Origin of the sequence: Micromonospora globbae (assembly GCF_036184225.1) — a bacterium.
Classification (GTDB): Bacteria; Actinomycetota; Actinomycetes; order Mycobacteriales; family Micromonosporaceae; genus Micromonospora; species Micromonospora globbae.
In genome coordinates this window covers 2,692,861-2,750,531 of record NZ_CP108084.1, presented here as the reverse complement: position 1 = coordinate 2,750,531, position 57,671 = coordinate 2,692,861, and the positions used below count along the sequence as shown (strand labels likewise).

44 protein-coding genes, 1 pseudogene and 3 CRISPR repeat arrays (2 of these 48 only partly in view) are annotated in these 57,671 nt (G+C 69.6%); of the genes and pseudogenes, 31 read left to right on the top strand and 14 right to left on the bottom strand.

All coding sequences use genetic code 11. The features are described 5' to 3' along the window. A protein-coding gene (locus OG994_RS12095) for a DUF1440 domain-containing protein (protein ID WP_120331994.1) crosses the window boundary here: on the top strand, nucleotides 1-465 show its 3' portion. Its footprint begins 42 nt before the window's first position; 465 of the gene's 507 nt are visible here — the last part of the coding sequence; its start codon lies off the left edge, out of view; the stop codon is at nucleotides 463-465. Between the two features lie 398 nt (nucleotides 466-863). Here the strand turns inward: OG994_RS12095 and OG994_RS12090 are convergent, their stop codons facing one another. The 5 genes from OG994_RS12090 to OG994_RS12070 form a co-directional block, all read right to left on the bottom strand. Then, nucleotides 864-1,781: a hypothetical protein gene (locus tag OG994_RS12090; protein WP_328853267.1), complete on the bottom strand. Its 918-nt coding sequence runs from the start codon at nucleotides 1,779-1,781 to the stop codon at nucleotides 864-866. Between the two features lie 11 nt (nucleotides 1,782-1,792). Next, a complete protein-coding gene (locus OG994_RS12085; protein ID WP_328853266.1) occupies nucleotides 1,793-2,086 on the bottom strand; it encodes a pilin in 294 nt (97 codons plus the stop codon). Between the two features lie 782 nt (nucleotides 2,087-2,868). Next, on the bottom strand, nucleotides 2,869-3,402 hold the full coding sequence (locus OG994_RS12080) for a DUF6585 family protein (RefSeq protein ID WP_328853265.1): 534 nt from the start codon (nucleotides 3,400-3,402) through the stop codon (nucleotides 2,869-2,871). A 176-nt stretch (nucleotides 3,403-3,578) separates the two neighbouring features. Continuing rightward, nucleotides 3,579-3,989 carry a phosphotransferase gene (locus tag OG994_RS12075; RefSeq protein WP_328853705.1) on the bottom strand — a complete coding sequence of 137 codons (411 nt, stop codon included), beginning with the start codon at nucleotides 3,987-3,989 and terminating at the stop codon, nucleotides 3,579-3,581. A 370-nt stretch (nucleotides 3,990-4,359) separates the two neighbouring features. After that, a complete protein-coding gene (locus tag OG994_RS12070) occupies nucleotides 4,360-5,268 on the bottom strand; it encodes a hypothetical protein (RefSeq protein WP_328853264.1) in 909 nt (302 codons plus the stop codon). Nucleotides 5,269-5,674: 406 nt separating this feature from the next. Here OG994_RS12070 and OG994_RS12065 point away from each other — a divergent pair, with 406 nt between their 5' ends. Together OG994_RS12065 and OG994_RS12060 are read left to right on the top strand one after the other, a co-directional pair. After that, complete coding sequence (locus tag OG994_RS12065) at nucleotides 5,675-6,115, top strand: hypothetical protein (RefSeq protein WP_328853263.1); 441 nt, start codon at nucleotides 5,675-5,677, stop codon at nucleotides 6,113-6,115. After that, a complete protein-coding gene (locus OG994_RS12060; RefSeq protein ID WP_328853262.1) occupies nucleotides 6,108-6,950 on the top strand; it encodes a TRM11 family SAM-dependent methyltransferase in 843 nt (280 codons plus the stop codon). The genes OG994_RS12065 and OG994_RS12060 overlap by 8 nt, the downstream gene beginning before the upstream one ends. Before the next feature lie 336 nt (nucleotides 6,951-7,286). Here OG994_RS12060 and OG994_RS12055 read toward each other — a convergent pair whose 3' ends face one another. Then, nucleotides 7,287-8,198: a helix-turn-helix transcriptional regulator gene (locus OG994_RS12055; RefSeq protein WP_328853261.1), complete on the bottom strand. Its 912-nt coding sequence runs from the start codon at nucleotides 8,196-8,198 to the stop codon at nucleotides 7,287-7,289. A 130-nt stretch (nucleotides 8,199-8,328) separates the two neighbouring features. Here OG994_RS12055 and OG994_RS12050 point away from each other — a divergent pair, with 130 nt between their 5' ends. The 3 genes from OG994_RS12050 to OG994_RS12040 all read left to right on the top strand — a co-directional run bounded on the left by OG994_RS12050 (nucleotide 8,329) and on the right by OG994_RS12040 (nucleotide 11,190). Then, nucleotides 8,329-9,234 (top strand): oxidoreductase, encoded by a 906-nt coding sequence (locus OG994_RS12050; RefSeq protein WP_328853260.1) that lies wholly within the window; start codon nucleotides 8,329-8,331, stop codon nucleotides 9,232-9,234. 240 nt (nucleotides 9,235-9,474) lie between these two features. Then, nucleotides 9,475-10,149 carry a nucleotidyltransferase domain-containing protein gene (locus OG994_RS12045; protein WP_328853259.1) on the top strand — a complete coding sequence of 225 codons (675 nt, stop codon included), beginning with the start codon at nucleotides 9,475-9,477 and terminating at the stop codon, nucleotides 10,147-10,149. A gap of 216 nt (nucleotides 10,150-10,365) precedes the next feature. Then, nucleotides 10,366-11,190 carry a MarR family winged helix-turn-helix transcriptional regulator gene (locus tag OG994_RS12040; protein WP_328853258.1) on the top strand — a complete coding sequence of 275 codons (825 nt, stop codon included), beginning with the start codon at nucleotides 10,366-10,368 and terminating at the stop codon, nucleotides 11,188-11,190. A 164-nt stretch (nucleotides 11,191-11,354) separates the two neighbouring features. Here OG994_RS12040 and OG994_RS12035 read toward each other — a convergent pair whose 3' ends face one another. After that, nucleotides 11,355-12,332 carry a tetratricopeptide repeat protein gene (locus OG994_RS12035; protein WP_328853257.1) on the bottom strand — a complete coding sequence of 326 codons (978 nt, stop codon included), beginning with the start codon at nucleotides 12,330-12,332 and terminating at the stop codon, nucleotides 11,355-11,357. Between the two features lie 334 nt (nucleotides 12,333-12,666). Between OG994_RS12035 and OG994_RS12030 the strand changes: the two genes are divergently transcribed. From OG994_RS12030 to OG994_RS11985, 10 genes are all read left to right on the top strand, one after another. Continuing rightward, entirely contained in the window at nucleotides 12,667-13,812 is a 1,146-nt protein-coding gene (locus OG994_RS12030) for an IS110 family RNA-guided transposase (RefSeq protein ID WP_456238364.1), read from the top strand. A 507-nt stretch (nucleotides 13,813-14,319) separates the two neighbouring features. Continuing rightward, the gene (locus tag OG994_RS12025; protein ID WP_328853255.1) at nucleotides 14,320-14,535 is read left to right on the top strand and encodes a hypothetical protein; all 216 of its coding nucleotides are present in this window, start codon (nucleotides 14,320-14,322) and stop codon (nucleotides 14,533-14,535) included. A gap of 656 nt (nucleotides 14,536-15,191) precedes the next feature. Next, complete coding sequence (locus tag OG994_RS12020; protein WP_328853254.1) at nucleotides 15,192-16,382, top strand: hypothetical protein; 1,191 nt, start codon at nucleotides 15,192-15,194, stop codon at nucleotides 16,380-16,382. Nucleotides 16,383-16,420: 38 nt separating this feature from the next. Further along, nucleotides 16,421-17,431: a DUF4192 domain-containing protein gene (locus tag OG994_RS12015; protein ID WP_328853253.1), complete on the top strand. Its 1,011-nt coding sequence runs from the start codon at nucleotides 16,421-16,423 to the stop codon at nucleotides 17,429-17,431. Nucleotides 17,432-17,461: 30 nt separating this feature from the next. Then, entirely contained in the window at nucleotides 17,462-17,917 is a 456-nt protein-coding gene (locus OG994_RS12010) for a hypothetical protein (RefSeq protein WP_328853251.1), read from the top strand. Between the two features lie 112 nt (nucleotides 17,918-18,029). Beyond that, on the top strand, nucleotides 18,030-18,308 hold the full coding sequence (locus OG994_RS12005; RefSeq protein WP_328853250.1) for a hypothetical protein: 279 nt from the start codon (nucleotides 18,030-18,032) through the stop codon (nucleotides 18,306-18,308). Nucleotides 18,309-18,822: 514 nt separating this feature from the next. Continuing rightward, nucleotides 18,823-19,509 (top strand): GGDEF domain-containing protein, encoded by a 687-nt coding sequence (locus tag OG994_RS12000; RefSeq protein WP_328853249.1) that lies wholly within the window; start codon nucleotides 18,823-18,825, stop codon nucleotides 19,507-19,509. Then, nucleotides 19,506-20,801 carry a hypothetical protein gene (locus tag OG994_RS11995; RefSeq protein ID WP_328853248.1) on the top strand — a complete coding sequence of 432 codons (1,296 nt, stop codon included), beginning with the start codon at nucleotides 19,506-19,508 and terminating at the stop codon, nucleotides 20,799-20,801. Before OG994_RS12000 ends, OG994_RS11995 begins: the two co-directional genes overlap by 4 nt. 619 nt (nucleotides 20,802-21,420) lie before the next feature. Then, nucleotides 21,421-21,912, top strand: coding sequence for a hypothetical protein (locus tag OG994_RS11990; RefSeq protein WP_328853247.1), 492 nt, complete (start codon nucleotides 21,421-21,423; stop codon nucleotides 21,910-21,912). Nucleotides 21,913-21,917: 5 nt separating this feature from the next. After that, a complete protein-coding gene (locus tag OG994_RS11985) occupies nucleotides 21,918-22,823 on the top strand; it encodes a hypothetical protein (RefSeq protein WP_328853246.1) in 906 nt (301 codons plus the stop codon). Nucleotides 22,824-22,961: 138 nt separating this feature from the next. Here the strand turns inward: OG994_RS11985 and OG994_RS11980 are convergent, their stop codons facing one another. Continuing rightward, nucleotides 22,962-23,678 carry a creatininase family protein gene (locus OG994_RS11980; RefSeq protein ID WP_328853245.1) on the bottom strand — a complete coding sequence of 239 codons (717 nt, stop codon included), beginning with the start codon at nucleotides 23,676-23,678 and terminating at the stop codon, nucleotides 22,962-22,964. Then, on the bottom strand, nucleotides 23,602-24,951 hold the full coding sequence (locus OG994_RS11975; RefSeq protein WP_328853244.1) for a hypothetical protein: 1,350 nt from the start codon (nucleotides 24,949-24,951) through the stop codon (nucleotides 23,602-23,604). Before OG994_RS11975 ends, OG994_RS11980 begins: the two co-directional genes overlap by 77 nt. Nucleotides 24,952-25,656: 705 nt before the next feature. Between OG994_RS11975 and OG994_RS11970 the strand changes: the two genes are divergently transcribed. From OG994_RS11970 to OG994_RS11925, 10 genes are all read left to right on the top strand, one after another. Next, complete coding sequence (locus OG994_RS11970; RefSeq protein ID WP_328853243.1) at nucleotides 25,657-27,066, top strand: APC family permease; 1,410 nt, start codon at nucleotides 25,657-25,659, stop codon at nucleotides 27,064-27,066. Then, nucleotides 27,063-28,091, top strand: a complete 1,029-nt coding sequence (locus OG994_RS11965) for an acetamidase/formamidase family protein (RefSeq protein ID WP_328853242.1) — start codon at nucleotides 27,063-27,065, stop codon at nucleotides 28,089-28,091. Before OG994_RS11970 ends, OG994_RS11965 begins: the two co-directional genes overlap by 4 nt. Next, complete coding sequence (locus OG994_RS11960; RefSeq protein ID WP_328853241.1) at nucleotides 28,088-28,774, top strand: GOLPH3/VPS74 family protein; 687 nt, start codon at nucleotides 28,088-28,090, stop codon at nucleotides 28,772-28,774. Before OG994_RS11965 ends, OG994_RS11960 begins: the two co-directional genes overlap by 4 nt. A gap of 24 nt (nucleotides 28,775-28,798) precedes the next feature. Then, nucleotides 28,799-29,455, top strand: coding sequence for an N-acetyltransferase (locus tag OG994_RS11955; RefSeq protein ID WP_328853240.1), 657 nt, complete (start codon nucleotides 28,799-28,801; stop codon nucleotides 29,453-29,455). Between the two features lie 320 nt (nucleotides 29,456-29,775). Next, nucleotides 29,776-30,954 carry a methyltransferase, FxLD system gene (fxlM, locus tag OG994_RS11950; RefSeq protein WP_328853239.1) on the top strand — a complete coding sequence of 393 codons (1,179 nt, stop codon included), beginning with the start codon at nucleotides 29,776-29,778 and terminating at the stop codon, nucleotides 30,952-30,954. A 78-nt stretch (nucleotides 30,955-31,032) separates the two neighbouring features. Continuing rightward, on the top strand, nucleotides 31,033-31,197 hold the full coding sequence (locus OG994_RS11945; RefSeq protein WP_328853238.1) for an FxLD family lanthipeptide: 165 nt from the start codon (nucleotides 31,033-31,035) through the stop codon (nucleotides 31,195-31,197). Nucleotides 31,198-31,370: 173 nt separating this feature from the next. Continuing rightward, nucleotides 31,371-34,385, top strand: a complete 3,015-nt coding sequence (locus OG994_RS11940) for a lantibiotic dehydratase (RefSeq protein WP_328853237.1) — start codon at nucleotides 31,371-31,373, stop codon at nucleotides 34,383-34,385. After that, the gene (locus OG994_RS11935; RefSeq protein WP_328853236.1) at nucleotides 34,382-35,605 is read left to right on the top strand and encodes a lanthionine synthetase C family protein; all 1,224 of its coding nucleotides are present in this window, start codon (nucleotides 34,382-34,384) and stop codon (nucleotides 35,603-35,605) included. Before OG994_RS11940 ends, OG994_RS11935 begins: the two co-directional genes overlap by 4 nt. Nucleotides 35,606-35,621: 16 nt before the next feature. Next, nucleotides 35,622-36,440 (top strand): thiopeptide-type bacteriocin biosynthesis protein, encoded by an 819-nt coding sequence (locus OG994_RS11930; protein WP_328853235.1) that lies wholly within the window; start codon nucleotides 35,622-35,624, stop codon nucleotides 36,438-36,440. Nucleotides 36,441-36,559: 119 nt separating this feature from the next. Further along, nucleotides 36,560-37,582, top strand: a complete 1,023-nt coding sequence (locus OG994_RS11925; protein WP_328853234.1) for a hypothetical protein — start codon at nucleotides 36,560-36,562, stop codon at nucleotides 37,580-37,582. A gap of 454 nt (nucleotides 37,583-38,036) precedes the next feature. On the opposite strand, the gene OG994_RS11920 is transcribed toward OG994_RS11925, so the two are convergent. Together OG994_RS11920 and OG994_RS11915 are read right to left on the bottom strand one after the other, a co-directional pair. After that, nucleotides 38,037-38,411: a hypothetical protein gene (locus OG994_RS11920; protein WP_328853233.1), complete on the bottom strand. Its 375-nt coding sequence runs from the start codon at nucleotides 38,409-38,411 to the stop codon at nucleotides 38,037-38,039. 207 nt (nucleotides 38,412-38,618) lie between these two features. Then, nucleotides 38,619-40,049: direct repeats of the CRISPR family, unit length 28 nt; unit sequence GGATCACCCCCGCATGCGCGGGGAGCAG. 91 nt (nucleotides 40,050-40,140) lie between these two features. Then, nucleotides 40,141-40,482: a CRISPR direct-repeat array (repeat unit 28 nt; unit sequence GGATCACCCCCGCATGCGCGGGGAGCAG). A gap of 52 nt (nucleotides 40,483-40,534) precedes the next feature. Continuing rightward, entirely contained in the window at nucleotides 40,535-41,734 is a 1,200-nt protein-coding gene (locus tag OG994_RS11915) for an IS110 family RNA-guided transposase (protein ID WP_328853232.1), read from the bottom strand. Nucleotides 41,735-41,977: 243 nt separating this feature from the next. Next, nucleotides 41,978-45,130: direct repeats of the CRISPR family, unit length 28 nt; unit sequence GGATCACCCCCGCATGCGCGGGGAGCAG. A gap of 626 nt (nucleotides 45,131-45,756) precedes the next feature. Between OG994_RS11915 and OG994_RS11910 the strand changes: the two genes are divergently transcribed. Beyond that, nucleotides 45,757-46,550, top strand: a protein-coding gene (locus OG994_RS11910) for an IS5 family transposase (RefSeq protein ID WP_328853657.1) whose coding sequence is annotated in 2 segments (ribosomal slippage) — nucleotides 45,757-46,093 and nucleotides 46,093-46,550 — 795 coding nt in all. Because the reading frame shifts where the segments join, the coding sequence is not laid out codon by codon here. Nucleotides 46,551-46,574: 24 nt separating this feature from the next. Here the strand turns inward: OG994_RS11910 and OG994_RS11905 are convergent. Further along, nucleotides 46,575-47,365, bottom strand: a pseudogene (locus OG994_RS11905) (IS5 family transposase); the annotation flags it as partial. Nucleotides 47,366-47,484: 119 nt separating this feature from the next. After that, entirely contained in the window at nucleotides 47,485-49,578 is a 2,094-nt protein-coding gene (locus tag OG994_RS11900) for an N-6 DNA methylase (protein WP_328853231.1), read from the bottom strand. Nucleotides 49,579-49,941: 363 nt separating this feature from the next. On the opposite strand from OG994_RS11900, the gene OG994_RS11895 reads away from it, so the two are divergent. Beyond that, nucleotides 49,942-50,595, top strand: coding sequence for a hypothetical protein (locus OG994_RS11895; RefSeq protein WP_328853230.1), 654 nt, complete (start codon nucleotides 49,942-49,944; stop codon nucleotides 50,593-50,595). Here the strand turns inward: OG994_RS11895 and OG994_RS11890 are convergent. Continuing rightward, nucleotides 50,534-51,832 carry a serine/threonine-protein kinase gene (locus OG994_RS11890; RefSeq protein ID WP_328853229.1) on the bottom strand — a complete coding sequence of 433 codons (1,299 nt, stop codon included), beginning with the start codon at nucleotides 51,830-51,832 and terminating at the stop codon, nucleotides 50,534-50,536. The two genes, OG994_RS11895 and OG994_RS11890, sit on opposite strands and share 62 nt — an antisense overlap. A gap of 266 nt (nucleotides 51,833-52,098) precedes the next feature. Here OG994_RS11890 and OG994_RS11885 point away from each other — a divergent pair, with 266 nt between their 5' ends. The 3 genes in view from OG994_RS11885 to casA are tightly spaced (at most 6 nt apart) and all read left to right on the top strand, a layout consistent with a single transcriptional unit that may run on beyond the window. Beyond that, the gene (locus OG994_RS11885; protein WP_328853228.1) at nucleotides 52,099-54,198 is read left to right on the top strand and encodes a UvrD-helicase domain-containing protein; all 2,100 of its coding nucleotides are present in this window, start codon (nucleotides 52,099-52,101) and stop codon (nucleotides 54,196-54,198) included. Beyond that, entirely contained in the window at nucleotides 54,195-57,035 is a 2,841-nt protein-coding gene (cas3, locus tag OG994_RS11880) for a CRISPR-associated helicase Cas3' (RefSeq protein ID WP_328853227.1), read from the top strand. The genes OG994_RS11885 and cas3 overlap by 4 nt, the downstream gene beginning before the upstream one ends. Before the next feature lie 6 nt (nucleotides 57,036-57,041). After that, a protein-coding gene (gene casA / locus OG994_RS11875; protein WP_328853226.1) for a type I-E CRISPR-associated protein Cse1/CasA crosses the window boundary here: on the top strand, nucleotides 57,042-57,671 show its start. It continues 1,071 nt past the right edge of the window; 630 of the gene's 1,701 nt are visible here — the first part of the coding sequence; its start codon is at nucleotides 57,042-57,044; its stop codon lies beyond the right edge, outside the window.

The following is a 57,671-nucleotide window of genomic DNA, read 5'->3' as shown; positions in this document are numbered from 1 at the left end:
GCAGCCGGCTACGCGGCGACCAAAGTGATGGACCCGATCAGCATGAAGCTGTACCAGCTCGAATCCGACGCCGACCGCAAGCGGGAAGACACCGCCCGCCCCGGCCTGCCCTACGAGATCGCCGCCGCCAAGACCCTGCGCCTGCTCGGCGTCGACCTACCCGGCACGGCACGGCAGCGGGCGGGGATGGCCATCCACTACGGCCTGGCGATCAGCTGGGCGCCGGTCTACTCGGTGCTACGCCGCACCATCGGCCTCAACCCGGTGCTGGCCGGTCTGGCCTCCGGCGCGGTCATGTCCCTCATCGTCGACGAGGGCCTCACCCCAGCACTACGGTTCTCCGCCCCCAACCGGGCCTACCCCCTGGCCACCCACCTGCGCGGGTTCGTCGCCCACCTCGCCTACGGCCTGACCGTAGCCGCCGTGACCGAAACCGCGTGGAAACTGACCCGCCGACGCCCCTGACCACCAACCACGCAGATCAACCATGCGGCCTCGGCAACCCAGCAGCAGATTGCCCTTCCCGTACACCCGCTGAACCTGACCCGTCTGCCTGGCCACCCGCCGCTCCCCGCGATGGCGTACCCGCCGACGGGCAGGACGGTCTCCTCGCCGAGGATGCCCGCCGTGCGGGGCGTGAACACTCCCGCCCACGCCCCGCACACCACCCTGACAGCGCAGACAGCCCCGCCAACGCGACGACCCCCGAACATCACCAGGCGCGGTCAACCCCACTCACTCGTTGGACACTTGCCGACATCGCCGACGCGACGGTCAGCCACGCGAACCCCAACACCATCCGCAGGAGAGGCAGTATGAAGCGCCCGTCGGAACGATCGCGCGTACCGGGATGTCGTCGTCGGTCACCGCGCACCTCGCACGGCGGCAGCGCCGAGCCGGCGCAGCGGCAGGCGGCGGGCGACCCCCTGGACGACCACCGCCCGCAGCAGAATCCCGCCGACGGTCCGCGACCCCGCCCGCGTCACAGAGCGGCGCATCATCGAGGGGATCTTGACCGTGACCCAGAGCACGACGATGACGAACATGAGGTTCACCGCGTCCGAGCCGGGCAGCCCGAGCAGGATCGGCAGGTTCGATCCCGGGTCGATCAGCAGGTGGATGCCCGCCGAGAACGCGACCGCCTGCACGGTGGGTGTGGCCAGGCACCCCAGTAGGGCCCGCCACCACAGCTGCGCGGCACCCTGTGTCCACGGAGTGGCGTAGCAGGCGAGCGCCACCGGGGCGACGCCGGCCAGGATGAGCAGCACGCCGATCCGGGCGAGCCAGCCGCCGACGAGCATGAACATCAGCACGACGATGAGCAGCCCGATGATGACCATCAGGAGGGCGGCGCCTTGGTCGGTCATCGCCGAGGTCATCCGGGCTCTGACGAAGGTGACTGCCTCGGTGGTCGGCGCGGTGTTGCCGACCATCGACACCGTCACGGCGTTGGCGAGGTCGATGAGCGCACCGGTCAGCGGGAGCGCGAACGCGGACAGCACGAACCCGACGACCAGCCGGGGGAGCAGCTCCTTGATGCCGTAGCGCATGTCGACCGAGTCGCCGACCATCGTGGCGACGCCCACGGCGATGATCGCGAGGATGAAGCAGGCGTGGACGATCAGTGCGCTTCTGCCGGCGATCGACGCGACCTGCGGCAGGACGGTGACGTCCGGCGATACGAAGATGGAGGATGTCAGGAAGGCCACCAGGCTGCCGAGAAGGTCGATCACCTTGTCGGCGAGCCAGCTGACCAGGCCGTTCATCAGCCAGTCGGCCATGATCAGTCGCCTCAGCCGCCGAGGATGCCCTGCAGTACCTGCAGGATGACCGGGGCCAGCACCGCCAGGGCGTAGCCGATCAGCGCGGACTTGACGTTGCCCTTGGCCTGCTCGACCTGCGCCGGGTCGCCGCCGGCGGCCATGTAGCGCAGGCCGCCGATGACCAGGAACAACGTCGCGACCACCGCGATGATGCCCATGACCCAGCCGGTGATGTTGGAGATGACCTGAGCGATGGAGTGGGGGCCCGCGCCGCCGGGCGCGGCGGCCAGAACGAGGTCGTTGAGGACGGAGATCGTGTGCATTGCGGCTCTCCACAAGGGATCTGCGGCCGCCGCGGTGGGGACCAGGCAAAGGCCCGCAGGTCCGGGTGGGGGCGCTCCTCCCTCGCAGGATGGAAGGACGATGCGGTGTCAGTACGCCGCGCCAGCCACGCCGGACCGTGAGCCCGCCGATAGCAGTGGCCCCCACCGGGCGGGCATGTCGTGGATGACATGCACCACCCAGATCTCGGCTGTCAGACCGATCGAACCCGCAGCGGGCCTGTCACACTCTGACAAGACCGGTCAGCGACCCACTTGCCGCCTGGCGCGGGTTACACACGCAGGCCGCCTCAGGCGACAACCGGGGCGGCCGCGGGAACGTCGGACGGGTGCCGCGGCGTCGGTCAGCGATGATTTGCACGGACGGCCTAGCGGCAGAGCGCCCGGTAGGTCGGCGGAACTGTCGTCTCGCCCATCTCACCTGGCTTCGTTCGCTACCAGGAGGACAACGTCGGCTCCGGCGCGCGCGGTTTCGTACGCCACCGCGGCACCGACGATCCCGGCTTTCCACGAGCACAACCTGCACCAAGTGGCTTCGAGCCTCCCCGGTCGATTCACAGCCGGCTCTGGAACCGTGACATCCTCCACCGCCACCACGTCTCAGGCAAGACATGATGGTCGCCTACGGCCCGATGTCGGCGGCCGTATCCGCGATGCGCCGTGATCGGCTCAGATGCGGTTATCGGGCGAGCCAACCGTCATGGGCAGTCGGCGTCACGGTCTGGATGCGGTCGTTGCTGGGGTCCCGGCCGGTCGGTTGTGGGTCAGTGACCGGGTGGGCTCACGGCCTTGATCGGAACACCGGCGCGGCGGGAGATCAGGCCGGCCAGGTGGTCCACATCCGCATAGGTGGTGTTGAGGGTCCAGTCGACGGTCTCCGGGCGCGGCGGACGCCGCAGCTTCAGCGTGTAGTGCAGCGTCGTGCCGGCCGGCAGCGAGTTCACCGCGTACGAGGTTTCCTCCGTGCTGATGGACACCACGTCGGCCCACCGCACGCCGACAAGGCGCCGGCCGGCGGCGTCGACGAAGCCGCCCGTGAAGACGTAGAGGCCGCCGCGTGTCCGCCGGAACCACACGTACACCCAGGTGGCGACGCCCAGTAGAGCCAGCGTCATCCCGGTGATGGTCAGGGCATTGTACGGACCGTTGGTGAGGAAGTTCGCGGTGACGATCAGCAGCACGCAGCAGAACACCATCCCCGGGAGGCCGGGCCGGCGATGCACCCGCCGCTCGAATTGGCCGAGTTCGAGGCGTCGCGCCAGCGCGGAAACCGCCTCGCCGGGGGCATCAGTCGACATGGCCTGCGCAGGGAGATGGGGACGGTCGTTGTTGTACCTTAGCTGGAAGGCGCATAGTTGGCCCTAGATGGCTTCGCTTCCGCGTGTCCTCGGTCGCCTGATGCGCGCCACGCGTCCGCCGCTGGTCTGTGATTCCCTCACCGCGTTGATCGCGGCGCGTGCCGGCCCGCCGTCTGCTATTGGTGACTGGTGATGAGGACGGCGGCGGCGTCGAGCCGCTCGCGCTCACTGGTGGTGAGTGCTGGGTCGTTCCGCCGTATGGCCAGGTCACGGTCGAGCACGGTCAGCAGGTTGCCGCCGGCACGGTCGAGGAAGGCGTCCAACAGCGTTGCGGCCGGCGGCGCCAGGGGATGCTCTCGCTCGACGGCGACCTGGGCGAGGATGACCGCGGAGAGCGCGACGTCGAGGTCCCCGGGTCCCTCGGTAGCGTTGCGCCAGTCGATGACGACCGGCCCTCGTGATGTCAGCATGACGTTCTCCGAATGCAGGTCGAGGTGCAGGATCCGGGCGTCGTCGCACTCGCCGAGCCGGGGCGGCTCAGCGTGGAGTCGGTGATGGAGGTCCGCCAACAATCGTGCCGCTTCCATGGCATCGACCTCACTGCCGAGGCCATGGCCCATCCAGCCGTTCCATGACGAGATCGGCCCCGCGCGCCTGGTACACCGTGGGTACGGGGAAGCCGAGCCTCGCCACGTACGCCATGGTGCGCGGCCTCAGCGGCCACGTCTCCACCGTCGCGGTAGCGGCGCAGGACCCGCCGATCGTCGATGGCGAAGACGTCAGCGTCTCGACCAGAGGCCAGAGGGGCCGCATCCACGGCCGGACAGTAGCCGAGGCGACCATCACGTCTGCCTGCCCGCCGGCGCTCTTGATCTTTTGCCCACCCCGCCCATCGGCATGAGCGGAGCGTGCGATGGCGGCCATCCTGCCGGCCCTGGCTTGTTGAGCCGTCGCGCATCACCTGGCGGAACTGCGCCGCAGATCAGGTGCCGGATCACCGGCTCCGCTTCCACGCGTCGGCAGCCCAGCAGCGTCTCGCGGTGGCCGTGGCCGGGAGCGTCGTGGCAGACCGGTGAGGCCGTTGCGGCGTGCTTCGGCAGATCTGTCCTCGGTGAGTCGTGCACGCAGCGCGACTTCGCTCACGTCGCCTCGCGTGACGGCGGCGGCCACAACGCGTTCGGCCCGGCGGCGCCGCATCCGCAGGACCGACGCGGTCACGCCCTTCTCGGCGGCCAGCTGCTCGATCAGGGCGTCGCCGAAGCGGGTCGCGCTGATCAGCTCGGCGGCTTCGGCGGTGATCAGGCCGGCTGCGGCGGCCCGGCCGAGGAGCAGGTCCGGGTGCCCGTAGGGCATCCTCGGCGTCCGTGAGCCGCTGGGCAGGTCCGTCGACAGTTCCTCGCCGTTGTCGGCCTTGACGACGGCGGCGCCGGCGCGCCAGGCCGCCCAGCACAGGCGCAGCCACAGCCGGGGTGGGACGAGGTCCGCTGTGCGCAGTGCCTGGAGGAACCCGGCGAGGACTTCGGAGTCGATGTCGTCGGCGTGCCGGGCGTGGCCGCGGCTGATTTTCGCCGCGAGGTGCGTCAGCGCGGGCAGCGCCACGCCGATCGCGCCGACGACCCAGGCGGGTCCCCTGTCGCGGGCGTGGTGGGCGAGCCGCCGCCACAGTGCGTCGGTGGTGTCGCTGTCGTAGCGGGTGACCATGAGCAGCTGGCGGAGCTCGTGCAGCGGCATCGTCGCGTCCGGCAGGCCCGGCACGGGTCGCGTGTCGAACACCAAGGGCGCGGGTTCGCAGGTCAGCAGTGCGAACGCTCTCTCGGCGGTGGTCAGCGCCGTGTCGGCAGTCCTCGGGCGGGTCGTCGTTGCCATGGAGATGTCCCCTCGAACGAGAGAGCTTCGCGTGGTGCGAAGGCTCGAGGCCCTCGATTGGGACAGCTCGACCTGACACGAGGAGCGGTTGTCAGAACGGGACAGGTCGTGTCCGATCCGTGTCAGGTGCGCCGCCGTCAGGCCCGCCCGCGCCTGCCGATGCGGCTGTCAGGCGGCTGGGGTGACGGGTTCTGTCAGGCCGGATCGGGGTTCGGTCGGCCTGACAGCGGCGCACTGGGGATCGTCAGTACGCCCGCCGGTCCCGGGGGCCACCGTGCCTATGACCGAGAGAAAACCGCGCCGCGCGCCGGTCCCCGTGGGGGATGTGGTGCCCGGCGACCCGCCCGTGCCGATCACCGTGTGGCCGGTCCCCGCCCCGACCAGGGGTGAGACCATGTCCGACGCGATGGGCGTGCGGCTGGTCCACAACCTCACCCACCCGTCCGATCTGGTCATCGACCTGGCCGTGGGTCCGCAGCTGGCCCGTGCGGTCATCGCCGCCCGTCGGCGCAGCCACGTGCACGCGCCTCGCCAGGCCGGCTGGGGCCGGGAGGCGGCGACGTTGATCGTCACCGGCTGGCCGGTCGCCGACACCTCACCCGCCGAGTTCTTTTTGCACTGCCGCGCCAGCCTTGTGCCGGGCGGGTGTGTGGCAGTGCTGCTGCCGCACGGCGATGTCATCGCCCCGGGCGACGTGGTCATCGCCGCCAAGCGGGCCGGGCTGGCGTACCTGCAGCACATCGTGGCCGCCGACCGACCACCTCGGCCTGGCCAGCAGACACAGCTGGACATCCACACCGACGTGCTGATCCTGACCCGCAGCGCGACGGAGACACGCGGTGGTTGAAACCCTGCCGGTCACCTCGGTCTGGCTGACCTGCCAACAGCCCGCCCGCGACCAGCGGCGAGGCCGCTACGTCCCGCAGACCTCCAGCCATCCCGGAAAGATGCTGCCCCACGAGGCAGCACACGCCATCGCCTCCTACACCGCGCCCGGTGATCTGGTGTTCGACCCGATGTGCGGGTGCGGAACCACCCTCGTCGAGGCGATGCACCTCGGCCGAGACGGGATCGGGATCGACATCGAACCCCGCTTCACGGCGCTGGCCGAAGCCAACGTCGCCCTCGCCGCAGCGCAGGGCGCCCCCGGCACAGCGGCCGTGCTCACCGGCGACGCCACCGGCCTGCTCGACATGGTGCCCCCGTCCGCGGTCGGCCGCGTGAGCCTCGTGCTCACCTCGCCGCCGTACGGGCGCGGAACCCACGGCCTCGTCCGCGCCACGAGTACCGGGGTACGCAAGCGGGACCACCACTACGGGGACCGGGAACGCGGCAACCTCGCCTATGCGGGATGGTCCCGGCTGCTCGACGGGTTCGCCGCGATCCTCGCCGCCAGCTACCAGCTCCTGCGTCCCGGCGGGACCGTGGTGATCACCTGCCGACCCGTACGCCGCCAGCGGGACGACCTGATCGACCTGCCCGGCGAACTGCTCGCCGTCGCCCGGTCGGTGGGGCTGATCCCGGTGCAACGGTGCGCGGCAATGCTCGCCGCCGTTCGTGACGGGCAGATCGTGCACCGGGCCAACATGTTCGGGCTCCTTGCCGTCCGCCGTGCCAGAGACGAAGGCGTGCCGGTGCACCTGGTGGCGCACGAGGACGTGCTGATTCTCCGGCGTCGCTGAACAGTGCCCGCGACGTTCAGAATCCTGAACGTCGCGGGCAGGTCGGAAGCCAGGCGGCCGTCACGGAGCAGCGCAGCCGTCCCATGCCGCCAGGACCGGAGGCAGGAGGCGGTGGCTTCGATGGCGGAGATCGCGCGGCGCGCCGGGTCGGCATGGCGACGCTGTACTGCAAGTTCCCTGGCAGGTTGGACCTGCTTGCCGCGCTCTAGTCAAACAGGTCGACGGGATCTGCCACGCTGCCGAGACGGCGGCGGGGCGGACGCCCAAGTCAGCACTTCGTGACGCCGTGTAGCGCGCGGATCGCGGCATGAGCGCGCACCCGATCATGACGTCCCGCTAGGGTGGGCCGGCGATGGTCCTGCCCGTCTTGGAGGGGTGCTTGTTGGCGAGCGTTGCGCGGGTCGCCTGCATCGACGCCAGGAGCTGCAGTCGGTCCGCGTCGGCGCTGCCCGGCGCGGCGGTGAAGACGAGCATGACCGGGCCGGGATTTCCCGGCAGGGGGTACGTGTCCCAGTCCAGGACGATGTCGCCCACCTCCGGAACCCGGAAGGTCTTGGTGCCGCTGACCGACTCGCGTACGTCGTGCTGGGCCCACAGCCGCCGGAACTCGGCGCTGCGGATGCTCAGCTCGCCAACGATCGCGGTGGCGCGTGGGTGGGTGGGGTCGGCGGCAACGGCGGCGCGCATCATGCCGATGTAGTCCAAGGCCTGGCGCTCCCAGTCCGGGCAGCTACGCTCGCCGGTCAGCGTGTCGTCGAACAGCAGCAGGAGCATGTTGAGCCGGTCGGTCGGGTAGGCGTCCGGGTCGCCGAGCAGCGCTCGCGCCATCGGGTTCCAGTCGAGCAGGTCGAGATGCCGGCCGAGTACGACCGCTGGGGTGTCCATCACCCGCAGCAGGCGCCGGGTGCTGACCGGCACCCGCTCCGGATCGCGGTTCACCCGGACGGGTAGCGACCGGCGGGCGGCATGGGCCAGGGTGAACAGGTGCCGGCGTTCCTGGTCGTCGAGGCCGAGCGCGCCGGCCAGCGCGTCCAGGACGTCGTCGGACGGGCGTACCTCCCGGCCCTGCTCGATCCGCTGGTAGTAGTCGGTGCTCAGCCCGGCCAGCAGGGCCAGCTCCTCGCGCCGCAGCCCGGTGACCTTGCGCCGGCCGCCTGGCTCCAGGCCGACGTCCTGGGGCCGCAGCCGGCTACGCCGGGCGCGTAGGAAGTCGCCGAGCTCACGGGCGTACGGATGAGGGCTGTTCATGCCGCAAGTGTGCCGCGGCCCGGACGGCCGAAGGTAGGTCCGGCAGACCTAGGCAACCGAGAACGACCGAGCCGGCGCGGAATGCTCCTACGGTCGATGGCCAGCGCACCGACACCTCCAGGAGCAGCAGATGACCGGATGGACCGCCGCCCGCATCCCCGACCAGCGCGGTCGGGTCGCCGTCGTGACCGGCGCGAACTCAGGCCTCGGCCTGGTCACCGCCACCGAACTGGCCAGCCACGGCGCCCACGTCGTGCTCGCCGTTCGCAACACCCCCGCGGGCGAGGAGGCCGCCCGCCAGATTGGCGGCGACGTCGAGGTGCGCGAGCTGGACCTGGCTTCCCTCGCCTCCGTGCGGGCCTTCGCGGCGAGGCTGGCTGGCGACTACCCGGCGATCGATCTGCTGGTCAACAACGCCGGCGTGGTGCTGCTTGGCCCGCGCCGCACGTCCGCCGACGGATTCGAGTTGCAGCTCGCCACCAACATGCTGGGCCACTTCGCGCTGACCGGTCTGCTGCTTGGCAACCTGGCCGCGGCGCGGGAAGCCCGCGTGGTCACTCTCAGCTCGATCACCCACAAGAACGCGCATCTGGACTTCGATGACCTGATGTTCGAACGTGACTACCGGGCGGCCGCCGCCTACGGCCGGTCCAAGCTCGCCACCACGGTCTTCGGCATCGAACTGGACCGTCGCTTGCGCGCCGTCGGAGCGCCGATCGTCAGCGTGCTGGCCCACCCCGGTCTCACTCGCACCAACCTGACCCCGCGGGCCTGGGAGCACCGTGGCCGGTTCGGGCGGCTGATCGCGTGGGCCGGGCTGCTGGCAACCCAGCCGGTGGAGCAGGGCGCGCTGCCGCAATTGCGCGCCGCGACCGAGCCCGGTGTGCGGGGCGGCCAGTTCTTCGGCCCGGGCGGGCTCTGGGAGACGCGAGGCAGGGTCACCGAGGCCCGGCTCAGCCGGGAGGCCGCTGACCCGGCTGTCGGCAAGCGGCTGTGGGCGGCAGCCGAGGAACTGAGCGGCGTCACCTACCTCTGACCTACGACGGTCACCGGCTGGCCACCGACAAATCCGCAGCGTCGCGATCAGCCGCCGCACTCGCACGCCTGCCAGTCACGATCGCGCGTCCGCTCATCGGCAGGACGGATGTCCTCACACCTGGACGCGGTCACTGACGGCTACCGCGGGTGATGGGAGCCCTGGCGCTTGCATGCCCGGTCGGCGGCAGATGAGGATGCCGACGCTGAGCCGGACGTCGATCCCAGATACGTTCGGCGGATGGAAGACGAGTTGCCCAGCGGCGGTATCGAGGTGCAGTCTGGCAACGTAGCGACACTCGAAGCCCGCTGGGCCGACTGCTGGAAGCCGCGCGATGTCGCACGCCGCTTGGACGGGATCTCTGCGCCTTGGTATGTAGCGGCAGGCTGGGCGCTGGACCTGTTCCGCGGTGAGCAGACCCGCGAGCACCACGACATCGAGATCGCTGTGCCGGTCGGGCGGTTCCCAGAGATCCGCGAGCGTTTCGCCGATTTCACGTTCGACGCAGTTGGCGCCGCTCGGATCTGGGAATCGGCGACGCCACAGGTGCTGACTGCAACGTGGCAGACGTGGCTGCGCGAGCCGGAGACGGGACGTTACCTGCTTGACGTCTTCCGCGAGCCGTACGACGGCGATATGTGGATCTGCCGGAGAGACGAAACGATCAGGCTGCCCTATGCCGAAATCATCCGGCACACCTCGGACCGAATCCCGTACCTGATCCCTGAGCTCGTTCTTCTCTTCAAGGCCAAGCACGTACGCCCAAAGGATCAGGCGGACTTCGACGCCGTTCTCCCGCTGCTGACTCATACCCAACGCGAGACGCTGTCCAGGCTACTGAAGCAGGTGCATCCGGGACATGCCTGGCTGGCGGCCCTGCAGCCCGGGTCCTACGGTGCGCCGCGGCAACAGTGACCCAGGACGGCCTCTGCCCCCGTTCCAGCAAATCGCCGTAGGAGCGGCACCGGCAAGCATCACGAAGGGGTAGCGCGCGACCCGCGGCTATGAGAGTGAGGCTGATCTTGGCTGGATTGATGTCGGCCGGAGTTGCCGTATCCGGGCCGCGTTGTTCGTAGCTAGTGTGAGAGGCCGCCCACGAGGGCGCGGTCGCGACCAAGGAGATGCCGACCGATGCAGCACCCACTGGCCAAGATCCACCGCATGTTCGAGCTCGTCGAGCCGATCGCCACCGTCACCTTCTCCGAGGTGCTGAACGAGGCGTTCCTGGCCTTGGGTATGCGCAACTACTGGGACGGGTACTTCGCGGGCCGGGCCGCACCGCTGGGCCTAGCGCCGGCCGAGGTGGTGCACGCGGTCTTCTACAACTTCGCCGACGGCGAGGTGGCGCGCCACATCCCCTGGGTCTGGGGAAAGGCCACCCCGCAGGAGGCGATCGCCGTGCGCGAGCGGGGCAGCGCCGCAGCGCTGCGGCAGAGGATCGGGCAGCTCGCCGACTCCCCCGGTCTGGTGCGGGCCGCCGACCTCGCCACCCGGGCCGCGGTCAGCGCGCCGACCGAGGGCCGCGCGCTGTACGCCGGGCTCCGGGCGCTCGACGTGCCCGAGGAGCCGGTGGCCAGGCTCTGGCACGCGGCGACGCTGCTGCGGGAGCACCGCGGGGACGGCCACAACGTCGTTCTCCTCGCCCACGGCATCGGCGGCACCGAGGCCCACGTCCTGCTCGCTCTCTCCCTCGGCATGAGGGCGGAGGAGTTCGGCCGGACCCACCACCTGCCCAAGGCACAGCTGGCCGGTGTCGTCGACGGGTTGCGCCGCCGCGGCCTCGTGGACGCCGCCGGCGGGTTCACCGACGCCGGCCGGGAGACCAAGGAGCGGATCGAGGCCCTCACCGACGAGCTGGCGGCACCGGCGTATGAGGTACTCACCGCCGACGAGCTCGACGAGCTGATTGCAGGCCTCGAGCCGATCGCCGCCGCGGCACAGGAAGTCGACGACTGAGCAGGCGCGTCAGGCGACGCCCACGAAATCAGACGGTTGCCGCGCGCCGTCACTCGCGTGCGCTCTCCAGTAGCTAGCGCACCGCGGCAGAAGTGCGCACATGAGCATGGCCGCTCCCCGCACTGGCCGTCGGCGGCCGCGCTCGGACAGGTCGGCGACCCGGGTCAGTCGCCGGCCTGGAACCCGCGGGCTGCCGCTATCCGGTCAGCCGGGAGATCCGGGGCGCCGATGGCGTGTTCGATCAGGCCGTTGCGGTATCCCGCATGGGGCACCTCCGGCGCCAGCTCCAGCAGCAGGTCCAGGTCGGTGACCGAGCCCTCGGCGCGCGCCCGGTACGCGGCGCCTGCCGCCCGTAGTGTGACGTCCTCCGGTTCATGCTCAAGGCCCTGGCGTACGAGGTCGGCGGCCTGGGCGAAGTCGCCGTCCTCCGCCGCTAGATCGGCGAGATCGAGGTAGAGCGACCAGTTCGTCGGGTCCAGCTGTAGCGCCCGCCGGAACGCCGCGGCTGTCTGCCGCCGGTCACCGAGACGGCGCCAGGCCCCGGCGCGGACGACCTCAGTGAACATCACCCGATCGACGGAGTCCGCACGGTCGCACAGTGCCAGCGACGCATCCGTACGCCCGCAGATCCGCAGCAGGATCGCCATGCGGGCCATCGCCTTTGCCACCGGCTCCCGGTCGCAAACCATGTCGATGGCCTTGAACCACGGCCTCATGCGGTCCCGCGCCGCGTCGTTGTCCATCTCGGGACCGTAGTCGGTGATGTTCAAGGTTGCGTCGGCGAGCCCAGCGGCCGTCACCTCCCCGAGGAATCGCTCGTCGCCGAACCAGGGCGCGGACGCCCAGGCGACATCCGGGCGGTAACCGGTTACCGAGCCCAGCCTCTGTGCGGCCTGATCCATGTCACCGTCGAGGAAGTACAGATACGCGCCGGCCACGAACTGCCAGAGGCTGCTCGGCGTCGCGACCATGTCCGCCACCTCCTCGGGTGACTCCCGGCGCAGTTCGGAGAGCAATTCGTACGGCTCAGGATCGTCCGGGCCCTGCGCGATCGCCTGGGCGAGGTACTTCACCGCCTCGCCGGGTGCGCCGCCGCAATGGGCCATGACTTGTGCGATTGCCAGTGATGCGGACTTCGACACGCTCGGCACGCTACCTGGAATGGAAGCGGGTCGTCGTGCCGGGATGCGCTCCCAGCGGACGCACGCATCTCGGCTACTTGTTTCATTGACCTACGACCGTTGCCCGGCCAGGCTCGGTCGAGGCGCCCGGGTCGTCGCTCTCATTTCGGCTGTCCACGCTGGTCGTGTGGCTCTCATCTGGCCTGCGCGGCCCGGGCGTCGCCCCAAGGGCGGGGAGAGGCTCAAGAGGGGTTTGCTCTGCTCGAAGTAGCGTTGCCCTCCCGGCTCGACAACCCAGGTGGATCGAGCATCGGAGGACGCGTTGAGTGGCACGTCGGATCGCGTGGTCATCGGGATGGACCCGCACAAGCGCTCTGCGACGATCGAGGTCATGACCAGCGACGAGACCGTCGTCGGCGGCGGCCGGTTCGACACCGACCGCGACGGCTACATGGCGATGAGGAAGTACTCCACGCAGTGGACGAACCGGGTGTGGGCGATCGAAGGCTGCCAGGGCATCGGCCGACACATCGCCAACCGGCTACTCGCCGACGGCGAGCAGGTCGTCGACGTCCCACCGAAGCTGTCCGCCCGGGCTCGGGTGTTCGCCACCGGGCAGGGCCGCAAGACCGACGCCACCGACGCCCACTCCATCGCGCTGGTCGGCACCCGCATGGCCGGGCTACGCCCGGTGGTCAACGATGAGCAGTTGGCCCTGCTGCGGATTCTGGTCGACCGGCGCCGCTCGCTTGGCGAGGACCACACCCGGATGGTGTCCCAGCTGCATCAACTGCTGCTGGAACTGATTCCGGGTGGGGCGAAGAAGAGTCTGTCCGCCGCCCAGGCCAAAGCACTGCTGGCCACGGTCAGACCCCGTGACGCGGTCGGCAAGGCCCGACGCCGGGTCGCCGCGGAGCTGATCAGCGACCTCGAACGGGTCTACCGGCGCTCCAAGGACGCCGACAAGGAACTGAAAGAACTGGTCGCCTCCACCGGCACCACGCTGATGGACCTGCACGGCATCGGACCCTCCGGCGCCGCCCGGCTGCTGGTCGAGGTCAGCGACATCACCCGCTTCCCTGACCGGGCCCACTTCGCCTCCTGGAACGGCACCGCCCCCATCGACGCCTCCTCCGGCGACCAGGTACGACACCGACTCTCCCGCGCCGGGAACCGGCAGATCAACCGCGTGCTGCACATCATGGCCACCGTCCAGCTACGCAACCCGACCGAAGGACGCGCCTACTTCGACCGGAAGAAGACCGCCGGCAAGACGTCAATGGAAGCGATGCGCGCACTGAAACGCCGCCTGTCCGACATCATCTACCGAACCATGATCAACGACACGGCAGTCGCCACGGCGGCGGGCCCGGGAGGACAACGGGAAACGACTACTGACTCCAACGCGACCAGCTCACATCCCCACGCCAGCTCTTCGGAAAAGTCACTTCCCGGACCCGCCACCGCCCAGCTTAAAACCCCGCTCCCAATGATGTCTTGACACAGAGGGGAGCCAGATCCGCGCACCCTGGGACCGGACGCGACCGTGATCAACTTTACGTACGGTGACTGTGCGGCTGTAACCGGAATCAGGCCGTCCGTGCCTGCGTCCAGCTCATGATCGGGGCGTGTGGGTGCACGTCGACGTACCCGCGGTCGGCGGTCGGGTGGACGCGCGAGGTCACCCCGCGCGAAGCCGCCCGCACGCTCGGCGGGGCCGTCGCGGTATAGCCCGGCGCTTGATCGGTGTCACGCCTGATGCCGAAGGCGCAACGCTGACGACATCAGGCGTGAGATGGGTCTACCTCTGCTCGGTGATTAGCTGCCGGGCCTGGTTCCGCGGTGGGCTGGTCGGCCACTGCCACCGGATGCTCGGATCGCTGCACGACGTGGAAGACGCAGTACAGGAGACCTACCTGCGCGTGGCGAGGGTTCGCGGAGTTCCCGCAGCGCTCGGCGGTAAAGGACCCGGCTCTACCGGATCGCGACCCGGATCTGTCTGGACGCCTTGCAGCACAGCAGCCGCCGGATCGCGCCTTCGGCGCTGGACGCTCCGAACACCGAACCCGACAACCTGCAGGCGCATGCCCTCGAGACCAGCTGGCTGGAACCGTTGCCGGACTGGTTGCCGAGTGCCGACCCGGCGCTGGTCGTGGGGGTCCGCCAGAGCCTCAGGCTGGCGATGGTCGCGGCGCTGCAGCCCCTGAAAGGCGCGGCGCACTGATTTCGGCACCGGCGGATGCCAGGCTGACCCGCTGGCGGTGTTGCTGCGTGGCGCTCGGTCAGCGGCTGACGGAGTTCATCGCTCTGTAGGTTATGGCCGTCCCGGTGGAGCCATCTCGTCCGTCATAGCCATCGGCGGGTCCCGCTCTGCCGAGCAGACCTGACAGGAACGCGGGCATCACCGGACTGTCAGCTTCTGGCAGGAGGCCGAACCTGACAGCCCGGCCGACGGACTCCCCGCACGGCTAACCTGAGGTTTCTCCTTACTTCTTATGTGCCTCTGATCTGACGCCTCGCGCGACGGCATCGCGCCCACCACTTCCGGTCGGCCGCCGCCGCCAGCCTCAGATCCCGCGCACAGGCCCCATGCCCCTCGCCCACGCGACTGAGAGCGCGGCGGGGCATCCCCTATCCCTTCAGGCGGCTATCACCCGGTGGCCGCCTTCTTCATGTCCCAGGAGGACGAATGCACCTGACACACGGCGGCTTCTGCCGCGACTCGCACCACGCAGCCCCGCCCGACCTTCCCAGCGAGGTCACCGCAGTCATCGGCGAAACCACCCAGTCCCGCCGGCTCCGCACCGTGATGCCGGCTCCATGCGCCGAGTCGGTCACAGGCGCCCGCCTGGTCGGCGCCCACGTGCGGGCGGCGGTGCGATGACCGACGCGAGCCTGACGGAGAAGATCCGTATCCTGCACGCCGAAACGGTCGCCGCTATCGAGCAGCGGCAGACTCTGGCCGTCGCAGCCCGCCACGCGCTCATCGCCGCACTGCGCAACCGGCTGATCTGCCGGCCCGGCTGCGAGGACGCCCTCGCCACGTGGGGCCTGGAACCGCTACCGCACCGGTGGACCGTCTCCGCCGACGCGCAACTGACACACATGCGGTCGCACGCCGACCAGGCCGAGGCGCGCGAGCAGGCCCGCTTCGGGGCGCCGGAGGAGTTGCGGCTGCTGCGGCCGGCGATGGCGGTCTACCCGACACATGTCCTCGACCTGACGCCCGTGGCGAACGGCGGCGAGCAGTGTGGGTCACAGGAGTACCGCATCACGGTGCAAGCCACGCTGCGGACATGGGTTACGGCGGCCCGCCAGGCCGATGCGTACGCCGCCGCCCGCGCGATCGTCGAGGGCCACCGCAGCGCGCTGGCTGACGCGGGAATCACGTTGACCAGGCTGACGTGGCAGGCCGCCGACGCCGCCGACACCGTTCCGCAGGACGCCGTCGACGCCGGTGCGCAGCCCGAGGCCGGCGTGGCGCCGCTGGTCGAACTCGCCGACGATCTCACCGCCGCGACGGCGGCACGTGACGCGGCGGTGCAGGCTCTGACCGACCTTCGGCGCCGCATCCGGTCTCGTGCGATCCGCGCCTTGGTCGATGACGAGATCGGTGGCGTCTACCAGCACACGGCGCGGCGGGTCGACCGGTTCCTGGTCGATCTCGGGCTCGACGGGCTGCCTCGAGCGCATCACGTGACGGTGGTCGCCGACCTGATGCTGCCGGTCACCGGCGAGACGGCGGGGGATGCCTGCGACGCCGCGCGGGACGTGATGGGGGCGGCCACCACCAGCAGCCCGGACGAGACGCGGCCGTGGACCGCGTACGGCGGGACCATCCCCGAGTACGCCACGCGCGGCCAGGGCGGCTGGCGGATTCCGTGGCGGCACGAGTACGACATGTGGCTGCGCGGCCACGCCACCTCCGACGACGCTACAGCGGCCGCCCGAGTCCTCGCCGGCGCGGACCTGACCCGGGCGCTGGCCGGCCTCGGCGACGTCTTGATCACGGTGGCCGCCACCGCCGCCGACGCCGAGATCGACCTCTACCTGGACCCCGACCGCGACTGACCGATCCCGTCCTGACATCCCTGACTTGGGAGATCACCATGTCGTTCTCCGAAACCACGCTGACCGTGCGATCTGCCGCGGACCTGGCGACCGTCGTGCCGTACCTGCTCGGCTTCCGACCCGACGACGGCAGCATCGTCGTGGTGGCCAGCAGGGGCCGGCGAATCGTCTTCGCCGCCCGTGCCGATCTGCCCGCCGCCGACGCCCCCACCAGCCATGTGCCGCAGGGCCTCGCCGCCAACCTGGTCGCGGTCGTGCGACGGCAGCAGCCGATCACCGACCTCGTGCTCATCGGCTACGGCGCCGACCACATCGACCCGGCAGTGCGCGCAGTCGACGAGGCGTTCACCGCCGACGGCCTGCCCGTCCGGGACCTGCTGCGCGTCACCGGCACCCGGGTCTTCACCCTCACCTGCGCCATCCCCGACTGCTGCCCACCTCAGGGCACCCCGTTCGATCCCACCGCCTCACCCGTCGCCGCGCAGGCAACCCTCGCCGGGCTGGTCGCCCTACCCGACCGGGCGGCCGTGGCCGCCCGGTTCGCGCCCGTCGACGGTCCTGCGCGTGACCGCATCCGCGACGCCACCACAGCGGCGGCCACCCGCCTGACGACCGTGACCGCCGCCGGCAGCACCACGGTGGACGAGGCCGGTGTGCACGCGGTCCGGGACGCGCTGCGACACCACGACGCCGGCCGCCGTCTCACCGACGACGAGGTCGCCTGGCTCACCGTGCTCCTGACACGGCCATCGGTGCGGGACCTGGCCGCACGCCTCACCCGGCCGCACGACCAGCACGTCACGTTCTGGGCCGACATCACCCGCCGCGCCGACGAGACGCTCGTGCCGGCACCGGCCACCCTGCTCGCGCTCACCGCCTGGCGCTGCGGCGACGGCGCCCTCGCCGCCATGGCGGCAGACCGTGCCCTGCAGGTCGACCCCACATACCGGCTCGCCGACCTCCTGCGACAGGCCCTGCACGCTGGCCTCCCACCATCAGCGTTCGCGCACGCCACCGCCACCGACACCACCCACCACTCAGGCCAGTAGCCGAACCCCTTCACAGACAGGAGGAGCCTGATGGATCCCACCCGCCGCATGCTGCTCGCCCTCGCCCGACAGGCGGAAGAAGCCCGGCTGCGCTGGAACGCCGACCGCGCCGCCCTGCGGGCGCGCGGCGAAACCCCCGCCCGCACCGAGACGTACGCCTACCACGTCCAGGCCAACCTGTGCCTGATCACCGCGATCAGCGCAGCGAACCTTCCGGCGACCTTCCGCATCTACGACACCACCCTGTCCCACGATCCCCTCGCCGCGGCCGAGCAGCTGCGCCGGCTCGTCGTCGCCCACGACACCAGCGGTCCGATCGAGGCCGCGCACGAGGCCGCGCGGTTGGCCTACAAGGCAGCGTTCGCCGAGCCCGTCACCGCGCGCGAGCAGCAGTACGTCGACCTGCTCGCCGGCCTTCCCGCCGCGCGCCGCGACAAGATCGTCGACCTGGCCGAGGAACGCGCCCGCCACCACCGCGAGGCATAAGACGCGGTGGGCCGGCGAGCAAGGGGCTGCCCTTGATGCCCGCTCGCGGCACATCCACCCGGCGCACCGCCTGCCGGATAGGCCTCCTCCGGACACCTTGGGAAAGGAACCGATGAGCCTCTACACCCTCACACCCAAACCCGGCCTTGAGCGCTACACCATCCACGTCGGCTGGAACCCGCACCGCACGTTCTTCGCTACCGTCGCCGACCTCGCGGCGGAGCCGGTCGGCGACCCCGACCACCAGCCGACCACGATTCGCGTCGGCCTGATCGAGACGATCCTCGACCCGACCGACGTGCTCTTGGCCGTCGCACCCTACGCCGACATTCCCGCGGGCCTGGCCGCCGCGCTCCGCGCCGACCAAGCCGCTCACCCGGTGTGCCGCTGACAGGAGCACCAACGGCGGCGGCCGCGCGCCAACATCCCGCGGACCGGCATCCCTCCGGCAGACAGCACCGTCTGATTCACCGGCCATCGCCCGACGCGCCGGCACCCTCCGGACACGGCCGACGAAACCGTTCCCGGATTCCACCCACCGGGGGAAGCCACCAACCAGGTCCTGCGCGTACGCCCATCGGCGCCACCTCCATCCCCGCGAGGGAACGAGGCCAACGCCACCGCAGTGATCGTCGCGCCGCTCGCGGCCCGGTCGTTCCACGCGCACCGCCAGCGGCGATCCCGTACGCGGCCTCGAGCATCGACCGCTCGACACCGCTGACCACAGTCGCCAACTGATCTGCCGATGGCTGCCCGCCCCGGCAGCAACGGCCGTGCCCTGAACCGGATGGCACAGGCAAGAGAAACGGCCCGCCACACGGCGGGCCGTCGTCGCATCAGGACCCGGGACGCCTCGCCTCGACAACGTGCGCGTCCCGGGTTCTCCCATGAAATGGAGGACTCCAGTGTCCCTACCACCGACCATGATCGCCACCGCGTTGGTGGCGTTCACCCTCGGCGGCCTGGCCATGTGGCCACTCATCCGCCGACTCCGCCACCGTCTCACCGACGCCCTCTGGCAACTGGAACACGACCCCGTCACCGGCCTACTCAACCGCGCCGGCCTGCACGCCGCCCACGCCACCCTCACCGCGACCCCCAGCGCCGGCCCGATCATCGTCGTCCTGATCGACCTCGACGACTTCAAACCCGTCAACGACACCCACGGCCACGACCACGGCGACAAACTCCTGGCCGCGATCGGCGGCCGCATCGCCGAAATCGCCGCACTTCACGGCGGCGCCGCCGGGCGGCTTTCCGGCGACGAGTACGCCGCACTGCTACCGGTCCGCACCGGCGACCTGGCCCGCATCGCCGACACGTTCGTGACCCTGATCTCTCAGCCCGTCGACCTCACCCCGGACGGCGAACCCGTCACGGTCACCGCCAGCGTCGGCCTGGCCCTCGCCGAAGCCACCGACCCATTCGACGAGGTCGCACTGCGCCGCGCCGACATCGCGATGTACCACGCCAAACACCACGGCCGGAACCGCTATGCCGTCTACGAGCCGGGCATGGCGATGCCCGCCCCCGACCGGCGCCGAGGACCTCGCCTGCGCGACCGCCGACCCAGCGACGAGGTGACGGCATGACGGCCCGACGTGAGGAGATGGCCTGCCAGACCTGTCTGGCCCCACTGAACACCCTCGGCGCGCCGCCCACCTACGTGCACCCGATCCACCTCGCCACCGACGGACACGAACCAGTACCCGTCCCGGTCAGCCAGCTCGACACCGTACGCCGCACCTGCGACTTCTGCGGAGACCCGTATCCGACGTGGACGCTGGTCGGCGGCGACGTCGCCGCCGTAGCGATCGGCACCGCCGGGGGAGTGGTGCAGAACTTCGGCCAGGCCTGGGCGGCGTGCGCGGCCTGCCAGACCCACATCGACGACGGCAGACACGACAAGGTCGTCGACCGGGCAGCGCGCGCCCTCGGCCTCAGCAACCACCCGCAGGCGCGGGAACGCATCGCGCAACTGCACCGGGCGTTCCTGAACGCCCGCCTCCCCGGTCGCACGCTCATCACCACGACCGCCTGGCCCGCCACGACCATCACCGCCCGCGACCTACCGAAGGTCCGCGACCGGCTCGCCCGCTTCTACCGAGGCAGCGACAACCTCCCCGCCGGGCTCGCCTCCACCGACGCACGCCGACAGGTCGCCGCTGGGCTGAACCGCTCACGGCTGTTCTGGATCGACGCCGATTTCACCGACCTGGCCGAACACGCCGCCGAGACGGTTCCCGACGTCACCATCAGCCGTGACCTCATGCCCTCCACGGACGGGCTGCTCGTGTGGTCGAGGCCGGTGACGCATCGGCAGATCACCGCCGCGTCCTGGACCGCCAGCCGCGACGGCTGGTACCTGGCCGCCTACCGCACCATCGGCGGGGGACTGGACGGCACACCGCTGCAGCGACTGCGCGAACACGTGGGCTGGCTCGCCCCAACGAGCATCGTCCACCTGCAGGAGCAGCACGTGCTGCCGGGTGACCATCCAGCAGCACCACTGCTCGCGGCGTGGCTGCTGATCGCGCAGCAGGCCGCCCAGGTCACCTCAGCAGACGTCGACAAGGCCGTGCGCAAGGCCTACGCCCGCGCCAACCGACCCGTACCTGAGGTGCGGGTCGTCCGCATCCGTGGCAACCGCACCACCACACCGACCAGCACCCGATCGGCGCCCGGCGACTCCGGGCGCTCCCACACCAGCCGGATCTGGGTGTCCGGCCACTGGCGCAACCAGCCACACGGACCCGGCCGAGCGCTGCGCCGGCCCGTCTACATCAACCCGTTCCTCCGAGGCCCCGACGACGCCCCGATCAAACTCAGCACCACCGTACGCATGCTCAGCAGCCGCCAGTCCAAGCCGAAGAACTATGGATAGATAGCGAAGTCGGCGGCGGCAGGGACTACGTCCCATCCGCCGCCGACTTCGAATGCGACTTGTAGATGGACGGGCGTCGGGGCGCCGCCGTCGGTGGGTACAGGGTTGAGCACAGGCCCCTGGCGCGAACACCCGACGGCTGGTGTCGACCCGCCGCTGGGCGGTACGCCAGTCGATGGATCGCGTCGAGTCGTGCTTCAGCAACGCCGTCGCCGAGGCCACCTTCTCCTCCATCATCAAGGTCGAGTACGTCGACCGCCGCCATGGTCCCCTGCTTGCAGGAAGGCGGGCCAGCGGAAGGCTGTCGTGCAGGCCGATTTGCCCGTATCCAATCACTCGGGTGTGACCCAATCGCGGCGGTGTGAGCCACGTCGCGGAAGCCCCACGCACGCCGGTCGCCTCCTGAAGTGTCGGTGGCGCGTGGGAAGGTCAAGGCAGCAACAATCCCGAGGATTCGAGAAGGTGATATCCAGTGGTCGAACTACACCCCTCGGCGTACCTACGAGCCGCCGCCTGGGTACCCGATGACGACCCGGAGCGACCCTGGGAGGACGCCGCCGGCGTTGCTGCGGACTGGATCTGGGAGCGCAGTAAGGTCGAAGGGGTAGCCCCACTCCTGGTGACCAACACCTTTCAGAACGGCGTCGGCATCGAATGCCTAGACGAAATTGCTCGCCGTGGCGGTCAGGCGACGCCGCAGGGCAAGCAACGGTTCGATCGCGGCCCGGTGCTGGCCTACGTGCCGGATGAGCGAACGTTGAAGTTCGCGCTCGATCTTGCCCGCGGCTACTCGCTCGCGGTCGTGGAGACGGTCAGCTTCCCGCTTGCTGAGTGGGCGGCGGGTGCGGGAGCCATCAATCTTCTCGACGGAAGTACGAGCACGAGCAGCATCCCGGATGACGTCAAGGCCGACCTCGATCGCGCGGTGTTTTTCGGCGGCAATAACGGTTGGACTGGGCCGGACGAGAAGCAGCACGCTCGCGCTCACCTCGGGCGCCATGTCCAGTCCGGGCGTCTCGCGCCAGAGCAGGCGGCGTCCTACGTTATGACGCAGGGCGTCTCCGACAGGGGAGCCAAGAGGCTGCGCCTACTCCTCGAGAAGCTGGCGTAGCGCTTGTGCAGGAACTTTACGATCTCGCTTTCGCGCGACTCGACCGTGTGTCCGCCAAGCGCCAGGAGTTCGCTAAGTGCTGGGCGAGGTACATCTCGGTGCATCCGTGGGACATCGATGTACGGAATGCCGATCCCTGCACGTTGGAGATCTTGGCAGTCACGCGCGAGCCAGCGCCGGTCGAGCTGGCCCTGATCTTCTCCGAGTGGCTGGCAGCGCTGCGGGCGTCGCTCGACAATGCGATCTACGCCCTGGCCTCCGCGACCACCGGCCAGAACCCCCCGCCGCAGGCCGAGCGCATCCAGTACCCGATCTGCTCGACCCCGGCTGAGTTCAAGAGCCAAGCAAAACGCCTCGTGATGTTGCCAGTGCACATCATTGAGGCGCTTGAGAAGTCGCAGCCCTACCAGTCCCCATGGGGCCCTGAGAGCAACCTGACCTGGTGGGTCAACGAGCTGGCCCGGAAGGACCGCCACCGAGCGCTCCACGTCGGGCTCGGCCGTGTTGACGAGCACCGCATCCGCGTTGCGCTTCCGGTCGGCGTCACCATTACGTTCGATGAGACCGTCGAGCCGTACAGCCACATCGAGCGAGAACTGGTGGTCGGGCGCTTCACGGCCAGCCGACCGCTGCGGCCGCGGGAGATTGTCGCGGACTTGACGGGCATCGCCATCGCGCCGGAGATCCAGGCCTGGGCCAGCTTCCGATTGGATGGTAGGCGACAGCCGCTCCAAGACCGAATGGTCTACACCGAAATCTTCACGCGCAACCATCTGGAACACATGGCTCTGATGGGCGGATGCGTGCCGCCTGGCGGGTTCAGGACGTTCGATCCCGCCGAACCGGAAGGTGGGGCGGAACACGCTGAGCAAGCCGGTCGTCAACCGCCACGCACGGGACCTGTGCTTTGAGCACCAATCGGACCAGCTCCTACCGAGAACGGTGCGGTCATGTGCCGGGCGCTGGTGTGCTGCTGTAGTGATGGTGGTGGCAGGGAGCGTGCACCTTGACCTTCCAGCGCAGGCGGATCTTGTCGAGCTTCTCGGGGCTTACGGTTTGGCTAGCAGGGCGGCGAGATGATCGTCGAATGACTGCGCAAGGCTTGCGAGTAGGGCTTGACCTTTGGCTGCGGTAGCTGCTGACGGGCGGCCAATGATTCCGGTCTTCGTGTAGGCCCCCATCCCGTGGACTAGCAGCATTGACCGGTCGTCGGCAGCGTGGTCGCCATCGGCGAAGTCTTCGCCGACCGCGTCGGGCTGTACATGCAGAAGGATGGACACTTCCAGCTCACCGGCGTGCATATCGTCGTGCGCGTTACTGTCCAACCGGGCGTGCTGCCGCGCTTTGCTCCAATCAGCGCGGGTGGGGAACAGCGTCATTGAGCCGGGCGCCGTGGCGTTGGCGGTCTGCACGATGTTGGACAGCACGTAGTTGCCGCCGTGTCCATTGACGATGGCCAGCCGGGTGATCCCACGTGCACTGAGCGAGGCTCGGACGTCCTCGACTATGGCTGAGAGGGTTTGGTGGCTGATGCTGACCGTGCCGGGCCAGCCGGCGTGCTCATGGGAGCACGACAGGGTGATCGGTGGCAGGAACAGGACGTTGTGCCGCCGTGCGATGGCTGCTGCTATCGCGGTCGCGACGATTGTGTCGGTAGCCAGCGGCAGGAACGAACCATGCTGCTCAAAACTACCAATGGGCAAGATCGCTACCTCGGGTGCACGGGCGGCTATGTCGGTGCTGGTCATGAGCGGCAGCAGGTCCATGCTGCTCATCTTGGCATTGCCTTGTCACTGCGGCGCGCTGCGTGTCGATGAAGGCCCGCACCGAAGGCAGGGCGCCCTGCCGGCGCAGCGCTATCGCGAGTGGCTGGGTTGCCCGGATGACACGGTAGGAGGCGGTCTCGTCTGCAAGGCGCAGCGCGGTCATTCCGTGGTCCGCGGCGCGTTCGGGGTCGTGGTGCAGGTAGCACTCAGCTAGGTGGGCATGCCAGAGCCCTGCATCGAGCGGAACGATGGCGTCCAGTCCGTTGAGGAGTTCCTCGAGGATCGAGGCGGCGGAGGCCGGGTCGCCGAGCAGGTGCCTGCAGCGGGCTTCGACTGCGGCAACGTAGCGCAGGTCGCAGTGTTGGGCGAAGTCGTCTTCGTCGGCGTCGGTGCCGGCGTTGAGCACCTCACGCCGGGCGGTCGTGATTGTGGTGAAGGTGCCGGCATCGTCGCCGCTGGCGGCGAGTGCTTCGGCCGCGCGGGTTAGACACAATGCGCGGGTGCGGGCGGGGACTGGGCCTGGTGTCAAGGACCGGCGTGAGAGGCTGATAGCGGCGCGGATGTCGCCGTTGTCGAGGGCGCGCTGGCTTCGCCGCATAAGGGTGTAGGCAGTGAGTGGCCGGTCGTCGGCTTGCGCCGCGCGGTGGTGCGATCGGTCCAGCCACGCCGCCCCGTCGGGATGGGTGAGGGTGTTGTCGGCGATCCAGCTCATGAACTCCGACCAGCGGGCGTCAATAGGCGCGAGGTGCGATCTGGCACCGTCGCGTTGGAGACGCTCGAGGATATCGAGGTGCTCGCGCACGCGGACTCCGAGTTCAGGCCAGGTGCGGGTGGGCTGAGCGATCAGTTGGTCGAGTTCGCGTCGCCACGCATCGAGATCGCCATAGAGAAGTTGATCGTTGATATGAGTCGATGGGCCGATGCCCGGCTGATCCTTTAACCCTCGGGGAGAGCTGAGGTCAGCAGTGCGTCGTGGGCTGTAGAGGCCGAGGTCGGCGTCTGTGGCGGCTCCGAGCACCTCGCGGAGGGCGGCGCGGCGTTCCCGGCTGGGCCAGCGGTGTTCTCCACGTTCGAGTTTGCCAACCCAGCGGTAATCAACGTAGTGGGCGGTGAGGCTCCGACCGGGGTAGAGGCGGTCGAGCGCAGCGTTGACGGCGTCGGCTAGTTCGGCCCGGGACATGCGCTGCCCAGGACGCCGGGGCGACGGCAGACCGGCACGTCTCTCGGCGAGTACCGTGTTCGGCGTGATCAGCGTCTCCGGATGCCGAGGCACTGACTCATCCTCCCCGTGGGCCAGGCTGAACTCATGAAGGTGTGTGGACGCGCGTCACGTCACCCGCTGCCGCCATCGTTACGGCGGGCGCACTCAGCGTCAAGCACGCCCTGAGCGTTGCCGCCGACATAGGCGTCGCAAGCCTTCCAAGCCCAGCGCGTTCCGGCTGGGCCACAGCGCGAGAGGCTCCTGTTTCGCTACTCGCTCCGTGGCAATTTGCGGATTCGCATCGCCAACATGAATCCCGTCGCATCACTGTCTCATCAATAGCGGGCTCGTATCGCGGCCCATCGGCGGCGAGCACCGGGCGCTGGGGACGAACGCGAGCGGCGACTGCGGCGGCGGGCTCGAATCTGCCGCCGTGGCGGGCAGGATCGCTGCGTAGCCGCGTTAGTAGTCAGGCATGTTTTCGCAGGTCACGTGCTGGTCGGAGCGCAAGTAGGTCCGCGAGGTCGGACCGCAGGTCGGCATTCCCAGCTCCGCGTCGTTCGGTGATCGTTGACTTGCCCGCGAACTACTCATCAATGCCGGGCGCTCGCATGAGGAGGAGTGAATGCGCCGGACGCACTCCCGACCGACGAAGGCCATTCAATCCTCTCGGTTGCTCCTCCGCAGATAGCAGCCGCCGCAGTGTCTCCCGAACATCTTCCGGAGAGTTCGGCTCCGGCGCACACAACCCGCACTATCCCCTCGTCAGGAGCGCAGATGACGACCTCTGATGACTTGGCCTACTACGGCTACCGGCAGGAACTGGCCCGGCAGCTGCGGTTCCGCGACCTCGTGGCGTACGGGCTGGTGTACATGGTGCCGATCGCGCCGATGGCGATCTTCGGCAGTGTGTATGCCGGCTCGGGTGGGATGGCGGCTCTGGCCTACGCGATCGGCGTCGTGGCGCTGGTATTCACGGCGTTTTCGTACGCGCAGATGGTGAAGGCGTTCCCGATGTCGGGCAGCGTCTACAACTACGCGGGCCGGGGCATCAGCCCGCCGGTCGGGTTCCTCGCCGGCTGGGTGATCCTCCTCGACTACGTCCTCGTACCGGGGCTGCTGTATCTGGTGGCGTCGGTGGCGATGCACACCACCGTGCCCGCCGTGCCGGTGTGGGCGTGGCTGTTGGGCTTCGTCGCGGTCAACACCATCGTGAACTCGGTGGGGATCCGGATGACCGCGGTGGTGACTCGGGTGATGCTGGTCGGCGAGCTGATCGTCCTGGCGGTCTTCATCGCCGTCGCCGGCTGGGCTGTCGCCTCCGGGAAGGGCCGCTTCAGTGGGGAGGCGTTCTACAACCCGGACACGTTCACGTGGTCGGTGGTGGCGGGCGCGGTGTCGATCGCCGTGCTGTCCTTCTTGGGCTTCGACGGGATCAGCATGTTGGCCGAGGAGGCCAAGGGCGGCGCGCGGCAGATCGGCCGGGCGATGGCCGTGGGTCTCGTGCTGGCGGGGGTGTTGTTCATCGGGCAGACGTGGCTGGCCGCGATGCTCGTCCCCAACCCGTCCGGGCTACTGGCCGACGGGGACCCGAACGGCACCGCCTTCTACGACGCCGCCCAAGCCACCGGCGGGAGCTGGCTGGCAACCCTGTGTGCGGCGGCCACCGCGGTGGCGTGGGGTCTGCCGAACTCGATGGTCGCCCAGGTCGCCACCTCCCGCCTGTTGTATGCGATGGCCCGGGACCGGCAGCTGCCCGCCTTCCTGGCGAAGGTGTCCATCCGCCGGAGCGTGCCGATCAACGCGACCCTGCTCACCGGCGCCGTGTCCCTTGTCCTCAGCCTGTACATGGCCACCCGAGCGGACGGGATCACCCTGCTGTCGTCGCTGATCAACTTCGGGGCGATGGTCGCGTTCCTCGTCCTGCACGTCTCCGTCGTCGTGCATCACCTCATCCGCGGCCGCAGCCGCAACTGGTGGGCACACCTGGTGATGCCCGCGGTCGGGTTCGCGATCTTGGCCTACGTGGTGGTGAACGCCAACATCGCCGCCCAACGTATGGGCCTGGCCTGGCTCACCGTCGGCGTGCTCGTGCTCGCCGGCCTGTACCTGTCGGGACGCCGACCAGTCCTGTCCGGTCTGGCGCCTGCGACTTCGCAGCAGCGGCGTGACGTGGAGAGGGTGTGACCAGCATGGAGAAGATCACCTACCGGCCCGCGCGAGACGAGCTCGCCTACACCTTCGGCGGACGCATGCCCGTCGCCCACCTCCGCTCCGGCGACGTCCTCAAGGTTTTCACCGAGGACTGTTTCGGCGGGCTCGTCCGGGGGCCGGCGGATCTGCCGTCGCAGGTGTGCCGCATGCCCTACCTCAACCCCGTCTCCGGGCCGTTCTTTATCGAGGACGCCGAGCCCGGCGACACCCTCGCCATCCACCTCGCCTCCATCACCCCCGCCCGCGACTGGGGAGTGTCCTCGACGTTCCCGCACTTCGGCGCCCTCACCTCCACCTCCCACACCGCCACGTTGCAGCCGCCGCTGGAAGAGCGGGTGTGGGTGTACGGCATCGACCGCCAGACCGGGATCGTGCGGTTCCAGGCCACCGAAACCGACCACAGCGTCGACCTGCCCTTGGAGCCGATGATCGGCACGATCGGGGTCGCCCCCGGCGGGATGGAGGCCCGCTCCACCATCGTCCCCGACGTCCACGGCGGGAACCTCGACACCCCACAACTGCGCGCCGGCACCACCCTGTATCTCGGGGTGAGGGTGCATGGGGCGATGCTCGCCCTCGGCGACGGCCACGGCCGCCAAGGCGACGGCGAGGCCTGCGGCGTCGGCGTCGAAATCGCGACCAGCACAACCCTCACCATCGAGGTGATCAAGGGTGTGCCGACGGTGTGGCCGCGTCTGGAAACCGACACGGCGATCATGTCGATCGGCTGCGCCCGCCCGCTGGAGGACGCCTACCGCATCGCCCACCACGACCTCGTCGGCTGGGTCGAGTCCCTGACCGGCCTGGACACCCTGGACGCCTACCAGCTGGTGTCGCAGGCGGGGCGGGCGCCGATCGGCAACGTGTGCGACCCCAACTACACGATCCTGGCCGCGGTCGACAAGGCGCTGCTGCCCGCGCCCGAAGCCGCCTATGGCGGTGTGCACTCCCGGCTGCGGTCTTTCGCCGCTCGGCTGGGTGGGGGAGTGGCGCGATGAGCGTTCCTCGACTGCCGCTGCGGGACGAGCTGTTCCTGCTCGGCCACGACGACGACACCGGCCACCCCCACATCCACCGGCAAGCCCTGGCGCTCGGTCTGGCCGGCGCGGTCCTGATCGACCTGTTCCTCACCGGCCGAATCACCCTCGACCCCCAGGCCGCCCAGACCGACCCTCACCCGACCGGCGAGCGGTGGCTCCGCCTACACACCGACCAACCGGTCGGCGACCTGATCAGCGACACCGCCATCGCCGCCATCCGCCACGGCCGCACCCCACCACCCGTGAAGGCATTCCTGCGCACGTTCTCCGCGGACCTGTACGAGCGCACCCGCGCCGGCCTCGTCGCCGCCGGCATCCTCCGCCAACACACCCGCCGCCGCCTCGCCGGGCTCGCCCGCACCGACACCTACCTGCCCACCGACACCAAATGGCCAGTCATCGCCAGAGCCCGCCTGCGCTACCTCGCACACGGCCGCGAGCAACCCGACCACCACACCGCCGCACTCGCCGGCCTCGTCGCCACCCTCGGCCTCACCGAGCACCTCTACCTCGACGACGACACCACCACCCTCACCCGACGGCTGAAAACGATCGCCGACCAACACCACCGGACAGTGCGGGACATCATCACCGCCGTCGACGCCGCAGTCGGTGACCTCGCCACCGCCGCCTACCGATGAGCGTGACAGGGGGAGAGCTATCCGATGAATCCTGCTGTGCGCATCCGTCCTGCACGCTGGACGGACAAGAACGCGGTCGCCGCGCTGATCGCCGACGCCCTCCACCCCACCCCGCTCGCCGCCTGGCTCGTACCCGACCCTGCGCAGCGGCGCCAGGTGCTCACCGACGTCCTAGGGATCTGGGTGGAACACGCCATGTTCTTCGGCGACATCCACCTCACCGATGACCACACCGCCGCCATCGTCGGCTTTCACCGCTACCGGCCCATCCCACCACCGGCGCAGTACCGCATCCGGCTCACCGACGCCGCCGCCGGCCACGCCAGCCGATTCGACCTGCTGGACAGCCTGATGTCCCTGAAACAGCCCACCGAACCGCACTACCACCTCGCGTTCCTCGCCGTCCGCACCGACAACCAGAACGCCGGCCGTGGCACCGCGATGCTGACCCACCACCGCAGCCGCCTCGACCGCATCGACCTTCCCGCCTGGGCCACCGTCCCCTCAGGCGGGGAGGATCTGCTCACCCGCTACGGCTACACACCCCGACCCGCGATCGCCCTGCCCGACGGGCCGACCCTGCACCCGATGCGCCGCAACGCCCACCGCGACAGCGGCAGCGCCATGCCGATCAACCCGGCTCGCCCGGTCGACAACCGCTGGCAGGGTTTCCATGTCTAGCCCTGGCGCTCTCATCACCGAACACGCCGGTCCCGCGATCGACCACGGAACAGGCCGGGACATGCGCCTCCGACATTCGCCTATCGGTCCGCCGAAAGCGACCGCTCCCAGATGCCCGCCGACGCCCACGGCCATGACCAAAACCCACGGCGTGGTGACAAGCCCCTGGCCCACGAGCGGCTAATTCTCTCCCCAGCCAGCCTCGCTGGACCAGGTCTCCACGACCCAACCAGCCAGATCCAAAGGCGAAGCGGGACGTCAGTCCGGCAGCCCCGACCCGAAGGATTCCGATGACATCGCAGGTTGACGACGCCACCACGTTGCGCCAGGCCATGGTGAACAGGCTGCGAGAGGAAGGTCTCATCAACTGCGACAGCGTCGCCGCGGCGATGAGGGCGGTGCCCCGGCACGACTTTGCCCCCGGCGAACCGCTGGAGAAGGTGTACCGCACCGACACCACCCTGGTTCCGAAGATCGACGCTCAGGGGCGCCAAACCAGCGTGGTCTCGGCCTCGCACATTCAGGCCATCCAGCTCGAACTGGCCGAGGTGCGGCCGGGCATGAACGTGCTGGAGATCGGCTCGGGCGGATACAACGCCGCCCTGATGGCGGAGATCGTCGGGCCGACCGGTTCGGTGACGACCGTGGACATCGATGCCGACGTCGTGCATCGCGCCCGCGCGGGCCTGCACAGGGCCGGCTACGAGCAGGTCAACGTCGTGCTCGCCGACGCCGAACACGGCGTGGCGCAGTACGCGCCGTATAACCGGATCATCGTCACGGTCGGGGCGTGGGACATCCCGCCCGCCTGGCTCGATCAGCTCACCCCGGACGGCCGGATCGTCGTGCCGCTGCGCTTCGCCGGGATCACCCGCCTGATCGCCTTCGACCGCACCCCCGGCAGCCCGGTGCTGACGGCCGGCAACTACCGGCTCGGCTCGTTCGTGCCGATGCAGGGCGACGGCGCCGCCAGTGAGCAGCTGATCCCGGTCACCCCCGACGTCGGGCTGCGCCTCGATCAGAACAGCGCCCTCACGTTCGACGTGCCGGCGCTGCGCAAGGCGCTCCACACCAAGCCCGTGGAGAGCTGGTCGGGCGCGCCGTTCGACATGCCCGACGAGCTGGAGCTGTACCTGCTGACCAGTGGGCCGGAACTGCCGATGCTGCACGCCGCGCAGGCCGCGGTCGAGCAGGGCGTGGTCAACCCCACGGTACGCAACGGCACCCCGGCGCTGGTGCGCGGCGGCAGCTTCGCCTATCGCATCAAACGGGAGAATCCGCAGACCGCCAGCGGCTACGAGACCGGTGTCATCGCTCACGGGCCGGAAGCCGAGCAGGTCGCCGGCGAGCTGCTCGCGATGATTTGCACCTGGGCGGACTGCTACTACCGGCGCGGCGCTGCCCACATCACCTACCACCCGAACACCGCCGACACGAGCGGCCTGATCGGCTGGCACACCACCAAGCGACACGGCGCCCTCGCCGTCGCCTGGCCGTAGAAGACTTCGGCGCTCACCTCAGCGGCCCACGCCGGGGCAGCGTCGGAGAACACCTATCACCCCAACCAGGAGGTTGTCATGACCCATCTCGCCACGGTCCAGCCCGACGTCGACGACGGCGCCCTCGACGACTTCGATCTCGACATCGAGTTCATCGAGGCCGGCGGCACCGTCGAGCACATCATCAAGATGACCGAGGACAACTGCGGCAGCACCTGCGCGTCGGCCTGCACCAGCTGCTGACCAGCCGCATCCGCTGGTGGCCCGCTCTGATGGCCAGCCCGGTCCACGTGAGCAGGCCATAAGGCAAGCCTTCAACATCCGGTCAGGAGTGCCCGGCCCCGGGGGGAGACCAGCTCTCGAAGGTCGGGCACTCCTCACCCACAGGCAGATGATCACGCCTCTTGGGGAGGCTCGTGTACCGCACCGTGAACGATGCCTTGCTGCTCCGGGCGGCCATGCTTCGCCCCGGCCAGCTCGGCGCATGGCCTGACCTGACCAGCCCCGACTCGGCGACCAATTGGCGGCCGTGGCTTGCCGACACGTTGACGATTCCAGGGTTCTCGGCAGCCGTGGCCCACGCGTCACCGGACCTCGCCGAACGGGCCACCGCCGCCATCAACGGCGGCCTGTCGCAATCCGACGCCCGCCGGGTGGTGCTCGCGGTCATGCGCTACCTGCTGCGCGCCACGACCCGTGCCACACCGTACGGGTTGTTCGCCGGCGTCGCCGCCGCCACCGCGAGCCGCACCGGACGCATCCGCTGGGGCACCGCTCACCGCCCTGTCGCCCGCCTCCAGGCACCCTGGCTGGCCGCCGTCCTCGATCGACTGGAATCCGACGCGCGGCTGCGCCAGCACGTGATGGTGCGCGCCAACAACCTGCTGGTCGAGCGCAGCGGCAAGCTGGTGCTCGAGTACCGCGCCGCCACGACCGACCCCGCGGGCGCGCCCACGCATCTGCGCATCAAGGCCACCGACATGATCCGCGCAGCCCTGGCGCTGGCGGCCGCGCCGATCCGATGGGCCGACCTCACCGGCAAGCTGACGGCCGACTGCGGGGCGCCGCCCGAAGGCGCGCAGCGGCTGATCGGCCAGATGGTGACGGAGCGGTTGCTGTTGACCAGCCTGCGCCCGCCGTCGACCGAGACCGACCCCCTGACGCATCTGGTGGATCAGCTGGAGACCGCCCCAGCCGACGGCGGCGACGTGGCCGAGATCCTTGATCCGCTGCGTCGCGTTCGCGATCTCAAAGCCCTACACGACCGCGCGCCGGACGCAGCCATACGTGTCGCCTGCCGTCGGGACCTTGGCAGAGCCGCCGCAGCGATCCACCCGGGGCAAGCGGTCGGGGTGGATCTGCGACTGGACTGCGACCTCGTGGTGCCGACGACGGTGACGGCCGAGGCGTGCCGCGCCGCCGCCGCGCTGACCCGCCTCGCACGGCCCATATCAGCGGGGTGGCGGGACTGGCACGCGCGCTTCTTGGACCGGTACGGCCTGCACGCCCTCGTCCCGATCCTGGATGCGATCGATGCCCAGGTGGGCCTCGGCTACCCGGACGGCTTCACCGGCGAGCCGACCGATGCGTCGGCCGTCGTGACCGACAGGGACCGAGGGCTGCTTGCCTTGGCGCAACGTGCCGCTCTACACCGGGAACACGAGGTCGTCCTCGACGACGCCCTGCTGGAGAGGTTGGCCGGCCCTGCGCCGACCGAGATCCCGCCGACCGCCGAACTCACCGTGCGCGTGCACGCCGACTCCCTCCAGGCCATCGCCGGCGGCGACTTTCAGCTGTCGGTCGTACGGGCGTCCCCGCGAGCGTTCTCCACCGCAGGCCGGTTCCTGGACATGTTCGGCGCCACCGAGCGCCACCGGATCGCCTCCCGGGCTGCCGACAGCCCACCAGCCACCGTCGGAGCCTTGCTGGCCCAGCTGTCTGCGGTCACCCGGTACACCATCAGCCTGGACGTCAACCGCGTCCCCCAGGTGCTGCCGCATCTGATTCCTGTCGGCGAGTACCACGCCCCGTCGCCGGCGGCGATCGGCTTGGAGGACATCGCGGTAACCGCCGACGCGTACCGCCTGTATCTGGTGTCGATCTCTCGCCGGCGGGCGCTGCAGCCGGTCGCGGTGAACGCGGTCGAGCCGGTACGGCACGCCCACCCACTTGCCCGCTTCCTGGCCGAAGCGCCCATCGCACTCGCCACCCCGTGCACACCAGTGGAGTGGGGGCCTGCGGCCAAGGGCTTGCCGTTCCTGCCCGCGCTGCGGTACGGCCGGACGCTTCTGAGCCCCGCGCGGTGGCACCTGAGCGCCGCCGAACTGCCTGACCGGGAAGCCGGCTGGCAGCACTGGGACCGAGCGCTCACCACCTGGCGGGAGACCACCGGCTGCCCTACTGCCGTCTCGCTCGGTGCCGGCGACCAGACCCTCGGCCTCGACCTGAATGAACCCGCCCACCGAGCGCTGCTACGCGACCACCTGACCCGCAACCCCACCGCCCTGCTGCGTCTCCTCCCCGAAGGCGACGGTTGGATCGGCGGGCACCCGCACGAGATCGTCATCCCGTTGACCGCCACCACCCCGAGACCACCAGCGCCCCGCCTCACCAGCCCCCTGGTCGACGTCCGTACCCACGGCAGCCTGCCCAGCCGCGACCACCACTACCTGAAGATCTACGCCCGGCTCGAGGAACAAACCACCATCCTTACCGCCCACCTACCTCGGCTTGTCGGGCAACTCCCGCCGACGGGCAGGTGGTGGTTCCTGCGCCACGCCGACCCCGAGCCGCACCTGCGGCTGCGCATCAGCGGCCTGCCCATCGACGCCATCACCGGCTGGACACGAGAGCTGACCGACGCGGACCTGACCCGGCGAGTCCAGTGGGACACCGACTTCGGCGAGCCTGGCCGCTTCGGCAGCCCGGCCGCGTACCAGGCGACGACAGCCGTGTTCGCGGCGGACTCCGCAGCCGCGCTCGCCCAACTGGCCGTCACCACGCAACGGTCCGCGCCGGGGTGGCAGGCGTTGACCGCCGCGAGCATGGTCGACCTCGTCACGGCAGTCATCGGCGACCCGCAGGACGCCCTGCGATGGCTGATAGCCCGTACCCGCACGCACCGGCCAGCACCCCCAAGAAGCGTCTACGACCAAGCCATCCGTCTGGCCAACCCGTACGACCCCACCACCGTGACGTCCCTGCCCGGCGGCGAGAACCTGACGGACCGCTGGGCCCAACGCCGCCGCACAGTGGCTGACTGGCGCGACAGCCTGCCGACCGTCAGCGGCATCCCGCCGGTCGAGCTGCTGCCTGACCTGCTGCACCTGCACCACGTTCGCGTCGCCGGACTGGACCTCGACAGTGAACGAGCCTGCCTGCACCTCGCCCGCGCCGCCGCGCTGAGCTGGACGACAAGGAGCACCCCGTGACAACCCCAACTCTCACCACCAGATCGTCGGATGTGCTCGCGACGGTCTGCGCCAGACTCGCCAGCCCCTCCATCGTCGGCCCGTCACCCGACGGTCGGACCCGGCCGCAATCGCTGGCCGGCGGCGCGGCAGGCATCGCCCTGCTGCACATCGAGCGGGCCGTCTCCGGAGACGGCGACGAAGCGACCGCCCACCGATGGATATGCGCCGCGGCCAGCGAGCCGGTCAGCATCGGTCGTAACGCCGACCCCTTCCACGGCGCCCCCGCGCTGGCGTTCATGCTGCACACCGCCCGCCCCCTCGGCGGCTACCGCCGCGCCTTCGCCAATCTCAACGACGCCACGATCGCCCTGACACGGCAACGGCTGGCCGCAGCCCACGCCCGCATCGACCGCCGCGACCCGCTGACGATGTACGAGTTCGACCTCGTCCACGGCGTGACCGGGCTCGGCCTCTACCACCTGCACGCCCATCCCGACCACCGGGTCAGCCACGACTTGGTTGGCTACCTCACCCGCCTCACCGAACCCCTCAGCGAGCACACCGTCCAGCCGCCGTGGTGGCTGCCGTCCGGGCTCGGCGGCACACCACACCTCGACTTCCCGCACGGTCACGGCAACATCGGCATGGCTCACGGCATCAGCGTGGTCATCGCCCTGCTCGCCTACGCCATCCTCCACGGCCACGACACTCCTGCAGCCCGCAACGCCCTCGCCGCTCTCTGCGACTGGACCGACCACCACCGCCACGACGACCCCGCCGGAACATGGTGGCCCGGCTACGTCACCCCCGACGCCACCCCACGGCGGCACCGGCCGTCCTGGTGCTACGGCACCCCAGGCATCGCCCGCGCCCAGCAACTCGCCGGGCTCGCCCTGCACGATAAGGCCCGCCAGCAGCAGGCGGAGAACGCGATGCTCGCCGTACTAGGGGACACCACCCAGCGCGACCGACTCCCCGAGATCGGCCTGTGCCATGGCAAAGCCGGACTCCTCCAGTCCGCCTGCCGCATGGCTACCACCAGCACCGACCCGCGCCGCTCGGCCCAGCTCACCGCCCAGCTACTTGGCCTTGCCGCAGAACTCGCCGCCCAGCTCGCGGCCGACATCCACGCCGATCCGGAGCTGATGGACGGCACGGCGGGAGCCGCGCTTGCCCTTCACACCGCCGCCACCGGCACCTCGGCCACCGGCTGGGATGCCTTCCTCGCCCTCAGCTAGACGAGGGAACGCGCTGATGACGGCACCCGAATGGCGGCAGACCACGATCGCCTTTCCTGACCCCCGGACAGCAGAGCAGGCAGCCAGGATGTATCTCGCGCCGATCCTGGCCGAAGCCGCAGCCCGCCACCTCATCACCACCTGGTTCTACGTACGCAAAGACAACTGGCGGCTGCGCTACCTCCCCGCCACCACGTCAGACGCCGACCGCTACCTGACCAGCCAGTTCGCTCGCCTGCGGCACGACCGGCGCATCAGCGCCGCCGTCGCCGGCATCTACGAGCCTGAGACCCACGCCTTCGGTGGCACCACAGCCATGGACACCGCCCACCGGCTCTGGCACCACGACAGCCGCCACCTACTCACCCGCAGCAGCGATCACACTCCCGGCCGCCAACGCGAACTGTCGATCATGCTCTGCGCCACGATGATGCGAGCGGCGGGCCTCGACTGGTACGAACAAGGCGACGTATGGGCACGCGTCGCCAACCACCGAGACCCACCCCAACCCGCGCTCGTCGACTCCCTGCTCAACGCCGCGAGAAGGCTCCTCACGGTGGACCCGGCCAGCCTCACCCGCCACGGAGCGCCGCTGGCCAGCTGCCACACCTTATTCGAGGCTTACACATCCGCCGGGGACACCCTCCGGCACCTCAACCAGACCGGACAGCTGCGCCGCGGCCTGCGAGCCACCCTCGCACACCACGTGATCTTCACCTGGAACCGGCGCGGTATCCCCGGCCCGCACCAGGCGGCCCTCGCCACTGCCGCCAAGACCGTCATCTTCGGCCCCGACCCCACGCACAGCACTCACACCCCAGGCGGTAACTCGTGAACCCGGCCGTCGCCCGCAGATTCCCGCTGATCGCCCGAACCAGACCCGTCTGCACACCCCTACCCCAGCGCGTAGCCGAACTCCAGAAACGCGCCCACAACGCCCGGGACCATGACGACGTGGCCGCCGCGACCGCAGTATTCAACCTCGCCGCGCTCCTTGCCTCCGACTCCGGCATGCCCGACCTCGCCCGCACCTGGTGCCACCGACTCGCCACCGCCGCACTCGACCACGGCAGCGATCCCCAGCACGCACTCGAACCCATCGTGAACCTCGCCCGCCTCCACATCCGCGCCGGCGACGGCCCCACCGCCTGGACTCTGCTGGAAACCCTCTTCCATGCCATCGACACCCGCACCGACACCGTCATCGACGGCCTCACCATTCCCGCCGCCCGGCTCACCGATGCACCCGGCGCCCACACGAAGACACGAACCTGGCTGTGGACGATCCTGCTCGGCACCGGCGCCCACGCCCTCGCCACCGCCGACCGATGGGACGAAGCCAGCCACCGCCTCAACCAATACAACGGCATCGGCGCTCGCATGCTCGACGGCAGACAGATCACCGTCATCGCCCACGCCACAGCAGGCCGTCAACACCAGGCACGCGCGATGCTCGATGCCACCCAACCCGGCGAACCCTGGGAAGACGCCGTCACCGCCTGCCTGCGCCTGCTGACGGCAGGCCCCGATCTCAGGGACGAGCACGCGAGCAAGGCGCTGATTGCTTACCGAGCCCTCGGGCCCGCCAAGCCCGGATTTACCGTCTTCCAGACCCGGCTCGGCCTCACCCTGTTAGACGCCCTCGGCAAAGACCACCCAGCCGCCGAGCAGATCGCCGTCGAACTGATCCAACACGCCGCCGGCGACGGATACGCAGCACGCGACCTACTGACTCACGCCACCTGTCTAGCCGCCGCCGGCCGTCGCCCGGCCAACCAGCTCACGGCGCTCGTATCAGCATGCGGCTTGGATACAGGCACCCTGCCAGCGGCGCACCTGGAAACGCTGCTTCACGCGCTCAACATCGCCGAATCGGTCATAGCGCGCCCTCGCGTGCGCTCTACAAGCCGACGGGTAACCCCCGGCTCCACCGATCCGGCAACTCCTCGAAGGCGGGCTGCCGGCAGATTGAGATGATGGCCGGTTCGTCACCAGGAGGATGAGGACAATGCGTTAGGCGTCATAGTCGCCCTGCCCACAGGCGGTCGACCCGGTACCGGTCGGGACGCTGGACCACACGTCGTCGCAGTTGACGAGGCCAGCACCACGGGGAGCGGCAGCCTTTCAGTTGATTTACGCCCAGGTTGGAGTACTACGCCTTCAGTTCGTTCCGGTCCGTGGCGGTGACGCAGAGCCCCGGGCTCCCACGCCGGGGTGTCGCACAGGGGTGCCGTCTCGTTTCCCGTGGCGGCGATGACGGCCACGCCCTTTGTCTGCGCGTACGCGATCGCCGCGGTGACGGCGGGATCAACCAGAGCAGATCTCGTATGATCGCGCCACATACGGCATCCTCTGGCGCATTCGTTGCCCACGCCCTTCATCCGTTTTAGCCGGTCTGGCTCGGTAGGGCCGATGACGAGGCAGGCACTGCTCAGGTCAAGGGCTTGATGACCGCGTAGGCGGAGGCGACGCCAGCCAGGTCAGGTCCGAGGCTGACCTGTATGGCGGCCGCGGGTAACGGCATACTGTTCCTGATCGCGTTGCCGTCGCAGGGCAGTTCGCCACTGGCCACGGGCGTGTTCGGGTTCGGCTTCGAGCTGAGCAGTTCATACTTGATGGCCCGGCCCGGGACCGCAGATATGCAAGCGGCGTCAAGCGCGTACTGCTGGCCCGTGCGGGCCTCTGCGCGTACCGCCCGGTCCATCGTCTGGGTCGTGGCGGTGTAGACGACACGGCTGATCTCATCCGAGGTCACCGGGGGCACCGAAAGGGCCTGCGGTGCCTCGGCCGTGGGCAGGGGCGACACGGTGCTGGCAGGCTGCGCCGGGCTTACCTCTGACGCGGGGAAGGCATCATGGCTTGTGCAGCTGGTACTGGCGGCAAGGAGCAGCGCCGAGCAAAGCCTGAACGCGCGGTGTGAGGGCGGCATGCGCTGATCATCGCAGCGGTTCTCAAGCTCCTGCTACCGCATGCGACGGGAGCAGTTCCAAGCCTTCCCATGATCGTCCGCACCGGATCACCCCCGCATGCGCGGGGAGCAGTACAGCGAGTCCGAACCGGCCGCGCTGACGAAAGGATCACCCCCGCATGCGCGGGGAGCAGCGGTCCACACCTAGGCGGCGGGCCAGCTCGGATGGATCACCCCCGCATGCGCGGGGAGCAGCTGTTCCCGTACACGGTGGCGTCCGGGGGCACGGGATCACCCCGCATGCGCGGGGAGCAGGACGAACAGGTACGCGGCGCGGTCGACGCCTACGGATCACCCCCGCATGCGCGGGGAGCAGGTGGCGCAGGCCGAGCAGCAGCGGCAGTCGTCGTAGATCACCCCCGCATGCGCGGGGAGCAGGGCCGCTCGATCAGCGCCTGGTGCACGTCCGGGGGATCACCCCCGCGTGCGCGGGGAGCAGCGGGCGTGCGCGGGCATGTCGAACTCGCCGGCCGGATCACCCCCGCATGCGCGGGGAGCAGTCGCGAGCCGCCTCGGCCAGCTGCTCGGTGACCGGATCACCCCCGCATGCGCGGGGAGCAGGTCGGGTTCTTCGTCGTGCCGTACGCGACGAAGGGATCACCCCCGCATGCGCGGGGAGCAGCCGAGGAGGACCGCTACCAGGTGTGCGACGACCGGATCACCCCCGCATGCGCGGGGAGCAGTCCCAGCGGGCCCGCCGGAACCAGGCCGGAGCGGGATCACCCTCGCATGCGCGGGGAGCAGCGGGGTGGCGGTGGCCCCACCATGCGGGTAACAGGATCACCCCCGCATGCGCGGGGAGCAGGTCTCGCCGATCTGGCCGTCGAGCTCCGCGGCCGGATCACCCCCGCATGCGCGGGGAGCAGCCCAACACCGCGGGTGGCCGCGACCCAGACCGGGGATCACCCCCGCATGCGCGGGGAGCAGGAGGCACGGCTGGTCCTCGCTGGCCTGCCCGCCGGATCACCCCCGCATGCGCGGGGAGCAGGACACCCTGGTCGAGCAGTTCGCGCGGGGCGCCGGATCACCCCCGCATGCGCGGGGAGCAGAAGATCATCGGCACCCGGAACCGGACCGTCTCGGGATCACCCCCGCATGCGCGGGGAGCAGTCCCGCCGCTGCACCCAGCTGGTGGTGTCCGTCGGATCACCCCCGCATGCGCGGGGAGCAGGGGGCCAACAAGAGCCAGGACCTCCTGGACACCGGATCACCCCCGCATGCGCGGGGAGCAGGGGGCCAACAAGAGCCAGGACCTCCTGGACACCGGATCACCCCCGCATGCGCGGGGAGCAGGCCACCCTCCAGGTGATCCCGTCCTTCAAGGGAGGATCACCCCCGCATGCGCGGGGAGCAGGCGTTCGCCTCCAGCTGGGCGACGATCCACCGGGGATCACCCCCGCATGCGCGGGGAGCAGCGGCCCTGGACGTCGGCGAGTTCGCGGTCACCGGGATCACCCCCGCATGCGCGGGGAGCAGACGACCATCCCGATCCTCGGCGGGGACGTCGACGGATCACCCGCATGCGCGGGGAGCAGGACACCACCCGCGGGAGCACCGCCTGGTACCTGGGATCACCCCCGCATGCGCGGGGAGCAGGATCAGCGCCCAGCTCACCCGGGCGAACCGGGAGGGATCACCCCCGCATGCGCGGGGAGCAGAATAGCCCTGACGTCAAGCCCTTGGGAGGGCGAGGATCACCCCCGCATGCGCGGGGAGCAGTCAACTCCCTCCGGTTCGTGGTCGGCCCGGTCAGGACCACCCCCGCATGCGCGGGGAGCAGATCGACCGGCCTTTCTCGGTGGCCGCCTCCCAGGGATCAGGGATCACCCCCGCATGCGCGGGGAGCAGACGTTCACCCGCGGCGGCCACAGCCACGTGCCGGGATCACCCCCGCATGCGCGGGGAGCAGCGTCCTCGCACTGCTGGTACAGCTCGATGGGGGGGTGTCCCTATGGGTTTCGTCAAGCAGCGACGGGGGCCGTCGGGCGTGGTTGGTAGGGGGTCTTGTGGCGGAGCATCGCGAATAGGACGTCGCAGCGGCGTCGGGCAAGGCAGATGAGGGCGGCGTTGTGGCGTTTGCCTTCGGCTCTTTTGCGGTCGTAGTAGGCGCGGTTGATGGGGTCGGCGAGGGCGGCGAACGCGGCGAGGAAGAAGGCGCGTTTGAGTTGCTTGTTGCCGCCGCGGGGTGGGTGTTCGCCGCGGATGCTGCTGCCGGAGCGGCGGGTGACGGGTGCCAGACCGGCGTAGGCGGCGAGGTGCCCGGGGGTGGCGAATGCGGTGCCGTCGCCGACTTCGAGCAGGATCCGGGCGGCGGTCCTGACGCCGATGCCGGGCATCGAGGTCAGGACCGAGGCAAGAGGGTGTGCATCGAGCATCCTCTCCACCTCGGCGGCGACCTGGTCACGCTGCTGGAGCACGTCACGCAGGCTGTCGGCCAGCCTCGGCAGGATCGTCTCGGCCGCCGTGGTGCCGGGAACCATGACGGTCTGCTCGTCCAGGGCCGTCATGATCTGCTCGACCAAGCGCTCGCCCATCCGAGGCGCGTTCTTGCCCGCGATCGCGGCCAGTTTGCGGCGGCCAGCCTTGCGCAGTCCGGCCGGGCCGCCGCAGCGCGACAGCAGCTCCAGCACGGCCTTGTGTTGCACCTTCGGACCGAGCACACGTTCCAGAGCGGGATGGATCTGGGTGAGCAGCCCCCGGATCCGGTTCGCCAGGCGGGTGGCCTCGCCGGCCAGGTCGTCGTCGAAGCCGACCAGGACCTCAAGCTCGGCCAGGGCGTCGTCGCCGACGTCAACACGGCGCAGCGTGTGCGGCAGGCTGCGGGCGGCATCAGCGATGACGTAGGCGTCGCGGGCGTCGGTCTTCGCGGCGCCGGGATGCAGGTCGGCGATGCGGCGCATCGCCAGCCCAGGCAGATAGGCGACCTGGTGGCCGCAGGCACGGGCGACCGCGACCGGTAGCGCCCCGATCGAGGCGGGCTGGTCGACCACGACCAGCACTCGCCCGTGCCGGGCGAGCTTGTCGAACACCTGCCGCAGCTTGGCCTCGGTATTGACCAGCGCCGCGTCGTGCAGCCGCTTGCCCTCGCGGTTCAGGGCGACGGCGTGGTGCCCGTCCTTGCCAACATCCAGACCAAGAAACACCTGGTAGTCGCCGTGCACCGCATCGCCTCCCCGCGACGTCGTCGGCCAGCCCGGTCGCCGATCTGGCGTCGACTGCCGGCAGCCACGTTACGAAGAGACCTACCCCAATACCGCAGGTGGCCGTGTCCCTATCAGCGGTCCGTCGACGCCACCCGACCCGGCGACAACACCCCCCGGATCATCCGTACGACAGGGGCAGTAAGTCATACCGGGCCGGGCGACCGAGCAGTCCCCGGCTGGGGACGATCAAAAAGGTAACGGGGATCACCCCCGCATGCGCGGGGAGCAGATCGACGCCGGCCACCTCGCCCGGCAGCGCTCCGGATCACCCCCGCATGCGCGGGGAGCAGGCCGGCAACCTGACGTCCGGGTTCGGTGGCACGGGATCACCCCCGCATGCGCGGGGAGCAGGTCTACGGCTGGGGCATCGCGGACCTCAACGCCGGATCACCCCCGCATGCGCGGGGAGCAGCCTAAGACCAAGCGCGGCAAGCGGTACGTGTCGGGATCACCCCCGCATGCGCGGGGAGCAGGGACGCGGTCGCCGACCAGGTGCACACCATGAAGGATCACCCCCGCATGCGCGGGGAGCAGCCCGGCGTCGCGGATCTCCTGCCGCACCCGGGCCGGATCACCCCCGCATGCGCGGGGAGCAGGTCAGCCGTCCGTCCTGCTCGGTCAGCAGCACGGGTTCACCCCCGCATGCGCGGGGAGCAGGGCTACGCCGGCGACGGCGAGGGTGTCGACGGCTTCGACGCCGGATCACCCCCGCATGCGCGGGGAGCAGGCACGTCCGGCGCGGCCGACCCGTTGAACCACAGGATCACCCCCGCATGCGCGGGGAGCAGGGGGCGCTGGCGATCGGGGTGCTGCGCGTGCCGGGATCACCCCCGCATGCGCGGGGAGCAGGTCGGCGGCGTCGTCGGTGCGGTCGTGAAGTACGGATCACCCCCGCATGCGCGGGGAGCAGGCCGCCTACGGCCGGGCCACCGGCGGCCTCAACGGATCACCCCCGCATGCGCGGGGAGCAGTTCACCCGGGCGGGCCGGGAGTTCGGCAAGAGCGGATCACCCCCGCATGCGCGCGGGGAGCAGTGTGCGTCGTACGTGGTGCCGTTCGGTACGTCAGGATCACCCCCGCATGCGCGGGGAGCAGGCGTTGTCGTGGCCGATGACGATGGGCAGCGGGGGATCACCCCCGCATGCGCGGGGAGCAGTCGCTGGCCGCCGTGGTGTTCGTCCTGCACGTCGGATCACCCCCGCATGCGCGGGGAGCAGGCAGATGCGGGCGGCAACGGTCAGATAGGTAGCGGATCACCCCCGCATGCGCGGGGAGCAGCGCCATGGTTCCGACCATGCGCTTGTAGGTCGCGGATCACCCCCGCATGCGCGGGGAGCAGTTCGTCGGCTTGCTGCGGCGGGCGGCGGCGGCCGGATCACCCCCGCATGCGCGGGGAGCAGATCTCCTGGTGCTGCTGCACGCCTGCGCGGAACGGATCACCCCCGCATGCGCGGGGAGCAGTGAGTGACTGCGTGCAGCCGGCCCAGCACCTTCGGATCACCCCCGCATGCGCGGGGAGCAGGGCGGCACGGCCCGCGTACGCCTCTTGCCGCCCGGATCACCCCCGCATGCGCGGGGAGCAGGGGCACAGCCCGGTCTCCTCGGCGCCGGCTTCCGGATCACCCCCGCATGCGCGGGGAGCAGACGTTCGACAACGCGGCGCAGGACAAGTACAACGGATCACCCCCGCATGCGCGGGGAGCAGGCGACCTCGTGCTCAACCAGACGTAGCGACACCGGATCACCCCCGCATGCGCGGGGAGCAGATCTTATCGGCCGTGATGGCGTTCGCCTTGATCGGATCACCCCCGCATGCGCGGGGAGCAGGGACCCGTTCTCCGCCCAGTGGTCGCGCCACGCGGATCACCCCCGCATGCGCGGGGAGCAGATCTGCTGCGCGGGCGTTGGGTAGACGCGGAAGGGATCACCCCCGCATGCGCGGGGAGCAGACCTTGGCGAACAACACGTGGACGGCGGTGCTCGGATCACCCCCGCATGCGCGGGGAGCAGCAGCCGCCGAGGTAGCGGACGTCGGCGCGGATCGGATCACCCCCGCATGCGCGGGGAGCAGCTGCACCCGGACGCAGGCGGCGACCCGGAGCAGGGATCACCCCCGCATGCGCGGGGAGCAGACTAGTCGTCGACGCAGGCCGCGATCTGCCGCGGGATCACCCCCGCATGCGCGGGGAGCAGGACCATCGCGGGCAGCTTTTCGTCGGCGTGTACGGATCACCCCCGCATGCGCGGGGAGCAGGGGCAGGCCGGGTCGAGGCCCGGAACGGTGCGGGGATCACCCCCGCATGCGCGGGGAGCAGCGCGCTCGCCGCAGTCAAGATCGGCCTGTCTGGGGATCACCCCCGCATGCGCGGGGAGCAGTCGTCCTGGGTGCGGCGCTCGTGCTCGGACAGCGGATCACCCCCGCATGCGCGGGGAGCAGGGCGGCCGCCGCGCGGCGTAGGCGGGCCAGCCGGGATCACCCCCGCATGCGCGGGGAGCAGCACGCCGTCTCACCGCAGATCACCGGGTACACCGGATCACCCCCGCATGCGCGGGGAGCAGTGGGAGCCCGCCGGTGTTGTCCACGCCGACGAGGGATCACCCCCGCATGCGCGGGGAGCAGGGTGGAGGTCAGGATCGCACCCGGCGCCTCACCGGGATCACCCCCGCATGCGCGGGGAGCAGGGGGGCGGCGGCACTGGCCGGCGGCAGGTACGGGGATCACCCCCGCATGCGCGGGGAGCAGCTTGTAGCTGCCGTCGAACGCGTCCGCCTTGCCCGGATCACCCCCGCATGCGCGGGGAGCAGGTCGCTGGCGGTCCTGCTGGTGATCGTGGCCGGGGATCACCCCCGCATGCGCGGGGAGCAGCGGGCCAGCGCGGCGGGCTGCCTCAGCCGGCACGGATCACCCCCGCATGCGCGGGGAGCAGGGCGATCCTTCCGTAGGGGTGCCCGTTGACTCGGGATCACCCCCGCATGCGCGGGGAGCAGACGAGCGTGTTGGATCTGACTGACGTTGTCTGAGGATCACCCCCGCATGCGCGGGGAGCAGGTGATGTAGACGGCCTGCGCGTACGGCCGGGCGGGATCACCCCCGCATGCGCGGGGAGCAGTTCGCGGGCGACGACGCGCAGCTGCAACGCACGGGATCACCCCCGCATGCGCGGGGAGCAGCTCATCCCGGCGCTGGGCAAGGCCACGGCAGCGGGATCACCCCCGCATGCGCGGGGAGCAGACCGCAACTCCGGTGAGCGTGACGGCCGCCCCGGGATCACCCCCGCATGCGCGGGGAGCAGATGGGCGAGGCGCGGGAGCACCTGGCGCTCACGGGATCACCCCCGCATGCGCGGGGAGCAGGCTTCCTGACCTGCGGCGTTAGAGATCAAGTACTCGGTTTTCCTTCACTTTGGTTCGCACACTCTTCTCCTGTCGAGTATTGAGGAGCCGGCGTGGTTTGGGTACAGCTGGCAGCGCCGTCGTGCCGAGGGGGCGGGGCAATCAGTGCGCGTAGATCTGTGAATCGGGCATCGAAGCCGGCCTCCTGTCCGTCTGTTGGTTTGTCCAAGCGTGGCCGGAGTTTACCTGCCTCCGACCGCCCTGCATCCGACGTTGGTTTGGTTGCCCTCGGCGGCGTAGCGGTCAACGATCCGGAAGGTGCCTGCCGGCGAGGGCCTGGGCTGTAGGGGCCCCTTCCGTGTTGTCGTCGAGCTCAAGCGTGTGGTGCAGCCATGTTCCCGGCCGGAATCCGAGAGGCGACGAGACGCGCAAGACGACGTCTGGGCGGTAGGTCGAGGTCTCTACGGCGTTGCCGAATGCCCTGTCGAGGCCAGAGGAGCTTGTATGAGCAGGTACCGGGCGCGCCTAAATCGCGTGGGTTGCTGCGGGTGCTCTAAGAGGTCCTAACAAAATGGTCTAGGGGCTTGTCCGGTGTAGACGATGATCTACAGTGTTCGGCCGTGAGGCGTGGTGAGCAGCCGCCGTGGATCGTGTCGGACGGGCTGTGGCAGCGCATCGAGCCGTTGCTGCCCAAGCCTGAGCGCAATCCTCGGCACCCGGGACGGAAGCGGATCCCGGATCGGCAGGTGCTGTGTGGGATCTTGTTCGTGCTGCACACCGGCATCCAGTGGGAGTTCCTGCCCCAGGAGTTGGGGTTCGGCTCCGGGATGACCTGCTGGCGGCGGTTGGAGGAGTGGAACCGGGCTGGGGTGTGGCAGCGGCTGCACGAGTTGCTGCTGGCAGAGCTCCAGGCGGCCGGGAAGCTGGACTGGTCCCGCGCCGTGATCGACTCCTCGCATGTACGGTCCGCTCGACGTGGCCCAAAAGTGGGCCGAGCCCGGTCGACCGCGCCCGCCCGGGCTCGAAGCACCACGTCCTGACCGAGGGCGCCGGCATCCCCCTGGCCGTGTCGTTGACCGGCGGCAACCGCCACGACGTCACCGAACTGCTCCCGCTGATCGACAAGATCCCGCCGGTCCGCGGGAGGCGTGGTCGGCCCCGCCGGCGCCCTGACCAGCTGTTCGGCGACCGCGCCTACGACCACGACAAGTACCGCAAGGCGGTAGGCGGCAAGGGCATCCGCCCGCGTATCGCCCGCCGCGGCCAGCCCCACGGCTCCGGACTCGGTGTGTTCCGGTGGGTGATCGAGCGGACGATCGCCTGGTACCACGGCATGCGACGGCTACGCATCCGGTGGGAACGCCGTGATGACATCCACGAAGCCTTCCTCACCCTCGCCACCTGCATCATCACGTACCGACACGTCGCCCGACTTTGTTAGGACCTCTAAGAACTCCAAACTTTTTGAGCGTTGGAGTCGTCGCCAGCAGATGATGGCGCAGGCGGGGTGAGGAAGGCTTGGTGGATGTCGTCGCGGATCTCCCAGCGGGTGCGTAGCCGGCGGAACCAGTGCAGTAGGGCGGTGGTCTGTTTGACTACCTATCGTCGGGTGCCGAGGCTGGAGCCGTGTTCGGTGCCGTGTCGGGCGGTGACCGGGGTGATGCCCCTGTCGCGGAGTTGGCGGCGGTAGATGTCGTAGTCGTAACCCCGGTCGGCGTAGATCCGCTCGGGTCGCTGCCTTGGTCGACCGCGGATGCCCTTGATCCGGGGAACCTTGTCGACCAGGGGCAGCAGTTGGGTGACGTCGTGACGGTTGCCGCCGGTCAGGGTCGCGGCGAGGGGTGTGCCGCCTGCGTCGGTGATGACGTGGTGTTTCGAGCCCGGGCGGCGGCGGTCGACCGGGCTCGGGCCGGGTTTTGGGCCGCCTTTGAGCGCCCGGACGTAGGAGCCCTCGATCACCGCCCGGGACGTGTCCAGTTGACCGGCGGCCCGCAGCGTGCCCAGCAGGACCTCGTGCAGTCGTTGCCACACGCCGGCGTCGTTCCAGTCCCGTAGCCGGCGCCAGCAGCTCATGCCTGACCCGAACCCGAGCTACTGAGGCAGAAGCTCCCACGGGATCCCGGTGTAGAGCACCAACAAGATCCCGCACAACACCTTCCGGTCATCAAGCGGCTTGCGAGCGGGATAGCGCCGCCGGCGAGGCGGTCGGGTCGGTATCAACGGCTCGATCTCGGCCCACAGGTCGTCCGAGACGATCCACGGCGGCTGCTCACCTCGCCTTACTGCCGATCACTGTAGTTAATCGTCCACCGAGGACAGCTCTACGCGTCTGCCTAGATCATTCTGTTAGGAGTTCTAAGTGGTACGGGCGAGGTTCAGTTCACGATTTCGAGGGTTCCTGCGGTGAGGGCGTCGCTGATCTCGCGGGCGAGCGTGGCGCCGGCTTCCGCGGCTTGGTCTAGTCGGGCACGAAACTCTGCGAGTTGGCGAAAGACTTGGCCGTACGCCTGCTGCAGGTCGAGCGGGAGTACGGGGATGGCGAGGCGTCGGACGTCGATGCGTAGGGTGCCGTGGTCGGCGTTGGAGGTTCGGTTGGCGGCACGGGTGCTGTCTCTGTGGGAGATGACACCGGCGACGAACCATGGGTCGAAGAGGGCCGTGTCGACGCGTACGGACTGGACACCAGGCCCGAGCTGGGCGCCGACTTGCTCGGGTGTGGCTACCCGGGCAACGATTTCGCGTCCCATGACTGGGATGAGGATGTCCCCGGAGCTCACACGTGGTCCGGAATGGTTGCTTGCGGCGCGGTTGGTGGTTCCGGTCGCCGGTCTGGCGGCCAGGATGTCGGCGGAGGTGAGCACGTAGTCGTCGGCGCCGTGGGTGGTGTCCTGGCCACGCGATGGGGCCCGGAGCACGGAGACGCTTCCTGCTCGGATCAGGTCGGCCATGCTCGCCCTCGGCGCTGTGCGCAAGACGGTGGAACTCGCCTGCTGTACGGCGGGGAGCCCTTGTCGTACGTCGCCGATGAGTCGGCCGAAGTCGCTGATTTTGTCGATGAGGTGGTTCGGGTCGGTGGCGAGGTCGTGGGCCTGCGGTAGATGCCGGTGCGGTGTCAGGTCGACCTGGTCGTCGAGCAGGTCGATGATGGGTATGGTCCGGTGTACTCCAGGTGACTCGGTGTTGCGGCCGGTCAGGTAGGCGCGCCATGCGGTCCCGACGATGTCGGAGAGCGGGCGGTCTGTTGACGCGGCTGTGGTGTCGACGACCAGTAGTCCTCCACTCTGTGGCTGCTGTCGGTGGGGATGGGTGAGCACCCAAACGTGTAGGCCGATACCGGTTGGGGGCATCAGGCCGGCGGGTAGGGCGATCACCGCCCGCAGTGCGCCGCGGCGTACCAGTTCCGCGCGGATGCGGCGGCCGGCGGGACGCTGCGCGGCGGCTGGGGGCATGAGGACGACGGCGGTGCCATCGGGGGAGAGGTGCGCGAGGGCGTGCTGCACCCAGGCGAGTTCGGGCTCGGTCCGCGGGGGCAGTCCGTAGGTCCACCGGGGGTCGTAGGCGAGACGGTCGTGTCCCCAGTCGTGGATGCCGAACGGGAAGTTCGCGACGACGACGTCGGCTTGCAGGTCTGGGAAGGCGTCGGCGAGCATGCTGTCGCCGATGTGTATGGCTGGTGGCATCGTCTGGTGCCCATCGCGTTGTGCACGTAGGTGTACGAACCACAGACGCAGGAGGGCGATCAGGGCGTACTGCGGGTTGATCTCCTGCGCATAGACGTGCGTCACCTCCCCGTCCTGCAGGGCGCGGTCGACGGCCGCGCGCAGGAGCGATCCGGTGCCGCAGGTGAAGTCGAACGTGCGGGTGCCGGAGCCGGCCAGCGTCAACATCACGTCGGCGACGCTGTCCGGTGTGCTGGCCAGCCCTGACAGTGGGTGGGCGGAGTTCGCATACCGACTGTGGAGGAATTCGAAGGCGGTCTCGGGCTCCTGCTCCTCGCTGAGTTGGTCGATCGTGCGCAGCAGCGTGGTGAGCTGTGGAGTCCACTGCTTGGGCAGCATGTCGCCGACCAGCTCGGCCAAACCGGAGTCGAGTGCCCGTAGACGGGCGACGAGCTGTTTCGGCGTGAGTAGGGGGTCGGCCTTCCGGCTGTGTTGGGAGCGGACGAGCAGGTAGGCGCCGGCGATGCCGAGTGCTTCGGTGATCTGCGCGGAGGGCTGGTAGCTCTCGATGTGTCGCCACGCCCATTGGTCAATAGCGGGCTGGTGCAGCTTGCCGTGTCGGCGCAGCCACTGCTCCACCTCGTGTGCATCGAAGAACGGGCTCGTTGGAGTACCGCCGACGGGTGCGGGGAAGTCGGCGTGCCGGCGCCGCCAGTTGCTCACTGCCGCCCTGCCTACATTGGCCAGTTCGGCGATGCCGCTGGCAGTCAAGGTGGCCTTTCCGGCGGTGATGCTCGGCTCTGCTGTCACACGTGAACACTACCATGAGCTACGCGCTTGTGCACCCGATTCACAGGTAGTACATTGCTGGCTGTCACAGTTCACACCTTCGTTGGAGGGGTCATGCCGCGACGCGGGCGCAGTACAACCGTTGGAAAGTTCGCCAAGCTCCACCAGGACCGCAGGGTGTCCGAGATTCGCATGCTCGGCGAGATGTTGCAGCGCGAGCGGAGTGTGGCAGCTGCTGAGCGCCGGAATGGTACGGACATGGCACAGGTGCCCAGAGCGCGTTGATCAGGCTCGTCTCGTCCCATCCCTACTACCCGAGGAGGACCATGAACACCCTTGCCAGCACCCGCTTCGTCGACGGGCCCGACGCGAGCCGTTCCACCGGTGCAGTATCTGCTGGACGGCGCGAGGCGCTACGGCGTCGGTGACACCCTCGCCCCAGCCGCGTACACGCGGGTGCGCCTTAATCCGGCGCTGGGTGTCGCGATCGCGGAGGCATATATGGCCGCACCGGTTCGCGACGAGCGAGCCTTCGCCGCGTACGCCGCCTTCTGCCGGGAGACCGTCCTGCAGTATCACTACCTCATCGGTCGGGTCGAGTTCGGTGGTCTCGGGGTCAGCGTGCGAGTCGTCGACGAGGATCCCTACCCCGACGTCGAGTCCATGATCGACGATGTTCGGCAGCGCCGGTTGAAGGTATGGTCCAGTGCTGCCAGCGGCAACCCTCACCCCTACCTCAGCGACGGTGAGAACGACATGTTCCGCGCGGTGCATGACGCGTTTGGGCACGCGGCCACAGGGCGGGGCTTCGACCGCCATGGCGAGGAGGCAGCCTGGTTGAAACACAGTGCGATGTACTCGCCGATCGCGCGGCGAGCCATGACCACCGAGACACGAGGACAGAACTGCGCACAGGTCTTCTATTTCCGTGGCGGCCGGTTCCCACAGCAAAAAGCAGCACTCTTGCCTCGGTTCTTCAGTGACCCCCGTTCAGCCCTCGTCGACGCGACTCGCGAAGCCCGGACTGTCCCGTGCTGAGCCGTTCGATCTGGTGCAGTAGGTCCAGCACCGCCGGGTGCTCGGGCCCGTCTACACGAACCCGATCCTGCAGTAGCACATGAAGCTGGCGCAGCGCCCGGTCACGCTCACCGAGCGGTACGTGCGCGAGGGCCGCGCGCCGCCGAAAGTCGAATACCGAGGGATCCTCCTCGCCTCGGTGGCGCGCCTGATGCTCAGCCAGCCGCCGCCACTGTCGGGCGGCGGCGCGGTACTCGCCGGCGGCGTGCAGCAGCTCTGCCTGCTTCGCGGTCTGCTCTACATCGAGGTTCGCCTGTCCGGGCAGCGGCGGTGCGTCGGCGCGGATGGTCGGCGGCACCCGGCCGATGATCGCCGCATACGCCTGCACTGCATCGGTGCGATCGGTGACGACGCCAGGGATCGGCGGTGGGTTGTGGGCGAGTGGAGCCAACGCGGCATAGACCTCGGTGGCGCTGGACGGTCTGTCCTGTGGTCGTCTGGCCAGCAGCGTGTGGACGAGGTCGTCGAGCGCGGCGGGTATCTCCGGACGTAGGTGGCCGGGTCGGGGCGGTGGCTCGTCCATCTGGTGCCTCAGCGTGGTCGTGGTCGTGATCCCGTCGAACGGGGCGCGGCCGGTGAGCAGGTCGAAGAGTGTGCCGCCCAGGCCGTACAGGTCCGTACGATGGTCGGTAGCTTCTCCGAGGATCTGCTCGGGTGCCATGTACCCGACGGTGCCGAGGCTCTGCCCGGTTAGGGTGATACGCGAGTAGCGCTCGTCGTCGTGCATGACGGCTAGGCCGAAGTCGAGCACCTTCACCGCGCCGCTGTGATCCAACATGACGTTGCTCGGCTTGATATCGCGGTGAACCAGCCCGATCTGCGCGGCGGCGATGAGAACGCTGCTGACCTGGGCCCCGATGCTTGCCACCCAGGGGATCGGCAGGGGACCTTGCTCGGCGACCAGGTCCGATAGCGCGACGCCGTTGATCTTTTGAAGGACCACGTAGGGGCGGCCGTCGTGTTCGCCGAGGTCGTACACGGCGGGGACGGCGGGGTGATCGAGTCGGGCGGTCAGTAGCGCCTCGCGACGGAAGCGGCGAACCAACTCCGCGTCCAACATGGCGGCGTTGACGAGTTTCACGATCACGGCGCGATCGAGCAGAGTGTCCCGCGCCGGCCACACCTCGCCCATCCCGTTGTGCGCCAACGGGTAGCGGCCCACGACATACCGGCCCTTGAGGCTCGTGCCCCCCACCACGAAGGCAGCTTAGCCGCCGATGTCCACCGTGGCCTGCGCGCCGGTGGACCGCTGCGAGGTTCGCTCGATGGTGAACAAGGACAACCAAGCGATGCTTGCAAACACGGTTCACAATGTGGTGCAATGTCAATCGATCTGGGGTGCACGCCCTAGCCGAGTAGTGCCCCTTACCGCGCGATCAGCGCTGTTGACCCCTGCTCGGGCTGACTACGGTGCCAGTCACGGCCCCGTAGTGCTGTCTGGGCGCCGACAACGGGGAGGTATGCATGGCCGAGCTGGCCATCGACCGGGGGTTTCTTCCCGCGTACGCCAGGCTGGACCGCCGAGTACAGCGCGCCGTCGACGCGGCGATCGGCAAGTTCGCCCAGCACACTCATGCCGGCTTGCACCTCGAGAAGCTGGCTGGTGCACGGGACCCGCACATACGCACCATCCGCATTGACCAGTTCTACCGGGGGGTTGTGCTCGCACTGGGCGAGCAGCGGTACGCACTTCTCAACGTCTTGCCGCACGACGACGCCATCGCCTTCGCGGTAAGCCGACGCTTCACCGTCAACCAGGCGCTCGGCGTCCTCGAGATGCGCGACCAAGCGGGCATCGAGGAGTTCGCCAAAGCGCCTCCGCAACCCGCTACCGAGGGCCTCTTCGATGGCGTTTCCACCGCCGACCTGGTACGGCTGGGCATCGACCCGGACCTGGTGCCGCTGCTGCGGCTCATCAGCACCGATCAGCAACTGGAAAGCCTCGGTACACGGCTACCCGAGACGCAGCTCGACGTGCTGAGTGGCCTGGCCAGCGGCCTGTCGGTCGAGGATGTCTGGGCGGAGGTGGCCGATCGCATTGTGTCCGGCGTCGACACTGACGACCTTTTGACGGCGGCGCGGCGAACGCCTGAGCGCGTGGCGTTCGTTTCCGGCCCCGTGGAATTGGCCGCTATTCTCGCCCATCCATTCGACGTGTGGCGCACCTTCCTGCACCCGACGCAACGTGACATTGCCTACCGGGAGAGTTACAGCGGTCCCGCCCTCGTGACCGGTAGCGCCGGCACCGGTAAGACCGTCACCGGCTTGCACCGCGCGGTGTTCCTCGCCCAGCGGCTGCCGGACGACGGCTCGAAGGTGTTGCTGACCACGTTCACGCGCGCGCTCGCCGACGCGCTTAGCAGGCAGCTGTTCCGGCTCACCGCCGATCCGGCCGTACGGGCCCGCATCGATGTGATCAGTGTGGACAAACTGGCGTACCAGATCGCTGCGCGAGGCAAGCCGGTCACCATCGCGGATGACGAGGTCATGGACCGTCTGTGGGAGGTGGCTGCCAGCAGCGGGCCGACCTACATCAACCGCGCCGGCCGGACAACCAGGTTCAGCCCCACGTTCCTCAGACGCGAGTGGGAGCAGGTGATCCTCGCGCAGCGCTTGACCAGCCTGCAGGCATACCGGGACGCTCCGCGTAAGGGCCGCGGCGAGGGACTGCGCGCGGCCCAGCGAGAACAGGTATGGGTCGCGATCGACACCGTCGTCCGCGAGCTGGCGAAGCGGCGGCTGCGCACGCATACGCAACTCGCCGACGAGGCCGCCGCGATCGCCCGGCAGTCGCCGCCGCCGTACCGACACGTCATCGTTGACGAGGGGCAGGACCTACACCCGGCGCAGTGGCGGCTGCTGCGGGCGCTCGTGGCGCCCGGGCCAAACGACATGTTCCTGCTGGCCGACCCCTATCAGCGCATCTACGACAGCCATGTGTCGCTGGCCCAGCTCGGTATCGAGGTCCGCGGACGTACCCGCCGGCTCACCGTCAACTACCGCACCACCCACGAAATTCTGGACCTCTCAGTGAGGGTGCTCAACGGTGCCGGCGCCGTGGGCCTGGACGGCGAGACGGACACGTTGCGTGGCTACCGCGCGATCACCCGCGGGGACCACCCCGTCCTCGCCAGCCACAACAGTCGCGACGGTGAATTCGAAGCGCTGATTGAGCGGGTGGGGACATGGCTGGAGCAGGGCGTGGAGCCGCACGCGATCGGAGTGGCCGCCCGCACCGGGCAGCTCGTGAAGACCATCGGCAAGACACTGAGCGATGCCTATATCCCCGTCGCCGACGACAAGCGGGGCGTCGACGGTGTGCGCGTCGCTACGATGCACCGCCTGAAAGGCCTGGAGTTCCAGTGTCTGGCGGTTGTCGGGCTCGATGAGGCCGTCCTACCCGCGCCGAACGCCGTGGCCTCGGCGGTGGAGGACCCGCACGCTCACCTGCAGGACCTACAGCGTGAGCGCTGCCTACTGTTTGTCGCGCTGACCCGGGCCCGCGACGTGCTCTACCTGTCGCACAGCGGGGCCCCCAGTTCGCTGCTGCCGGAGCACCGATGAGGGCCCCGGGAGCGGCTGGCGGGCCGAAGCTCAGCGACGCGGCGCGCGCGGTCTGGGGCAAGACCGACCGCAGAGGCATCTCACCGGTGGGATGGTTACCGCTGTGGCGGCACCTCGCCGACGCCGCTGACGTGGCGGGCTGGTTATGGGATCACTGGTTGAGCCCCGCGGTCCGGCGCCGAATTGGCGATGAGCTCCCCGGCGGAGACGCCGACGGCCGAACGCTAGCGGCATGGCTGGCCGGCGTGCACGACGTCGGCAAGGCCACCCCCGCTTTCGCCTGCCAGGCGCGCAGCTTGGCCGAGCGAATGCGTGACCGCGGCCTCGGATACGACCGTGAGCTGATTCGCGCCGACCGCCGGTACGCGCCGCACGCCACCGCGGGGCACGCCGTGTTCGCCGGGTGGCTGCAGCAGCAGAACTGGGCCGACCCACATCCGTTCGCCGTGGTGGTCGGCGGGCACCATGGGATGCCACCGACCGATGAGAGCCTCCGCGATGTGCAGGTGCGTCCCCACTTGCTCGGCGACCAGGCGTGGCAGCAGGTCCAGCATGAGCTGCTGACCTGGATGACGGAGCGATCGGGCGCCGGCGACCGCCTCGTCGAGTGGACTACGGTGCCACTGTCCCAACCCGTGCAGGCCGCCCTCACCGGCCTCGTCATCGTCGCGGACTGGATCGCCAGCAACGAGGAGCTCTTCCCCTACGTGCTGGACGGCACGGACGTCGACCGGTTGCGTACCGGCTGGGAACGGCTGGACCTGCCCACACCGTGGCTACCTGCCGCGCCGCCGGCGAGCGTTGACGAGCTGTTCGGTGCCCGCTTCGAGCTACCCGCCGCCGCGGTGCCGCGCCCGGTGCAGCGCACCGTCGCCGAGCTGGCCGCAACCATGGCCGTACCCGGGATGCTGATCGTCGAGGCCGCCATGGGGGAGGGAAAGACCGAGGCGGCACTGGCCGCGGTAGAAATCCTCGCCCGCCGCACCGCGGCATCCGGCTGCTACCTCGCACTGCCGACCCGGGCCACCAGCGACGCCATGTTCGGTCGGATGCTGTCCTGGCTGCGGCGGCTGCCCGACGCCCAGCTCGGCCGCGGTGACCGCGACGTGCGCCTGGCCCACGGAAAAGCGGCGCTCAACCCCGATTACGACCGGCTTCGGGTGACCTCGCTGCCGAGCGGCATCGCCCAGGACGCGGGGGGCGCCGACATCGGCGTACACGCCTGGCTCGCCGGGCCGAAGCGGACACTGTTGTCCAGCTTCGTCGTGGGCACCATCGATCAACTGCTGTTCGCGGCGCTGCGCGGCAAGCACCTAGTGCTGCGTCACCTCGGCCTTGCCGGCAAGGTCGTCGTCATCGATGAGGCGCACGCCTACGACGTCTACATGGGGCGATTCCTGGACCGGGCACTGGAATGGCTCGGCGCGTACGGGGTGCCGGTCGTCGTGCTGTCCGCGACGCTACCAGCAGAACGCCGGGCGGAGCTGATGACGGCGTACGACAATGGCCGACTCGGCCCGCCGCCGCCCCGTACATGGCGCGACCGCGGCAAGCCCGTCGTGGACCACTACGCGGCGCTGCGCACCGACCTCCGCTACCCCCTGGTGACCTCGTCGCAGTCCGAACGCGGCGGCACCGCCACCAGCTGCGCCGACTCCGGCCGCAGTAACGTCATCCGGCTGCAACGCCTGGACGACGAACTGCCCACCCTGGTGAACCTGCTGCGGCAACAGCTCGCGGACGGCGGCTGCGCGCTCGTCGTACGGAACACGGTCGCGCGGGTCCAAGAGACCGCGGCCGTGCTGCGCGAGGCGTTTGGGCCGCAGATCCCAGTGACGGTGGCGCATTCCCGGTTCATGGCTGTCGACCGCGCCGCCAAGGACCGCTGGCTGCGCGACACGTTCGGACCGCCCGGCAGCGGCCGCCGCCCCCACCGGCACGTGGTGGTGGCCAGCCAGGTCGCCGAGCAGTCCCTCGACATCGACTTCGATCTGCTCCTCACCGACCTGGCTCCGGTCGACCTGGTGCTCCAGCGCATCGGCCGGCTGTACCGGCACCGGCGCGACAACCGCCCAGCCCTGCTTTCAACGCCGACCTGCCACATCACTGGTGCGGACTGGTCTCAGGAGCCGCCGCAGCCCGTCGCCGGCTCGCGGCGGGTCTACCAGCTGGCCACGCTGCTGCGCAGCGCAGCCGTGCTACTGCCGTACCTGGACGGTGCACCGTTGCAGCTACCGGCGGACATCGCGCCGCTCATCCAAGCCGCGTACGGCGGGGCCGCGGTCGGGCCACAAAGTTGGCAGCCGGCGATGGCGGATGCTGAGACGCGGCAGCGGAACGACATCGCGGCAAAGGAACTGAAGGCAGACTCGTTCCGGCTGGCAAGCGTCGCGCAAGCCGGCGTGCCGTTGATCGGCTGGCTCTCCGGCGGTGTCGGCGCAGTGGACGACAACGCGGCGCGCGGTCACGTCCGCGACACCGACGCGGAATCCCTGGAGGTGCTCCTCCTGGTCCGGACGACGGACGGCCTGGTCCTGCCGCCCTGGCTCGACGAGGGCGGGGTACCGGTTCCGACCGGGGACATCCCGCGCTGGCCGCTGCCGCGGCACATCGCGCGCTGCACGCTGCCGCTGCCGCGCATGATGACCGCCCCCGATGTGATCGACAACGTCATCGCCGACCTGGAGCGGCGAGTTGACGTCAGCGCCTGGCAGAGCAGCCCCTGGCTCGCTGGCGAACTTGTGCTCGACGTCGACCAGCACGGTGGGGCGACGGTAGCCGGCTTCGATCTGCACTACGACCCGGACGAAGGGCTGCGCGTCACCCGCGCCGCCTGAGTAGACATGACCGTAAAGGAGGTGACGCCCGTGACCGGCTCACCGCACCACACTGGGTTTTCGTTGGTGGACGAGGCGTGGATTCCGGTTCTGGACACCGCGGGCCAGCGGCGTGAGGTTTCCCTGCTCGGCCTCTTCCAGCAGGCTGGCGAACTGCGCATGATCGCGTGCGAACTTCCCACACAGACATTCGCCATCCTCCGGCTGGCGCTGGCGATTCTGCACCGGACCACCGGCGGACCGCCGGGGGAGGCCGCGTGGCGCGCACTGTGGCAGAACAGGCAACTGCCGATGGGCGAGATCTGCGATTATCTCGGCGAGTTCCGCGACCGGTTCGACCTGCTGCACCCGGAACACCCGTTCTACCAGGTCGCCGACCTGCGCGCAGGAAAGGGCCCGTTCGGGCTGGAACGCCTCATCGCCGACGTGCCGAACGGCCAGCCGTACCTCACCACGCGAGCCGGCCGCGGGATGGAGATGATCGCGCCGGCCGAGGCGGCCCGCTGGCTCGTGCACTGCCAGGCGTACGACCCGTCTGGAATCAAGACCGGCGCAGCCGGCGACCCGCGGGTCAGCGGCGGCAAGGTCTACCCGCTGGGAGTCGCCTCCGTCGGGGCGCTAGGCGGCGTCCACCTC

Excerpts from the sequence above, each read along its gene's own strand:
- OG994_RS12045 (WP_328853259.1), top strand. The coding sequence starts at position 9,475 with ATGGAAGACGAGTTGCCCAGCGGCGGTATCGAGGTGCAGTCTGGCAAC.
- OG994_RS12065 (WP_328853263.1), top strand. The coding sequence starts at position 5,675 with ATGGGCGTGCGGCTGGTCCACAACCTCACCCACCCGTCCGATCTGGTC.
- OG994_RS12010 (WP_328853251.1), top strand. The coding sequence starts at position 17,462 with ATGGATCCCACCCGCCGCATGCTGCTCGCCCTCGCCCGACAGGCGGAA.
- OG994_RS11995 (WP_328853248.1), top strand. The coding sequence starts at position 19,506 with ATGACGGCCCGACGTGAGGAGATGGCCTGCCAGACCTGTCTGGCCCCA.
- OG994_RS12080 (WP_328853265.1), bottom strand. The coding sequence starts at position 3,402 with ATGTCGACTGATGCCCCCGGCGAGGCGGTTTCCGCGCTGGCGCGACGC.
- OG994_RS11960 (WP_328853241.1), top strand. The coding sequence starts at position 28,088 with ATGAGCGTTCCTCGACTGCCGCTGCGGGACGAGCTGTTCCTGCTCGGC.
- OG994_RS12015 (WP_328853253.1), top strand. The coding sequence starts at position 16,421 with ATGTCGTTCTCCGAAACCACGCTGACCGTGCGATCTGCCGCGGACCTG.
- OG994_RS12085 (WP_328853266.1), bottom strand. The coding sequence starts at position 2,086 with ATGCACACGATCTCCGTCCTCAACGACCTCGTTCTGGCCGCCGCGCCC.
- OG994_RS11955 (WP_328853240.1), top strand. The coding sequence starts at position 28,799 with ATGAATCCTGCTGTGCGCATCCGTCCTGCACGCTGGACGGACAAGAAC.
- OG994_RS11945 (WP_328853238.1), top strand. The coding sequence starts at position 31,033 with ATGACCCATCTCGCCACGGTCCAGCCCGACGTCGACGACGGCGCCCTC.
- OG994_RS12030 (WP_456238364.1), top strand. The coding sequence starts at position 12,667 with ATGGACCCGCACAAGCGCTCTGCGACGATCGAGGTCATGACCAGCGAC.
- OG994_RS11980 (WP_328853245.1), bottom strand. The coding sequence starts at position 23,678 with ATGGACCTGCTGCCGCTCATGACCAGCACCGACATAGCCGCCCGTGCA.
- OG994_RS12070 (WP_328853264.1), bottom strand. The coding sequence starts at position 5,268 with ATGGCAACGACGACCCGCCCGAGGACTGCCGACACGGCGCTGACCACC.
- OG994_RS12090 (WP_328853267.1), bottom strand. The coding sequence starts at position 1,781 with ATGGCCGACTGGCTGATGAACGGCCTGGTCAGCTGGCTCGCCGACAAG.
- OG994_RS12040 (WP_328853258.1), top strand. The coding sequence starts at position 10,366 with ATGCAGCACCCACTGGCCAAGATCCACCGCATGTTCGAGCTCGTCGAG.
- OG994_RS12055 (WP_328853261.1), bottom strand. The coding sequence starts at position 8,198 with ATGAACAGCCCTCATCCGTACGCCCGTGAGCTCGGCGACTTCCTACGC.
- OG994_RS12075 (WP_328853705.1), bottom strand. The coding sequence starts at position 3,989 with ATGGAAGCGGCACGATTGTTGGCGGACCTCCATCACCGACTCCACGCT.
- OG994_RS12005 (WP_328853250.1), top strand. The coding sequence starts at position 18,030 with ATGAGCCTCTACACCCTCACACCCAAACCCGGCCTTGAGCGCTACACC.
- OG994_RS11885 (WP_328853228.1), top strand. The coding sequence starts at position 52,099 with ATGGCCGAGCTGGCCATCGACCGGGGGTTTCTTCCCGCGTACGCCAGG.
- OG994_RS11970 (WP_328853243.1), top strand. The coding sequence starts at position 25,657 with ATGACGACCTCTGATGACTTGGCCTACTACGGCTACCGGCAGGAACTG.
- OG994_RS12050 (WP_328853260.1), top strand. The coding sequence starts at position 8,329 with ATGACCGGATGGACCGCCGCCCGCATCCCCGACCAGCGCGGTCGGGTC.
- OG994_RS12020 (WP_328853254.1), top strand. The coding sequence starts at position 15,192 with ATGACCGACGCGAGCCTGACGGAGAAGATCCGTATCCTGCACGCCGAA.
- cas3 (WP_328853227.1), top strand. The coding sequence starts at position 54,195 with ATGAGGGCCCCGGGAGCGGCTGGCGGGCCGAAGCTCAGCGACGCGGCG.
- OG994_RS11930 (WP_328853235.1), top strand. The coding sequence starts at position 35,622 with ATGACGGCACCCGAATGGCGGCAGACCACGATCGCCTTTCCTGACCCC.